The following is a 55,025-nucleotide window of genomic DNA, read 5'->3' as shown; positions in this document are numbered from 1 at the left end:
GCCCCGCGGCCGCGCGGCTCAGCGCCGCTTCTTGCGCACGTAGAGCACCAGCGAGTGCTCTTCCAGCTCGTAGCCGTGGCGGGCGGCGATCTCGCGCTGCAGCTGCTCGATCTCCGGGCTCTCGAACTCGATGATCTTGCCGGTGTCCACGTCCACCATGTGGTCGTGGTGGCCGCCGCGGTCCAGCTCGTACATCGCCTGGCCGCCCTCGAAGTTGTGCTTGATCACCAGCCCGGCGGCCTCGAACTGGGTCAGGACCCGGTAGACCGTGGCCAGGCCGATCTCGTCGCCGTTCTCCAGCAGGCGGCGGTAGATGTCCTCGGCGGTCAGGTGGTGCTGCGGCTGTTTTTCTTCCAGCAGTTCGAGGATGCGCATGCGCGGGTGGGTCACCTTCAGCCCGACGCGGCGCAGGTCGTTCGATTCCATCTTCTCCTCCTCGTTCACTGCCGGTTTACCGCCAATCCCCCGCAGCCGGCCCCAGGGTGCGCCGGGAGTGTATCATCGGCCGACTTTCCGTCCCGCGTGCCTGCAATGCCAAGCTTCCGACGCCTGCTGCTGATCGCTCCCCTGACCCTCGCCGTGACCGGTTGCGGCATCCTCTACAAGCAGCCGATCTACCAGGGCAACCTGATGGAGAAGGAAGCCGTGGACCAGCTGCGCCCGGGCCTGAGCAAGCAGCAGGTCGCCGGCCTGCTCGGCACGCCGTCGATCCGGGACCCGTTCCACGCCCAGCGCTGGGACTACGCCGCCACCGAGCGCACCAACCGCCGCGGCACCGTCGAAGGCAGGACCCTGACCCTGTACTTCGAAAACGACGCGCTGGTGCGCTGGGAAGGCGACTACTTCCCGGAGCAGGACCTGGAGCTGTCGCGCAAGGCGTACAAGCAGTTCGGCCCGAACCTGGCCAAGGAAAAGGACAAGCGCCGGCGCTGATCCTCAGCCGCCGCGCTGGCGCTGCGCGCGCCGGCGCCGCGCTTCCTTCGGGTCCAGCTGCAGCGGCCTGAGCAGCTCCACCCGGTCCCCGTCCCGCAGAGGCGTCGAAGGCGCCGCCGCCGCACCGAACACCGCCAGCCCGGCCACCTCGTCGTCGTGGCCCAGCGCCGCCGCGCGCACCGCGTCGGCCACGCAGGCGCCCTCCTCCAGCAGCACCTCGCGCTGCAGGAACCGGTGCGGCCAGGCGAGCACGACCTGCACCCGGATCACGCTCAGGCCTCGCGGTCGGCCACGCGCACGAAGTCGTCGACCATGCGGTCGGCCAGCCCCTGCATGCCCAGCGCGAACACCGGCCCGAGCAGGCGCGAGTTCGCCTCGAAGTCCAGGGTCAGCGAGACCTTGCACGCCGACTCGTCCAGCGCATGGAACTCCCACACCCCGTGCAGGCGGCGGAATGGCCCGTCGCGCAGCTGCATGTCGATCCGCGTGGGCCGCACCAGCCGGTTCTCGGTGGTGAACCAGGTCCGCAGCGAGCCCAGACCCAGATCCAGGCGCGCGACCATGCGGTCCTCGCCCTGCTCCAGGACCTGCGCCTGTTCGCACCAGGAAAAGCGCCGCGGATAGGCCGCCACGTCGTTCACCAGGTCGAACATGCGCGATGACGGGTGCGCGACGAGGGCGCTGCGGTGGATGCTGGGCATGGGGTGGAGCGTGTCCGGAAGCCCGGATTGGGCGACAATGGCGGAATGAGCAAGAAGCCGTCCAATGATAAGGCAAAGGCCCGGCGCGAGCCGGCCAACCGCACCATCGCCCTGAACAAGCGCGCGCGGCACGAGTACCACCTGGTCGAACGGGTCGAGGCCGGGCTGGCGCTGCAGGGCTGGGAGGTGAAGGCGATCCGTGCCGGACGCGCCAACCTCACCGACGGCTACGCCTACGTCGAGGACGGCGAGATCTACCTGGTCGGCGCGCAGATCACCCCGCTGATCCAGGCCTCGACCCATGTCATCGCCAACGACCGGCGCACGCGCAAGCTGCTGCTGCACCGTCACGAGATCGACAAGCTGATCGGCCGCGTGCAGCGCGACGGCTACACCCTGGTGCCCACCGCGATGTACTGGAGCGGCAACAAGGTCAAGGTCGAGATCGCCCTGGCCAAGGGCAAGAAGGAACACGACAAGCGCGACACCGCCAAGGAACGCGACTGGCAGCGCGAGAAGCAGCGCGCCATGCGCCGGCACAACAAGGACGCCTGATTCCGCTTTCCCCGCGCATCGCCCCTTTCCGCCGATCCCACGCCTGCGCCACGCCGCGGGGAGGCCCCGCGTGTACACGAACGCGCCCGGCTCGCGGTTCCGGCCACGCATGCCTGCGTAGGAATTTTCCTACGCCAGGCCGAGCCGTTGGCCGACTGTCCCCTGACCTTCCCGCCGAGCAAGCTAACGGGGCCCCGGCAGAACGGCTTGCACGATTGACATGGAACCGCTCTGCAACGGACAAGGTCGCCGGCAGGATGCCGGGCCGGGGAACTTTCAACGGAGGTCGCCACCGATGCACAGCAGCAGTACCCTGCAACTGGTCGTATCCCATGGCGGCTGGCGCCTGATCGACAACGGCAAGCCGTCGTTCTGGTTCCTGGAACGCGAGCAGGCCATGGCCATCGCCCGCGTCATCGCCGATTCCCGCGCCGGCCTGCGCTACATCCCGACCCGGATCGAGGCCGAGAACGAAGCCGGCGAACTGGAGCTGGTCGCCTCGTTTCCGTGATCGGCGCAGGAACACGCACACGAAAAAGGCCGGGATCGCTCCCGGCCTTTCGTCGTTGCGGCATTGGTGGCGGACGGTTGACCATGTGCTGACTGGCCTCCCGAGCTTATGAGCACTGGCGCGGGGTGTTGCGGGTTTGCGGGTGTTTATTGCCGAGAGAGCAGTTCAATGTAGGCCTGGTAACTGTAACTCCGGTTTTTCTTCTGCCCGGTCATTTCCGTCACGATGCCCAACTCTTCCAGCACCTTGACCGCCGCCGTCGCCGTAGGGAAACTGGTATCGAGTTGCTGGCGAACGCGTTCGATGGTGAAGCGCGGCATCATAGGTAGCATTTCGAACAGCCGGTAGCTGGCCGGGCCTGCTTTGGCAGATTGCAAAAGGCGTCGGCGGTCGGTGGCCACAAGACTGGCGACCTCGATAATGTTTTTTTCGGCGTCGCTCGCAGCGGTGGCGACACCTTCCAGAAAGAAAGTCACCCAGGATTCCCAGTCGCCCTCCGTGCGGATGGCCGACAGGCGACGGTAGTACTCAGCTTGGTGTTGTTTGAGGTAGCCGCTGAGGTACATCAAAGGCTCCGACAGCAGCCCCCAGTGTTCAAACAGCGCCGCGATCAGGAGGCGGCCAATGCGCCCGTTGCCGTCAAGAAACGGATGGATGGTTTCAAACTGCGCGTGGATGAGCGCCACCTTGACCATCGGTGGCAGGTCCGTCGCTTCGTCGTGGATGAAGCGCTCCATGTCGGCCAGCAGGGTTGAAACGTGCTCCGGCGGCGGTGGCACGAAAACCGCATTGCCGGGCCGTGTGCCACCAATCCAGTTTTGCGACCGACGCAACTCCCCGGGTTGTTTGCCTGCGCCGCGAGCCCCATCCAGCAGGCGTCGATGTGCCTCGCACAACAGCCGTACGCTAATGGGCAGCCCTTTCGGATCGCGCAGTTGCTCCTGCGTCCAGCGGAAAGCGCGCAGGTAGTTGATCACTTCTTCCACGTCGTCGGTGTTGCTGACCTTGAAGCCAGCTTCCTCGTCGAACAGATCGGTCAGCGTGGCCTGCGTACCCTCAATCTGCGATGTGAGCAGGGCTTCCTTGCGGATGGCGCTGTACAAGAGCCAATCGACCGAAGGCACCAAGCCAGACACGCCCGCCAAACGTGCAAGCGCGAGTTCTGCCAGCCGATTGAGGTCAGTGAACACCTCGGGTGAGAGGGCAGGGTCAGACGGCGGCAAGGCGTGGGGCACGAATGCGCGCACCGATTCACCCAGTGTCGTGGCAATTGAATAGGTCCCGGTGGTGCGTGTCATTGAAAGCTGTCTTTAGTAGATCGCGATCAAATTAAAGCATTCTTTAATTTGAATAGCAAGAATTAAAGATGTCTTTCATTGATCACGATGCATCACCAGACCCTCTTCCGACCAGAAATGGTCGAAGTCATCGCCCACGCCCCAGCCGACGTCCTGCCCCAGTTGGCGCACCCGGTCCAACCTGGCAATGAATGTGGCCTGCTGCGCGGTGGGCAAGGCCAGCACATATTTCAGTGCCTGCTCGAACATCCGCACCAGCGCATCGTAAAAGCTTTCGTCGTCCATGCCGCATCCGGCCAGGAAGTCGAACACCTCTTCGCAATAGAACACGGTGAGTTCGGCCAGGCCCTCGGGCAGGCCCAGGGCCTTCTTGTAATCGCTGATGGCTTTTTTTGCCTTGGCCACCGATTGCGGCTTGCGATAGTCGGACGGATTGATCCACTGCGTGATGATGGCCTTGTAGGGTTCCAGCGGATCATCGCCCAGACCAAAGCGGGCGTGCAGAAAGGCCTTGTTGTCCTTGCTGGCTGTGTACAGGTCTTGCACCAAGCCAAGCAGGCCCGCGCGGTCGAAATCGGCCAGCTTGGATTTGACGTCGCTCCAGCTGGGTGTGGACTTGGTGGTTTTCTTCGTCGCCATTTCAACTACTGCTTGTCACTGTTTGAAATCTGTCCACGGAGGCAGGTATTCGAACTTTTCGAACAACTGAATCGGCGGTCTCCGCATCCACGAAAAACACATTCAGACTGCCGCACGACGGCAACTGCAATCGCTTCTGCTTAAGGCAGAACGGCAACACCCACACCCGCAGTCCTGACGATTTCGGAAATTCGAACACCGGCAGTGCCTTGCTGAAAGCATCCGTCTTCGGGTAGATCAACACCACATCACCAACGCCGTCGAGATAGTTTTGGCCGTAGGCGTGGAGCTGATAAAAGTCCCCTTGATCCAACCCGTACTTTTCCGAACCCGTGGCCTGCTGGCCGTCGATCAGCTTCCATTTGGTGTCCAGTACCAAACGATTCACCTTCGATTCCTGCACTAGCAAATCGGGTTTGAGACGGAACCAATCCTTCTCAAGATGCCTGACCAGCGACAGGGTGTGCGCCTGAGTGCGCAGAGTGAACCCCTGCCCAAGTTGCCGGGCAAGGTGTTTGGCGACGAAGGCTTCGAACACCGCCTCCATCGGGAACAGCAGGGATGGCGCACGATGGCCGCCGGCCCCAGTGAGTGGTGATTCGTCCTCCAGAATTAAGCGAGCCCACGCAAGGGCCGCGTCGTAATGCGCCATGCCGCGATCCAGACGAACCCGCTGGAAGTCCATTGCGGGATGCTGTGATGCTGGTATCTCAGCAAACACAAAGCACAACTCGCGTGCCAGTTGCTGATTGGTCTGCGAGGCAGTCCAAGCCAGCGCGCGTCGCAATGCCGCGTGCAACAGACGGTTTTCTGGCCGGTCAGGAGAAAACTCGTCGAACTCCGCAAAGAAGCGATCACGGCGACAGAGGTTGCGTCGCAGGTGCGTTGCCATCTGCAACTTGCCGCGCAAGGCAAACAGGTTGTCTTGCTGCAGGTTGTAATCACTGCGCAGGCCGCGTTTGACTAGATGCTCCACGGCGCGCAGGAACTCTCCGATGAACACCTCGAGCAACGGCATGCGGGTGGCCACCAGCTTGGCACTGTCGGACTGGATATGACGAAAACCGCCCAGGCAACGAAGCATTTCGATCAGCAGCTCACGCGCCTCATCATCCCCGCCGCCGATGGCCTTGGCGACTTTGGGTAGTACCTCGATCTGATACCCATCCGGTGCCCGAATCACCCCCACGAAACTGGCCACCTGCACGGCCCGTCGACCTCGCCGTTGAGACAGTTTCAGCCACGCGGTTTCGCCCGCTTCGGCTAGGCTCAGGGCCAGGGATTCCAGCCAGGCAAACACCGACTGAGGCACCGAGCGCAGGCCTACGGCATCGGATACGCCGGGGGCATCTGCGGCCAGCGCATCAAATTCGTAGATCGTGGTGCCTGACATTGTGATCCACCCCTCAAGCCAAGGACAGGTAGATGCCACGGTACGCGGCGGGGTTAGCAAATGCCGACGGCTGCGATTGATAGCGCCGCTGGGTGGCGTAGCTGTCCAGGCCGTGGTCGTTGCCGAACAAGTCATTCAAGTCCTGTTCGTGAGCATCGCTCTCGGTGATGAACTGGGCCGCTTGGGGCTTCTGGTTGTCGCCCAGTACCAGCCGAATCTTGCGCCAATCTTCAAAGAAGTACTCCTCCAGCAAAGGCACGATGCGATCGCGGAAGATGTCGGCCAATTTTTCAAAGCGGGCCTCGCCATCATCCACATCCGCCAGTGTTGTGAGATAGGCGTGGCCGATGCAGTGATCGCGGTCGTACAGGGCTTCGATGCGCTCGTTGATGCGCTCCAGCATCTGGCGCACGTCAATCGCGCCGATTGATGTGGTGACCACCAAGCCCGCCAAGGGCGCGCTGTGCGGGTCATCCGCATCTTTCTCTTCACGGGTGTCAGGCAGTAGCGGCACGAAGTCGAAGCGGCGGCGCAGCGCCGTGTCCAGCAATGCGAGTGAGCGATCCGCCGTATTCATCGTACCGATGATGTCCACGTTGGCGGGCACCGAGAACTTCTCGCCGGAATACGCCAAGACCACTTCCACCGGCGGCGCGCTGCCGTCCAACGGGTCGCGCTTGTCGGCCTCGATCAGGGTGATCAGCTCACCGAAGATTTTGCTGATGTTGCCCCGGTTGATCTCGTCGATCACCATCGCAAAGCGCTGGTCGGGAGCTTGCCGCGCCTTGCGGCACAGCTCCTTGAACGCGCCGGGGCGGATTTCGTAGGCCACTTCGCCCGCGTCCGCATCGCCCGCCAGTATGGGGCGCAGCCCTTCGACGAACTCCTCGTAGCCGTAGGACTGGTGGAAGGTGACAAAGCTGTAGCGCTGCACCGCACCGGCGTCCTGCTGGCCACGCTTGAGCTGATCGACCAACGCAATCAGATCGGCGCAGTCGTCGCGCCAGTCTCCGGCAAACTGCCACACCGAATCGGCCGCCTTGTCGAACACGGCGGGGCTCAGGCGCTTTTTCATCTTCACGGTGATGGATTCGTCCACCGTGTGGTTCTGCAGGGTGCGCCACAGCGTTTGCCGGACGTTGCGGTTGGAGCCGTTGGCCGCCGTGATGGCCTGGATGAAACGGTGCTCGGCGATGTCCGCCACCTTCGCCTTGCCGCCCAGGTCGTACAGCGCGGCGGCCGCGCCCTCCCACCATTTCAGCACCGCGATCTTCTCGGCAATGATCTGGTTGCGCCACTCCTCCGGCGAGATCATGGCCGCCGCCTGCTCGTAATCCCGCTTGAGCAGTTGCATCAGCGTGTAGGTTTTGCCGGTGCCGGGCGGGCCGTAGTAGATGCGGTTGATGCAGGTGGCGACTGGCTTGCTGGCGGCGGGCTGTGCAGGCACCGAGGGCGGCGGCGCAAGGCCGGTGCCAATGCTGGCGGCCTCGATGGGCTCGCCCGCCAGGGTGGCCAGCTCGGCCAGATCGGTGCCGAAGTACTCCTTGAGCAAGGTCGATTCGAATTCCGGCAGATCGTCTGCGCCCACCTGCCAGAAGGTGGTGTTGCCCTGAGGTGACCAGTACTTGGAATTGGCGGTGTAGCGATCCGTGCGCGTGGCAGGCTTGAGCACGCGGTAGCTGCGCTGCAGCCAGCCGTCGCCCTTGGCGCAGGGCATGGCGTTTGAGGTGAACTGGCCGATGCGCTGAGGGCTGTTGCCGTGGCACAGGAAGAACAGCGTGCCCAGCGGCGCTTCGGCGAACTTCTTGCCCTGCTCCTTGCCGGTGTCGCGGTGCATCACCGCCCACTGGCCATCGAGGTACTGCTGACGCTCGGCGTCGGTGAAGTTAGGTGGGTTGCCGTGGGAAAGCTTCCAGATGGCCAGGTTCTTCTGGCTCCACGCCTCCCACACCTGCCGCCCGAATTCCAGAATGCCCACGCCCTCAGGGCGCTGGGCCAGCGCGGCCTGCTGCAAGGCGGCCATGCTCTGGCTGGCCGCGCCGCCGGTGAACGCGGCCAGCGGCGCGCGCTTGAAGATGTCCACGATCACCGGCTGCTGCCGGTTCTGGTAGTGAAAGGCGATCTTCCACTTGATGGCTTCGCCCAGATGATCGAAGGCCTCGATACCGTCCAGATCGCCATTCGCAGCCAAGGCTGCGATCTGCCCGACGTAGCCACGCACCTTTTCGAAGGCTTCTTCCGCCGTGGCACCTAGCGCGGAATACCAGCCGTGGGTGTCCGAATAGCTGCGGCTCTCCGCACTCTCGCGCACCTCGGTGTCCTTGCGAGAGAACACGCCGAATTTGAACGCCGAGCCGCCCCAGATGCTGCCCATCTCATCCATGCGGGATTCGATCCAGTAGGTGAAGCTCTCCTTCGAGCCGGCCTGGGTGTACTCATCCAGCGTCATCGTGGCCAGCCGCGAGGCGGGCCAGATGGTCAGAAACTCATCCCACAGGGCGTATTGTTCTTGGAAGTCGCTCACTTCAGCGCCTCCTCAATCCAATCCCACCGCTTGTCCTTGAGCATCACGAACCGGCAACGGTTTTGCGACAGATTGGCCCACAGGCCACCGATCAAGCGGTCATCCTCAGCCTCGTTCCATCGATCCGCGCCCTTGTACTCAACCGCGAGAACCGGCCCCGGCTGGCCTGCCGTCCCTGGCAACTGGCAGAGGAAGTCTGGGTAGAAGCGGCCATCGGCCTTCTGCAAGAAGAATGAACTGCCTTCGCGCCGCACGAGGTTGCGCACCCAGAACTGGATGCGGCCCTGCTGCGCCCACATATCCAACTGGCAGGCACACTCGAATTCTTCCTTGCTGTCGAAGTCACCCATCCGCCCATAGAAGTGCTTGCGGAAATCGAAGTGCCCAAAGCGCCCGTCGTAGTCGCGGCTCGGTGCATAGGCTTGGGCGTGAAACTCAAAGGCGTATTGATCGGTCACCGCCACCCGCGTGGCCGCATCGTCACCGAACAGTGTCTGTTGGAATGCCCTGCCGACGGCCTGTTTGCGCAGCTCACGAATGCGCGCCTCCAGCAGATTGCGAATCAGAAACTTCTGCAAATTGGCCCGCGCCAGCGTGAAACCATCCCGGCGCAGCAAGTCGGTCAGCCACGCCGCGACAAAGGCCTGTTTGCTGGCATGGGTCAGTGACGGCTCGGGCAGGTTGCGGCACAGCCAGGTGGCGAGACGAACCTCATCCCAGTTTTCCGGTTGATAGACGAGGGCAAGATCGCGCTGCAACTCGGGCAAGAAGCGCGACACCACGTGGCCGCCTTCGTCGATGTCGATTTCGCCACCTTCCGACACCTTCAGCGCGGCGCCCAGCGCCTTCAGCTCATCGGCCGTCGGTGCCGCATCGTAGGGTGAGAGGTCCCACGGATACTCCAGCACCTCCGGATCATCAAACAGCGCCAGCTCGCCCTGCACGCGCAAGGCCAACTGTGGCACCCGAAAACGCTCACCCAATTCGGCGGGCGTCTGGAAGAACTCAATCGCCGTGGTGCGGCTGACTTCGGCGGCCTCCACAATCGCCGCTGCGGCGGTTTCCGAAGTCACCGATGCCTTGAGCACTTCGGCTTCATCTTCCGTGAGCGGCGTGCTGATGGTCAGCGTGTTGAGCTTGCCGTCCCAGCTCACCTTGTCTCGCACCGGCTTCGGCACGCTTTTAAGGTCGGGCTTTTCGGACAAGGTAATCGCCACGGGCCGAACGACCACGCGCCCGGCGTGGCCCTCCAAGTCCAGCCGTGCCTGCTCGGCCTTGGCGGCGGTAACGAACTCGGTGACTTCGCGCCGCTCGAACCCGGCACCGGCAACCAGACGGTCGCGCAGTGCGCCAGCTGTCTCGGCAAAGTTGCGGGATACCACGAAGGCATAAGACTGATTCAATGCGCGGGCCTGCCGATGGCTGGCACCGGGCTGCCGCAGCACGCGCCCCAGCAACTGCTCCACCGCCGTAGCCGATGACAGCGAGGCCATGCTCACCAGGATGTAGGCAAACGGGCAGTCCCAGCCTTCGGCCAGCGCCTTCTGGGTGATGACGAACTTCACCGGGCAGGCCGGGTCGGCAATGCCCAGCTTGTAATCGGCATCGATCTGCTCCAGCCCTTTTTCCTCGCCAGTAGCCACCACGATTTCGCTGGCGGGAATGCCGTGGTTGGTGATCAGCTCGTTTTTCACCTTCTCGAAATCCAGCGTCTCGATACCGGCGCGGCGAGGTTCGGACTGAATCAGCACGATGGGCCGCAGATAAGACGCCCCGGCCCGGCGTTCTTCGTCTGCGAGCTTTTGCAAGGCATCGCGGCGGCCAATGGCATCGGCCAGGCACTGCTGCCAGTTGGGCTCCGTTTCCAGCACTACCGGCAGCTTGATCATTTCTTCCGCCTTCAACTCGGCGGCGGAAACGCTGTGCAGCACGTTGCTGGGCGTGCGCTCCAGGTCGGGCGTGGCGGTCAGCTCCATCACCCCGCTGGGGCGAAAGCGCGCCAGCATGTCGAAGGCCAGTTCTGTGCGGCTGTTGTGCGCCTCATCCACAACGACGAACGGGCGGCGCAGGCGCAGCACGTTGGCCAGCGAATACGGTGTGGTGCGCTCGCTGCCCTCGCCATCGGTCAGCAATTCATCGCGCTGTGTGGGCGACAGGTTGTCGAAGTGGTGCATCAGTGCGCCACTGGACTGGTACACCTTGCGGCACTCCTCCTCTTCCACCTGAAATGCCTGCCGGGTGGCGACGATCACCGTGGTCGAGGTGTCCAGCGTGGCGCGGGTCACGCTCTTGGCTTCTTCCAGATCCAGCACCGTGATCGGCCCCGCCTCGCGCAGCGCGGCGTGGTAGGGGTGGTTGCGATCCTTCAGCGCCTTGAGCGTCTGCTCGCGGATCGGTTTGCTGGGCACCAGCCACAGAATCACGCTGTGCTCGCAGCGCAGCAGATGCGTGTTGACCAAGGCCACGCTCTTGGCAGCCAGCCAGGTCTTGCCGCCACCGGTGGGCACGCGCAGGCAGAAGTACGGCATGTCGGCCGGGAAGCCCGACAGCGGGCTGTAGGGGTTGCCGCGCCCCCACAGGCGTTCGGTGGTGGCGGTGAAGGCGATCGAGGGCGACGGCAGTTCGTGGCAGGCCTTGAAATAGGCTTCCACGCTGTCGAGCACTTGCTGTTGATAGATTTTCGGTGCGAATCCGCGAATTTGGGAACTCATGGGGCTTACACCTCCAGCGCGTAAGGGGTTTGCTTGAAGGTGATGCCCTCGCGTGCGGCGCGGGCACCCATGCGGTTGGCGGCGGCGTAGATCACTTTGGGGCCTGGGAACTTGGGCAACACATCGAACACCGGGCCGGTGAGTACATTCCCGCCGCCCACAGATTTGTCCTTGAGGATGCCGTTGTAGAGCAGGTAAATGGCGCGGCCCTCGTGGATGCCCAGCAGCGGTGAATCGGCGGTGCCGATAAAGCCCGTGCCGGTTTCAGCAAACCAGACGAATTCGGCCAGTTGCGCGAAGGTCACATCGCGGCGGATCTGGCCGTCGGCGTCGAACAGGGGTTCTTTGGACAAGCGGCAGAACTGGAAGCCGCCGCCGAGGCCTTCGATCGGGACTCGCTTCTTCCCCACGAGAGGCGTGTAGCCCTCGATGGCCTTTCGGACACGCTCGCGCGTCTTGTTCCGTGCGACATCGTCGTCAAGTTCGACAAGGATGAAGCGAACGGGCTCCTTCAAGTACTGATTCAACCTGAGCACCGCGTGCGCCGTGGTGCCGGAGCCGCCAAAGCTATCGAGCACGAGGTCACCGGGCTCGACCACCATGCCCACCAGGTCGGCAATGACCTCGGAATCCTTTGGAAACGGAAACGCCCCCGCGCCAAGGATCGCTTCGACCTCCAGCGTGGCCGCGCGCCCGTCCTTGTAGAACACGCTCATCATCGGCTCTTCGTCGATCTCGAAGAGGTAGCTCTTGCGGTTTGGAATCGTCGTGTGGTCCTTGCCGAAGTGAATACGCGGCGGGTCCTCAGCCAGCGCCGCTTTCGTGGTGTCCTCTTCCCACCGCCAGCCAGTCGAGGGCATGGCGCAGGGCTGCTGGGTGACGGGATGCAGGATCGGATAGCGCGGGCGGTTCTCGCGCCCGTCATCAGGTCCCGCAAAGTCCGCCGCGAAGTAAAGCCCGCGCTTGTCAGACCAGTTGTAGTGCTTGTGCCCCTTGCGCGGATCACCCTTGGGCAAGGCGCGGTACCAAGCCATCATTTCCTTGCGAATCGAGGTGTGGTCGTCACCGTGCTTCTTGCGCAAGCTCTCATAGTGCTCCAGCACGGCGTCAACGCCCGGTTTCTTGCGCCGCCAGCGGACCTTGCGCTCCTTGAGCAGAGCCTTGTTCCGCGCGAAGGCGACGATGTACTCGTGCGTGACCGATACGAGCTTCGAGTCGCCCTTCTTGCCCTTCTCCCAGACGATGGTGGCAACCTCGTTCGTGGCGCCGAAGACCTCGCGCATCAAGGCTTGCAGGTTGCCGACCTCGTTGTCGTCGATGGACACAAAGATCGCCCCGTCCTCACGGAGGAATTGCTTCAACAGCACCAGCCGCGGGTACATCATGCACAGCCAGCGGTCGTGGCGGTCCAGCGTCTCGCCTTCCTTGCCCACCACCTCGCCCAGCCAGCGACGAATCTCCGGGCTGTTCACGTTGTCGTTGTACACCCAGCCCTCGTTGCCGGTGTTGTACGGCGGGTCGATGTAGATGCACTTCACCTGCCCGGCATAGCGGGGCAACAACGCCTTGAGCGCGTGCAGGTTGTCGCCCTGCACGATGAGGTTGCCGCTGTTGGCATCACCGCAGGAGAGTTCCGGCACCGGCTCCAGCAGGCGGAACGGCACATCCTTGTGGTGTTTGACGACGGCTTCTTTGCCGATCCAGTTCAATGTTGGCATTCAGCCCATCCCCTCAAATTTTGCGCGATGGCGTCTGGCCGTCGCTGCGTTGTTCTTCATCCGCGCCGCCCGCACGCACCCAGTCGTCCACCTCGGACACTTTGAACTTCCACAACCGACCCACGCGGTGCGCGGGCAGGTGCTTGCGGTCGATCCAGCGGTAGATCGAGTCGCGTGTGACGCCCAGATGCTCGGCAATCTGGTCCACGGATACCCATGGTTCAGCGGTCATGGCAATGCTCCGGCGAAAGCGGTTCGGGCGGCATAAAGTCGGTTTAAATCGCAAAAGGTGTAATTTATCAGTTTGGCGGGTGGCCGGCGAGCGCCATATGCCCAGAGCATGATCTTTAGCTTGGCTTGCTTGTGGTTCAGCGCGTGAATGGCGGCGTCATCAATCAACCCGGAGACCGCCATGACCACCCAGCCCACCGCCCTCGACACCGACCTGCAGCGCCTGCCGCTGATTCTCGACAAGATCGAGGCCCTGCGCCAACTGGCCGACGACCACTTCGGCCACGCCCCGGACGCCATCCACTGGGGCCAGTCGGTGACCTCGGGCGGGTGGACCAGGCGCTGGATGAGCTGCTGGCGATCTTCGACGGTCAGGCCAAGTGAGGGCGGCAGCGATGGACACCCTGCCCAAACTCTCCCCGGCCCAAGCCCTGCTGCTGCGCACTGCCGCCCGCCGCGCCGATGGGCGCGTGATTCCGCCGGACACCCTGCGCGGTAGCGCACGGGTCAAGGTGCTGACCGCACTGCTGCAGCGCGGGTGGATCGACCCTGCCGACAGCGGCCACATGCTGACCGACGCGGGCTATGCGGCCATCGGCCAGCAACGATCCGTGCCGCCGGATGACGTCCAGCCGATGGACGCCACCGACGACCTCCAACTTCTGGAGGGCATCCCGATCCGCCCTGGCAGCAAGCTCGCCGCGCTGGTGATGTCGCTGCGCCGCCCGCAAGGCGCGACCAGCCTGCAACTGATGCTGGCCACCGGCTGGCAGCCCCACACCGTGCGCGGGGCAATTTCCGGGATGCTGCGCAAGAAGCTGGGCCTGAACGTGGTGCTGGCGCACAACGACAGCGGCGAACGGGTGTACAGGGTGGTGTGATCTACCGCCAAGGGTGTCCAGTTTCTGGAGGCCCTTGCACCCACGGTGGCCGATTTCAGGGGTTTGTGGGGCAGATCGCCCTCAAACCCGTGCCAGCACTGGAGTTCCCACGTCGGCCGTTTCGGCCTGAGGCTGCGCCACGCTAACCGATTGAGCGCGATCCAGCGTTGAAACGGCCGCAAGCCCGCGTCCTTGTGCGTTTGCGTCGATCACCGTTTTGCCGGGGCTCGTGACGGCCACAGGTGAAATGGGTCCTTCCCCGCCATTCCTCTATACGGGGGGCGCGAGCGCAGCATTGCGCTACCGTCTGGCCAGAAAACAAGGTTTGCAGGGTTTGCGGTTCGCACACACCGCCCCACCTGAGCCCGCGCCATCCAGCGTCAGTGCCCGCATACGCGCAGCTGCCACTGCGCCGGTGCAAACCTGTGCGCGGACAAGGTTCGCGCCCGTGGCCATGATCTGCATCATCGGTGGTTGGTAACCGGTAACTGACCACGCTGGCGCCCGACATCGTGACGGCCATCCTGGACGACGCACTGCCGAACCACATTACGTTGTTCGATCTGGCGGTTGATCCGCCGGCGCTGTGGGATGAGCAGCGGGAGAGAGTCGGACTCTGAGGTGGAGACACTCCCTCAGCTCAACATGCCCTTGAGATCCTTGAGCATCAGGAACAGATGGTACGGATCGGTCGGGCTGGGCTCGAATTCCCACGATTCGTACCACTGCCGCGCCGCATCGTCCTTGGCATGGACCAACAGGCAGCGGATGCCGGCGATGTCGGCGGCCTGTGCGGTACGCAGGAGCGCATCCTTGAGCAAGGCCTGGCCCAGACCTTTACGCTGATGCTCCTTGTCCACGGCGAGCCGGGCCAGGATCATGACCGGCGCCGGGTGGCGTGCCAGCCCCTTCATCACTCTCGACGGTGCAGCGATCGGATCGACGCTACCAACGGCCAGGCTGTAGAAGCCGACCACCACGTCACCCTGGCAGCAAACGTAGGTCTGCGCGCTGTTGGCCTTCTGGTTGACGAGCGCGTAGCGCTGCAGGAACTGGTTCAGCGCATTCTCACCGCAGTCGAACGCATCGACCTGATCCGTAGCAAGCAGCTTGCGAACGGGGGAGTAAGCACTGCTCAATCCAGAACCCCGGGCTCACGCAGCAATTTTTTCAGACGCGGCTTGCTTTGCACCGGGCGGTCCAGTGCCTCCTGGAAGGCTTGCCACTGCGCCTCGTCCAGTAGGAACTGGCGACGATCCGCCAGCGTCTGCGTGGCCGCCGTTACACCTGCATCGAGCAGAAACTCGCTGACGTTCTTGTGGCAGGCGCGTGCGGCTTCCTGCAGCAGTTGCTTGACTGGCGCGCTGGCACGAACGTCAATGCGTTCGGTCTTGGAAAGATTCAGGGTGCTCATGGTGCCCCTCCGGACGGATTTTGGATGTCTCTATTGTAGGTGTCCGGACATTGTCCTGACAAGGCATTTCTTATCTTGGCCCCCATCCAGGCACATACTTCCGCGTTGCAATCTGTCGGTAGTGCTCGATAACGACCGACGAAACGCACCCGCAGCGTTTCCGTCGCCACCCGATGCCGCAATCCAACCGCTTGATTCGTCCGCGCGTAACTCTTTGATCTGTAAGGGCCTGAGTTGTGGCCCTTGCGGACTTCGGGCAACTTCCAGGGAGCGAGGTCGGAGCGAGGAATGGCCAGGAGAGAGTGGAATGTGGCCCGGAACGGGCTGAGAGGCTGACCGGCGAAGTCCGCAGGCTTCCGCAGGAACCCCCAAGAACACGCGGGAACCGGCGCGATCAGGCAAGAAAAAACCCCAACCGAGAACGGTTGGGGTTTCATTATTGGTGGAGGTGGGCGGAGTCGAACCGCCGTCCGAAGGCACTCCATCTCCGGCACTACATGCTTAGCTCACCGTTGGGTCTCGTTCCGTTGCAGCACGGTGTGCGAAGCGCGCCCCGGAACCAGCCTGCTTTGTTTTGACCACCGGCTGACAGGCAGCCACCGCTGGCGATCCCGTGATAGTGACCCTACATCCACGAGCACGGGCACAAGTGGGTTCGGGGCTAGGCCTTAAGCGGCCAGAGCGTAGTTGTCGTCGTTGGCAACTATGAGTTTTGCCGCTGGATTAACGAGGAAAGCTGCCCCCTCGGCATGCGCCGGTCGATTTCGCGACCCCCGTCGAAACCAGGACACCCCCGGAAACTTCGGGCGAGCGTATCGCCAGACACCCTGCAGTGTAGGGACGCCCCTGCCCCGCTTCAAGCTCGGCCTGCGTGCTGCTGGGCGGGGGTTCATCCGTTCACCGCCGCGCCACGGCGCCGGCGCCAGCCTGCGGCGATGGTCCCGCCACGCGCCCGCAGACCCGAGCCGCCCCGCCTGGCCAAGCCGGTCGACGAGGTGCCGGACGGTTCCCTGGCGGCTTTGCGCCGCGAGGCGGCCGGCTGCCGACGCTGCCCGCTCTGGCGCGATGCCACCCGCACCGTGTTCGGCGCCGGCCCTGGCCGCGCGCGGCTGATGCTGGTCGGCGAACAGCCGGGCAACGAGGAGGACCTGGCGGGCAAGCCCTTCGTCGGGCCGGCGGGGCGCCTGCTGCGCGAGCTGCTGGCCGAGGCCGGGATCGATCCGCTGCAGGTCTACCTGACCAACACCGTCAAGCACTTCAAGTTCCGCATGCGCGGCAAGCGCCGCCTGCACAGCCGCGCCAATGCCGCCGAACAGGCCGCATGCCGGCCATGGCTGGCCGCCGAGCTGGACCGGCTGCGGCCGGCGGCGGTCGCGCTTGGCGCGATGGCCGCGCATACGCTGTTCGGCAACCGGTTCGGCCTGCTGCGCGAACGTGGACGCTGGCAGGTGCCGGGACCGGAAACACACGCATTGGCGACCTGGCATCCCTCGGCGATCCTGCGCATGCGCGGACCCGACCGCGAGGCCGCCCGCGCGCAACTGCTCAGCGACCTGCGCACCGCTGCGGCCGGGCTCGACCGCGGCTTCGCGCGACCGTCGCCCTGATTTCACGGCGGCGGCGCTGCAATGGCACGCCCCGACGCCCCCGGAGAACCCCCATGGCACGCTGCGACGTCTGCGGTAACGACTACGACAAGGCCTTCGAGATCGTCCAGGCCGACGGCACCCGCGGCACCTACGACTCGTTCGAATGCGCGATCCATGCCGTCGCCCCGGCCTGCGAGCATTGCGGCTGCCGGATCATCGGCCACGGCGCCGAACACGACGGCCGCTTCTTCTGCTGCGCGCATTGCGCCGCGCACGCCGGGGTCGAGGGCATCGAGGACCGGGTCTGAGCCACCGCGCCCCGCCGACGGGAAGCGCTAGTCGCCGCGCGCCGGCCCGCCGGACCTGGCCCGCCGTTCGACCCAGCGCAGCACCGTCAGCACCCCCAGGGCCAGCACGGTGATGGCCAGGGCCAGCAGGTGGTAGCGGAAGCCGACGGTGATCCCGATCGCCGCCACCATCAGCAGCGAGGCGGCCGTGGTGATGCCTTGCACGCTCTCGCCGCTGCGGCTGGCGAAGATGGTGCCGGCGCCGATGAAGGAAACACCGGCCACGACCGCCTCCACCAGGCGCAGCGGATCGATCTGCAGGCCGGCGCCGCCGTAGCGGCCGTCCTCCAGCACCATCCGGCTCAGGCCCAGCAGCAGCGCCGCGGTGCCGGCCACCAGCATGTGCGTGCGGAAACCGGCCGGCCGGTCCTTCAGCTCGCGCTCGAAGCCGATCGCGCCGCCGAGCGCCATCGCATAGAGGACGCCCGGCAGTGTCCGCAGTTCGTCGAACCATTCCATCGGCGCACCATCGCCGGCGCACCGTCAAGCCGCCGCGAAGCCGTCAGCCGGGGGTGCCCGGCCCGGTTCCGCCGCGGCCAGGTCCGGCGCCGGAGCCGTCCTGGCGCAGTGCGCGGCGGCGAACGCGGCCTCGGCCGCGGCGGAAGACGCCGCCGTGGCCGAGGCCGCGGAAAGCGCCCGCCGCGAGGGCGAGCGCGTGCTGGCCGAAGTGGCCGGCTGAGTCGGCCGGCTCAGGACTGGATCGGGACCAGGGTGATTTCCACGCGGCGGTTGGCGGCGCGACCGGCCTCGGTGTCGTTGCTGGCAATCGGGTAGCGCTTGCCGGCGCCGACGGTGATCAGGCGCTCGCGCTGCACGCCCTGCGCGGCCAGGTACTGGGCCACCGCTTCGGCGCGCTGCTCGGACAGGCGCTGGTTGACCTCGTCGCTGCCCACGCTGTCGGTGTGGCCGGCGACCTCGACCACGGTCTGGTCGTACTCGCGCAGCACGCCGGCCACGTCGTTGAGCACGGTGTAGAACTGCGGGTCGATGTTGGCGCTGTTGAAGGCGAAGGTGATGTTGCCCGGCATGTTGAGGGTGATGTTGTCGCCCTTGCGCGCCACGTCCACGCCGGTGCCCTGCAGCTTCTCGCGCAGCGCCGCCTGCTGGCGGTCCTGGTAGTTGCCGACGGCCGCGCCGGCCAGGCCGCCCAGGCCGGCGCCGATCAGGGCGTGCTGGCGGCGCTCGACCGCGCTGTCGCCGCTCAGCAGGCCGGCGGCGATGCCGATGCCCGCGCCGATCAGCGCGCCGGTGCCGGTGCGGTTCTGCTGGCGCTGGCCGCTGTACGGATCGGTGGTCTGGCAGCCGGCGGCGAGCACGGCCACGAGCATGGCGGTACCGGCGAGGATGTTGTTCTTGGTCATGGGACACGCTCCTGTGCGGGGATTCACGGCCGTCCGGCCGGGTGCACGGGAGCATAAGCAGCCCAAGATGAGCGGATCGTGTCTGCGGCCACAGATCCGGCCGGCGGCCGGCGGCGCGGCCGCCGGCCTACTCGAAGCTGCCCACCGAGTCGTGGCTGAGGTTGTCGAAGCGGGTGTATTCGCCGAAGAACTTCAGCTTCACCGAGCCGGTCGGACCGCTACGGTGCTTGCCGATGATCACCTCGGCCAGTCCCTTGTCCGGCGAGTTTTCCTTGTTGTAGTACTCGTCGCGGTAGATGAACAGGATGATGTCCGCGTCCTGCTCGATGGCGCCCGATTCGCGCAGGTCGGCCATCACCGGGCGCTTGTCGGTACGCGTTTCCAGCGAGCGGTTGAGCTGCGACAGCGCGATCACCGGCACGTTGAGCTCCTTGGCCAGGGCCTTGAGCGAACGGCTGATCTCCGAGATCTCGGTCGCGCGGTTCTCGCTGTTGCCCGGCACCTGCATCAGCTGCAGGTAGTCGATCACCACCAGGCCCAGGCCGTGCTCGCGCTTGAGGCGGCGGCACTTGGAGCGCAGCACGTCCGGCGACAGCGCCGGCGTGTCGTCGATGAAGATCTTGGTTTCCTTGAGCATGCGGATGGCCGCCGTCACCCGGCTCCAGTCCTCGTCCTCCAGCTGGCCGGTGCGCAGGCGCTGGGCGTTGACCCGGCCGTTGGAGGAGATCAGGCGCAGCGCCAGCTGCGCGGCCGACATTTCCATGGAGAACACCGCCACCGCCTTCTTCGACTTGATCGCCGCGTACTCGGCGATGTTCAGGGCGAAGGTGGTCTTGCCCATCGCCGGGCGCGCCGCGAGGATGATCAGGTCGGTCGGCTGCAGGCCGGCGGTGATGTTGTCGAACTCGGTATAGCCGGTCGGCAGGCCGGTGATGTTGCCGCCGCTCTCGAAGCGCTTCTGCAGCACCTCGAAGGCGTCGCGCAGCGCGGTGTTGAGGCCGGTGAAGTCGGTGCGCCCGCGCGCGCCGGCCTCGGCGATCGCGAACACGTCCTGCTCGGCCTTGGCCAGCAGCTCGGCGCTGTCGCGCCCTTCGGGCTGGAAGCCGTTGTTGACGATGTCGGTGCCGACCTCGATCAGCTGGCGCAGCACCGCCTTGTCGCGGACGATCTCGGCGTAGGCGCGGATGTTGGCTGCCGAGGGCGTGGTGGTGACCAGCTCCACCAGGTAGGCGCCGCCGCCGATCTGCTCGGAGAAGCCCTGCGAATCGAACCACTCGCCCAGGGTCACCGCGTCGAACGGCTGGTTCTTCTCGGCCAGCTCGCGGATGGCGCGGTAGATCAGCTGGTGGTCGCGGCGGTAGAAGTCCTTCTCGACCAGGATGTCGCCGACGCTGTCGTACGACTCCGGCGCCAGCATCAGGCCGCCGAGCACCGCCTGTTCGGCCTCGACTGAATGCGGCGGGACGCGCAGGTGTTCGATACGGCCATCGCTGCTGTCGCGTTCGCGGTCTTTGCGGAAACCGGGGCGTGCGGACATTCGGGGCGTTCCTCGATACGGCCGGGTGCCTGGGCACGCGGCCGGAATGGACCAGTGGAGCAGCGGCCCATCGTATGCGCCGGCCAGCGCCACTGCCATGCACAACCCTGTGCATAACCCGTGGACATCTCACCGGCTGCGACGGGCCGCAAAAGAGAAGGGCGCCTTGCGGCGCCCTCCGTCGGGTATTGCGGACCAGGGGCCGATCAGGCTTCCGGCTCGACCACGACCTTGACGGTGGTCTCGACGTCGGCGTGCAGGTGCACGGTCACGTCGAACTCGCCGGTGTGGCGGATCGGGCCTTCGCCCATCACCACTTCGCTCTTCTCCAGCGGCAGGCCGGCGGCGGTGAAGGCCTCGGCGATGTCGCGCGGGCCGACCGAGCCGTACAGCTTGCCTTCGGTCGAGGCGTTGGCCTTGACCGTGATGCTGGCGCCTTCCAGCTTGGCCAGGCGGGCCTGGGCCTCGTCCAGCAGCGCCTTGGCCTTGGCTTCGTACTCGGCGCGCTTGGCCTCGAACTCGGCCAGGTTGGCGGCGGTGGCCGGCACGGCCTTGCCCTGCGGGACCAGGAAGTTGCGGCCGTAGCCCGGCTTCACGGTGACCTTGTCGCCGAGGTTGCCCAAGTTGGTGACCTTCTGCAGAAGGATCAGTTCCATCGTATTGCTCCTCTATCCGTTAGCCGCGCCATGGCAGGCGCGGCAACGATTGCTGTCCGGATCGGACGTGTCTTGTTCTAACAACCAGCTCTGAAGATGAAGTGCCTTTCGTCAACAGTCCGCACACGGATGTGCGGGCTCCTGCGAAGGACCCGCATCAGATGTCGTGGTTGTCGGTGTACGGGATCAGGGCCAGGTAACGGGCGCGCTTGATCGCGGTCGACAGCTGGCGCTGGTAACGCGACTTGGTGCCGGTCACGCGGCTCGGGACGATCTTGCCGTTCTCGGTCAGGTACTGGCGCAGGGTGTTGAGATCCTTGTAATCGATCTCCTTGACGCCCTCGGCAGTGAACTTGCAGAACTTGCGGCGGCGGAAGAACTTGGACATGGCTGTGCTCCTTAGGCGGCGGCTTCGGCGTTGTCGCCGTCGGTTTCAGCGGCGGCGGTGGCGTTGCCCTCGCCTTCCTCGTCACGGCGGCGGCGCTCGCCACGCTCGGGCTTGTCGCCCTTCTCGTCCTTGCTCTTCATGATCAGCGACTGCTCGGTCTCCGGGCCGTCGCGGCGGATGACCAGGTGGCGCAGGATCGCGTCGTTGAAGCGGAAGGTTTCGACCAGCTCGTCCAGGACGGCCTGCGAGGCCTCGACGTTGAACAGGACGTAGTGGGCCTTGACCAGGTTCTGGATCGGGTAGGCCAGCTGGCGGCGGCCCCAGTCTTCCAGGCGGTGCACGGTGCCGTTGCCGCCCTCGATGATCGACTTGTAGCGCTCGATCATCGCCGGGACCTGCTCGCTCTGGTCCGGATGGACCAGGAACACGATTTCGTAATGACGCATCGTTGGTTTCCTCGTGGATGCGGCCCTTGCGGGCCTGGCAGCCCCCCGTCGACCGGAACGGAAGCGGTGGGGCAAGGGTTCCTGCCGGCAGCGTGCCGCAGGAAGCCGGAAATTATGCCGGGTCAGTCACTTGGGCGCAAACCCGCGGGTCTGCGCCCGGCTTCGGGCGACTCCCCTGCCCCTGGCCGAGACCGCGGGACGAGGAGCCCTTCGCAACAAAACGCTGCAACTATATCGCGCAACTCTTTAAAATATCAGCGGGAATCCTTCTTGCGCTCCGCGATCCAGGCGCGGACATGCGCCTCCAGCGTCTCCAGCGGCACCGACCCGGTCTCCAGCACCGCGTCGTTGAAATCGCGCACGTCGAAGGCCGGCCCCAGCTCGCGCGCGGCCTCCTCGCGCAGGCCCGAGATCTTCAGCTGGCCGATCTTGTAGGCCAGGGCCTGCCCCGGCCAGGCGATGTAGCGGTCGATCTCGTTGACCACGTCCTGTTCGGTCTTGGGCGAGTTGTCCATGAAGAAATCGATCGCCTGCTGCCGGCTCCAGCCCTTGGCGTGCATCCCGGTGTCGACCACCAGGCGCACCGCGCGCCACATGTCGTAGGCCAGCTGGCCCATGCGGTCGTACGGGTCGTCGTACAGGCCCATGTCGTAGCCCAGGCGTTCGGCGTACAGGCCCCAGCCCTCGCCGTAGGCGACGAAATAGGCCGAGCGGCGGAACAGCGGCAGCCCCGGCAGCTCGGCGCCGCGGGCGAACTGGAAGTGGTGGCCCGGCACCGCCTCGTGCAGCGACAGCGCCAGCATCTCCCACTTCGGCCGCACCTCGGGCTTGTACAGGTTCACGTAGTAGAAGCCGGCGCGGCTGCCGTCCACCGCGCCGGGCTGGTAATAGGCGGTGGTCGTGTCCGGGGCGATGTTGTCGGGGATCGGGCGCACGCCGTAGGGCTGGCGCGGGATGGTGCGGAACACCTTCACCAGCTCCGGGTCGATGCGCTTGGCCAGGGCCTGGTAGGCCTCCAGCAGGTCGGCCGGATCGGTGTAGAAGAACTCCGGATCGGTGCGCAGGTGCTGGAAAAAGGCCTTCAGGTCGCCCTTGAAGCCGACCTCCTCGCGGACCTTCTCCATCTCCGCGCGGATCCGCGCCACCTCCTCGAGGCCGATCTGGTGGATCTCGTCGGCGGTCAGGCGCGTGGTCGTGTACCAGCCGGCCAGGAAGTCGTAGTACGCCTTGCCGTCGGGCAGGTCCGTGGCGGCGATGCTGTCGCGGGTGCGCGGCAGGTACTCGGCCTCGAAGAAGCGGCCGAACTCGCGGTAGGCCGGCACCACCTTGCCGGTGATGGCGGCCTTGGCCTGCGCGCGCAACGCGGCCTGCTCGGCCGCCGGGATGGCGTCGGGCATCTTCCTGAAGGGCCGGTAGAACGGGCTGGCTTCCGGATCCTCCACCACCTGCGCGGCGATCTGGCCGGAGACGCGCTGCATCAGCACCTTCGGCGGCAGGCTGCCGGCTTCGATGCCGGCGCGCATCAGTGCGGTGGTCTGCTCCAGCACCTGCGGCAGCGACTGCAGGCGGGCGATCCAGTTGCGGTAGTCGGCGGCGCTGGCGAACGGCAGGATCTCGGCGATGCCGTCGGCGGTCTGCACCCCGCCCTGGTGGCCGATCGGCTGCAGGTATTCGCGGAAGCGCTGGCGCGCCACCGCCCGCTCCTGCAGCCACAGGAAGGTGTCATAGGTGAGCTGGTCGTCCGGCGGCAGCGCGGCGCGGTCGATCCGGCGCAGCGCGGCCAGCGCCTCGCGGTCCGCGGCCTCGCGGCGCTGGATCGCCTCCAGGCTCATGTCGGTCCAGCGGTCGTCGTAGCGGTGGTCGCCCAGGTAGGCGGCGTTCTCCGGCGACTCGCGCAGGTTGCGCTCCCATTCGCTGTCGAACAGGCGGTGCAGCGCGAGCGAGGCCGCGTTGCGCGACGCGGACGCGGCGGCGGGCGTCGCGGGCTCGGCGGAGAACACGGGGAAGCAGCAGGCGGCCAGGGCAACGGCCAGGACGGTACGACGCATCGGGACTCCGGGCGGACTGGAAGCGCCCAAGCCTAGCGCGTGCGGCCGCGCGGCGGCCATGCCGGAAGGCACGCCTTCCGGCCAGACGGGCCCGCTTCAGGCCGGCCCGGTGGTGAAGCTCTCGCCGCAGCCGCACTCCGCCGTGGCGTTGGGGTTGCGGAACACGAAGCCCTCGCCCAGCCCCTGGCGGGCAAAGTCGATCTCGGTGCCGTCGACCAGCGGCAGGCTCTGCGCATCGACGTAGATCCGCACCCCGCCCTGCTCGAACACGGCGTCGCCCTCGCGCTGCTCGCGGGCCAGGTCGGCCACGTGGCCCCAGCCCGAGCAGCCGGTGCGCTCCACGCCGAAGCGCAGGCCCAGCGCGGCCGGGTCGCGCTGCAGGAAGCGCTGCACGCGTTCCAGGGCGACGGGGGTGAGAGTGACTGGCATGGGGTGCATCTCCGTGGTGGCCCGGTGATTATAGGCGTCGAGGCTGTCCCGCCCCTGTCGGCATTGCCGTTCCGGGTGGAACGCAGCGGCGCGGCGGCTCGCGCCCGCGGGGGCGCAGCCGCTACACTTCCGCCCTTCCCAGATGGGCTCCAGGACACAAGGATTCAAGCCATGACGGTGGTCAGCGTCGAACATGCGCTCGCGGGCAAGGTCGCCGCGGGCGACGAGGTCACGGTCCGCGGCTGGGTGCGCACCCGCCGGGACTCCAAGGCCGGGCTGAGCTTCGTCAATGTCAGCGACGGATCCTGCTTCGCCCCGATCCAGGTGGTGGCCCCGGCCACGCTCGACAACTACGAGTCCGAGGTCAAGCACCTGACCACCGGCTGCTCGGTGATCGCGACCGGCACCCTGGTGCCGTCGCAGGGCCAGGGCCAGAGCTTCGAGATCCAGGCCTCGAGGATCGAGGTCGTCGGCTGGGTCGAGGACCCGCTGACCTACCCGATGCAGCCCAAGCAGCACTCACTGGAATACCTGCGCGAGTACGCCCACCTGCGTCCGCGCACCAACCTGTTCGGCGCGGTGACCCGCATCCGCCACTGCCTGGCCCAGGCCGTGCACCGCTTCTTCCACGAGCGCGGCTTCTACTGGATCAGCACCCCGATCATCACCACCTCCGACGCCGAGGGCGCCGGCCAGATGTTCCGGGTCTCGACCCTGGACCTGGCCAACCTGCCGCGCACGAAGGATGGCGAGGTCGACTTCTCGCGCGACTTCTTCGGCAAGGAAACCTTCCTGACCGTGTCCGGCCAGCTCAACGTCGAGGCCTATGCCCTGGCCCTGAGCAAGGTCTACACCTTCGGCCCGACCTTCCGCGCCGAGAACTCCAACACCACCCGCCACCTGGCCGAGTTCTGGATGATCGAGCCGGAGGTCGCCTTCGCCGACCTGGCCGCCGACGCCGACCTGGCCGAGGACTTCCTCAAGTACCTGTTCCGCACGGTGCTGGCCGAGCGCGCCGACGACATGGCCTTCATCGCCGAACGCGTGCAGAAGGACGCCATCACCCGCCTGGAGTCGTTCATCAACGCGCCGTTCGAACGCATCGACTACAGCGAGGCGATCAGGCTGCTGCAGGCGTCCGGGAAGAAGTTCGAGTTCCCGGTGGAATGGGGCCTGGACCTGCAGACCGAGCACGAGCGCTGGATGACCGAGGAACACGTCGGCCGCCCGGTGGTGGTGATGAACTACCCCGAACACATCAAGGCCTTCTACATGCGGCTGAACGACGACGGCCGGACCGTCGCGGCGATGGACGTGCTGGCCCCGGGCATCGGCGAGATCATCGGCGGCAGCCAGCGCGAGGAGCGCCTGGACGTGCTCGACGCGCGCATGGCCCAGTTCGGCCTGGAGCCCGAGCACTACCAGTGGTACCGCGACCTGCGCCGCTACGGCGGCGTGCCGCACGCCGGCTTCGGCCTGGGCTTCGAGCGCCTGGTGGTCTACGTCTGCGGCCTGGCCAACATCCGGGACGCCATCGCCTACCCGCGCACCCCCGGCAGCGCCGAGTTCTAAGGCTCCCGGCCTCCGCCATCCGTGACGTAACGCGGGCCAGTGCCTTTTTCGAATCACGAATCACGAATCACGAATCCCGGCTCCCATGCTCCTGTTCTTCGCCCTGTGTTTCGTAGGCGTGGCCATCGCCGGGGCCACCGCCTTCGTGATCTTCTGGCCGCTGACCCTGGTCCACATCCGCGACCGCCACGCCGGCACCGGGGCCGACTTCGGCCCGGGCGCCTTCATCGCCCCGGCGGCGCTGCGCTGGCTGCTCAGCGGCGGCTACCGCTCCGTGCGCGACAGCTCGCTCAGCGGGCTGGCCACGCCGGCGCGCATTTCCCTTTTCACGGTCATTGCCGGCCTGTCGATGGCGGCCCTGCTCTGGCTGCTTTCGGAGGTTGCATGAACGACACCTGGTGGATCGCCACCCTCGGCCGCCAACTGCTCTGGGCACGGCTGCGCGAACGCGAGGCCGGCACCGCCGAGGTCCTCGACCACGAAGGCAACCTGCACACCTACGACAGCGAGGACACCGCGCGTTCGATGCTGCTGGACGCCGGCTACGTCGAGTTCGACGGCCTGGACGAGGACGACGCGCTGGAGCGCGGCTTCTCGCTGGACGAGGTCGCCCCGCCGCGCGCCGACAGCGACGAGGGCCTGCTGCCGCTGATGAACGTCAGCCTCGGCCGCCGCGCCTGAGGCGGGGACGACGGTGTACACGCCACCGTCCTTCGCCGAAACCGACCTGGCCGGCCTGGACTGGCTGCTGGCGCGCGATCCTTTCGCCACCCTGGTGACCACCGGCGCCGACGGCCTGCCGCTGGCCACTCACCTGCCGGTGCTCTACGCCCGCGACGGCGAACGCGTGCGGCTGGAAGGCCATTGGGCCAGGCCCAACCCGCAGGCCGGCCACGCCGGGCCTGCCCTGCTGGTCGTGCACGGCCCGCACCACTACATCTCGCCGGACTGGTATCCGGACAAGGCGGAGATGGCGCGCGTGCCGACCTGGAACTACGCCGCCGCGCACCTGTACGGCACGCTCGAGCCGCTGCACGACGAAGCCGCATTGGCGTCGATCGTCGCCCGCCTGGGCGAACGCTTCGAACCCGGCGTCGGCGGCCGCTGGCGCTACGACCACGACGACCCGCGCGAGCGCCGCCAGCTGCGCGGGATCGTCGGCTTCCGCTTCGTGGCCAGCCGGATCGAGTTGAAGTTCAAGCTCAACCAGAACCATCCGCCTGCGAATGTGCAGGGCGCCATCGACGGCCTGCGTGGAGTGCCGGGCGAAAACGCGACCGAGGTCGCGGCATTGATGGCCGATCGCCTGTCCCGTCGCGGTCCAACGTGAACGCGCGGCGTGAAGGCACGCGGCAGGCACGCTCCGGTCTGTGATAATGGCGGCATGGCCGACGACCTCCACGAACTGATCCGCCGCAACCATGCCTGGTCCGAGCGCATACGCGCCGAGGACCCCGGCTTCTTCTCGCGACTGTCCAAGCAGCAGGCGCCCGAGTACCTGTGGATCGGCTGCTCCGATTCGCGCGTGCCGGCCAACCAGATCATCGACATGGCCCCGGGCGAGGTCTTCGTCCACCGCAACGTCGCCAACGTCGTGGTCCACACCGACCTCAACTGCCTGTCGGTGATCCAGTTCTCGGTGGACGTGCTCAAGGTCAAGCACATCCTCGTCGTTGGCCACTACGGCTGCGGCGGCGTGTATGCCGCCCTCACCCGCCAGCGCCTGGGCCTGGTCGACAACTGGATCCGCCACGTCACCGACGTGGCCGAACACCACGAAGGCTGCCTGCACGCGGCCGGCGGCACCGAGGTCCAGCATGCGCGCCTGTGCGAGCTCAACGTGCTCGAGCAGGTGGTCAACGTGTGCAAGACCCACGTGATCCGCGACGCCTGGGACCGTGGCCAGGACCTGACCGTGCACGGCTGGGTCTACAGCCTGCGCGACGGCCGCGTCCACCACCTGGGCATGGACGTGGACCGCATCGAGGACCTGGAGCCGAAGTACGAAGCGGCGCTGGCCCGCATCTGCCAGGACCGCGAGATCCGCTGACCCCGCGCCGGCCGGCGCCTCCCGCAGGAACCCCCATGCTGCCCGCCCCCCTCAACCTGCAGGCCTGGATCGACGAGCACCGCCACCTGCTGAAGCCACCGGTCGGCAACAAGTGCATCCACGATGGCGACTTCATCGTGATGGTGGTCGGCGGCCCCAACGCGCGCAACGATTTCCACTGGGACGAAGGCCCGGAGTGGTTCTACCAGCTCGAGGGCGAGATGGTGCTGCGCGTGCAGGACGATCCCGAAGGCGGTCCCGGCGCGGTCCGCGACATCCCGATCCGCGCCGGCGAGGTGTTCCTGCTGCCACCGCGCGTGCCGCATTCGCCGCAGCGGATGGCCGGTGGCGTCGGCCTGGTGATCGAGCGCCGGCGCCTGCCCGGCGAGCTCGACGGCCTGCTGTGGTACTGCGAACGCTGCAACCACAAGCTGTACGAAGAGTACTTCCAGCTACGGGACATCGAGCGGGACTTCCCGCCCGTATTCGAGCGCTTCCACGGATCGGAGGAGCGCCGCACCTGCCGCCATTGCGGGTACCTCAACCCGCGTCCGGCAAAGCCCGCGGCGCACCCCGATTCGCTCGCCGACATCACCTGACCCCTTCCACCACGAAGACCCGATGCCGCAGACCCGCACCCACGCCCTGGCCCTGGACGCCGCCGATCCACTGCGCGCGTTCCGCAACGAGTTCCTGATCCCGAAGCACCGCGACCGCGAACAGACCTACTTCGTCGGCAACTCGCTGGGCCTGCAGCCGCGCGGCGCGCGCGCGCAGGTGCTGGAGGTGCTGGACAAGTGGGCCAACGAGGCGGTCGAAGGCCACTTCAGCGGCGACACCGCGTGGATGCACTACCACCGCCTGGTGCGCGAGCCGCTGGCGCGCCTGGTCGGCGCGCGGCCCGGCGAAGTGGTGGCGATGAACACGCTGACGGTGAACCTGCACCTGATGATGGCCAGCTTCTACCGGCCTACGCGCGAGCGGCCGGTGATCCTGATCGAGGCCGGCGCGTTCCCGTCCGACCGCCACGCGGTGGAGTCGCAGGTCCGCCTGCACGGCTTCGACCCGCAGGAGGCGCTGGTCGAGGTCGAGGCCGACGAGCCGGCCGGCACGATCTCGATGCAGGCCATCGAACGGGCCATCGCCGTGCACGGCCCGCGCCTGGCACTGGTGCTGTGGCCCGGCATCCAGTACCGCACCGGCCAGGCTTTCGACCTGGCCGAGATCACCCGGCTGGCGCACGCGCAGGGCGCGGTTGCCGGCTTCGACCTGGCCCACGCGGTTGGCAACCTGCCGCTGGCGCTGCACGACAGCGATGCCGACTTCGCGGTGTGGTGCCACTACAAGTACGTCAACGCCGGGCCGGGTGCGGTGGCCGGCTGCTTCGTGCACGAACGCCACGCCCACGCCGGCACGCCGCGGCTGGCCGGCTGGTGGGGCCACGATCCGCAGACCCGCTTCCTCATGGCGCCGCAGTTCGTGCCCGCCGCCGGTGCCGAAGGCTGGCAGCTGTCCAACCCGCCGGTGCTGGCGATGGCGCCGCTGCGCGCCTCGCTGGACCTGTTCGACCGCGCCGGTGGCATGGCCGCGCTGCGCGCCAAGTCGGAGAAGCTGACCGGGTTCCTCGACAGCCTGGTGCGCCAGCGCCTGGGCGACGTGCTGGAGATCGTCACGCCCGCCGAGCCCGAACGCCGCGGCTGCCAGCTGTCGCTGCGCGTGGCGGGCGGGCGCGAACGCGGGCGCGCGCTGTTCGAGTACCTGCGCGACACCGGGATCCTCGGCGACTGGCGCGAACCGGACGTGATCCGGATCAGCCCGGTGCCGCTCTACAACCGCTATTCCGACGTGCTGCGCTTCGTCGAGGAAGTGGAGCACTGGCGTGGCTTCTGAACGTAACATCGGCGGCCGCCGGCATTTGACCCTGGTCGGCGCCGGCCTGGCCGGTTCGCTGCTGGCGATCCTGCTGTCGCGACGCGGCTGGGAAGTGGATGTGTACGAACGCCGCGGCGACCCGCGGATCAAGGGCTACGAGTCCGGCCGTTCGATCAACCTGGCCCTGGCCGAGCGCGGCCGCCACGCGCTGCGCGCCGCCGGGGTCGAGGACCAGGTGATGCGCCAGGCGGTGATGATGCGCGGGCGCATGGTCCACGGCCTGGACGGCTCGCTGCAGCTGCTGCGCTACGGCCGCGACGACTCGGAAGTGATCTGGTCGGTGCACCGGGCCGACCTCAACATCACCCTGCTGGAAGCGGCCGAGCGTGCCGGCGCACGGATCCACTTCCACCGCCGCCTGCACACCGTCGACTTCGACGCCGGCTACGCGCGCCTGATCGACGACCGCGACGACCAGCCGCACGACATCCGTTTCGAGACCCTGGTCGGCAGCGACGGCGCCGGCTCGGCGCTGCGCGCGGAGATGGTGCGCAAGGCCGGCTTCGGCGAGCGCACCGAGTTCCTCGACCATTCCTACAAGGAACTGGCCATCCCGCCGGCAGCGGACGGCGGCTTCATGATCGAGCCGCACGCGCTGCACATCTGGCCGCGCGGGCGCTACATGTGCATCGCTCTGCCCAACGACGAGCGCACCTTCACCGTCACCCTGTTCCTGCCCAACCACGGCCCGCCGGACGGCGACGAGCCCAGCTTCGCCAGCGTGCGCAGCGGCGCGGAGGTGCGCGCCCTGTTCGAGCGCGACTTTCCCGACGCGCTACCGCTGATCCCGGACCTGGAACGGGACTGGGAACACCACCCGCCGGGCCTGCTCGGCACCCTGTACCTGGACCGCTGGCACCTGGGCAACCGCGCGGTGCTGCTGGGCGATGCCGCCCACGCGATGGTGCCGTTCCACGGCCAGGGCATGAACTGCGCCTTCGAGGACTGCGTCGCCCTGGCCGAGGCCATGGAACGCGATGCCGGCGACCTGGCCAGCGCGTTCGCCGCCTTCGAGGCCGAGCGCAAACCCAACGCCCGCGCGATCCAGGCCATGGCCCTGGAGAACTACATCGAGATGCGCGACCGTGTCGACGACCCGGACTTCCTGCTCCAGCGCGAACTGGAGCGGACGTTGCAGGAACGCCACCCGGCGCGCTTCGTCCCGCACTACACCATGGTCACCTTCATGCGCATCCCGTACGCGGTGGCGCTGGAACGCAGCGCGATCCAGCGGCGCATCCTCGAGCAGGCCACCGCCGGCCGCGGCGACCTGTCCGGGCTGGACTGGGACGCGCTGGACCGGCAGGTGCACGATGCGCTGCCGGTGCTGCAGGATGCGGCATGAGGACGCACGGATGAGCGACAGCTTCCTGTTCTACGACCTGGAGACCTTCGGCGCCGACCCGCGGCGCAGCCGCATCGCCCAGTTCGCCGCGGTGCGCACCGATCCGGAGCTGCGCCAGGTCGAGGAGCCGGTCAGCCTGTTCGTGCGGCCGGCCGAGGACCTGCTGCCCTCCCCGGCCGCCACCATGATCACCGGCATCAGCCCGCAGCAGGCGCTGCGCGAAGGCCTGCCGGAGGCCGAAGCGGCCGCGCGCATCGTCGAGGAGATGGCTCGCCCGGGCACCTGCACCCTGGGCTACAACTCGCTGCGCTTCGACGACGAGTTCGTCCGCCACACCCTGTTCCGCAACTTCTTCGACCCGTACGAGCGCGAGTGGCGCAACGGCAACTCGCGCTGGGACCTGCTCGACGTGCTGCGCCTGGCCCACGCGCTGCGCCCGGAAGGCATCGAATGGCCCAGGCGCGAGGACGGCGCCACCTCGTTCAAGCTCGAGCACCTGGCCCTGGCCAACGACGTGCGCGAGGGCGATGCGCACGAGGCGCTGTCGGACGTTTACGCCACCATCGGCCTGGCGCGGAAGCTGCGCCAGGCGCAGCCGCGGCTGTGGGACTACGCGCTGCGCCTGCGTGACAAGCGCCACGCCGCCAGCCTGCTCGATCCGTTCGCCATGCAGCCGGTGCTGCACGTGTCGCAGCGCTATCCGGCCGCGCGCATGTGCGCGGCGGTGGTGCTGCCGCTGGCCGTGCACCCGTCGGTCTCCAACCGGGTGATCGTGTTCGACCTGGACGGCGACGTCGACGCGCTGCTGGAACAGGATGCCGCCGGCATTGCCGACCGCCTCTACACCCCGGCCGCCGACCTGCCCGAAGGCGTGGCCCGCGTGCCGCTGAAGGAAGTGCACCTGAACCGCTCGCCGATGCTGGTGCCGTGGGCGCACCTGCGTCCGACGGACTTCCAGCGCCTGGGCCTGGAGCCGGACACCCTGCTCGCCCGCGCCGGGCGCCTGCGCGCGCATGCGCCGGAACTGGCCGAGAAAGCCCGCCAGGTATTCGCCGCCGGCCGCGAGCGCGACGGCGGCGACGTCGACGGCTCGCTGTACGCCGGCTTCTGCGGCGACGGCGACCGCCGCCTGTGCAGCCAGGTGCGCGCCACCTCGCCGGCCGAACTGGCCACGCGCACTTTCGAGTTCCGCGACCCGCGCCTGCCGGAGCTGCTGTTCCGCTACCGCGCGCGCAACTGGCCGCAGACCCTGGGCCCGGCCGAGCGCGAGCGCTGGGACGACTATCGCCGCTACCGCCTGCAGCAGGACAGCGGCCTGTCCGAATACACCTTCGCCCGCTTCTTCGAGGAAATCGCCACCCTGCGCGGCGTGCATGCCGGCGACGGCAGCCGCCTGGTCCTGCTGGACCAGCTCGAGCAGTGGGGCCGCGAACTGCAAGACACGCTATGACCAGCTATTTCAGCGACGCCAGCTTCAGGTTCCTGCGCGGCCTGGCCCGCCACAACGAGAAGGCCTGGTTCGAGGCGCACCGCGCCGACTACGAGGCGCACGTGCGCCAGCCCTTCCTGCGCCTGATCACCGACCTGCAGCCGGCACTGGCCGCGGTCAGCCCGTACTTCCGCGCCGACCCGCGCACGGTCGGCGGCTCGCTGTTCCGGATCCACCGCGACGCGCGCTTCTCCAGCGACAAGTCGCCGTACAAGAGCTGGCAGGGCGCGCGCCTGTTCCACGAGCGCCGCCGCGAAGTACCGGCGCCGTCGTTCTACATCCACCTGCAGCCGGGCGAAAGTTTCGTCGGCGCCGGGCTGTGGCATCCGGAGCCGGACACCCAGCGCAAGGTGCGCCAGTTCATCCTCGACAACCCCTCGACCTGGAAGCGCGTCGCCCACGACCCGAAGCTGCGCCGCCGCTTCAACCTGGACGACAGCGAGGTGCTGTCGCGGGCACCGCGCGGCTTCCCGGCCGACTTCGAATTCATCGACGACCTCAAGCACCGCAACTGGGTATTCTGGCGGCCGCTGGACGATGCGCTGATGACCGGGCCGCGGCTGCGGAAGACCCTCGAGGCCGACCTGGCCGCGCTGGGCCCGTTCGTCGACTACCTCTGCGCCGCACTGGACCTGGAGTTCTGACCATGGAACCGCGCCCCGCCGCCGCCTCACGCCCCACCCCGTGGCGCTGGATCGTCGGCCTGGCGACGCTGGCACTGCTGCTGGCGGCCGCATGGCTGGCTGCCGGCCCCTGGCTGGCGGTGCGCGGCATCGAACAGGCGATCGCCGAACGCGACACCGCCGCGCTGGAACGCCATGTCGACTTCCCGCGGCTGCGCGCCAGCCTGCAAGCGCAATTGCAGGACCGCCTGGTGCGCGAGGCCGGCGAAGACGTGGCCAGCCATCCGCTGGGCATGCTGGCGCTGGCCGCCGCCGGCGGCGTGAGCCGCGCCGCGGTGGACACCCTGGTCACCCCCGCCGGGATCGGCGCGCTGCTGCAGGGCCACGCGGTGTGGAAGCGCGCCAGCGGCGATACCCGCGGCAGCGGCCTGCAGGCCACGCCGGAACCGGCGCGCCCGCTGCGCGAGGCCAGCCACCGCTACGAATCGCTGTCGCGGTTCAGCGCCACCGTACACCACGCCGGTGGCGGCGAAACCGTGTTCGTGCTCGAGCGCCAGGGCCTGCGCTGGCGCCTGGTCGACATCCGCCTGCCGCGCGAGCTGTCGGCCTACATGCAGTGACCCGCGGCCCGTGGCCTGCGCCACGGCCCGCATGCGTAGTCCCCGTTGTCCCCCAAGGGAGTGGAGCGCCGCATGGACACCGATCTCACGCGTACGGCCAGCGAAGCGATGTGGAAGCAGCTGGCGGCCAGGTTGCAGGTGGAGCCGGCCGCGCTGAAGGCGATCGCCGAGGTCGAGTCGAGCGGTTCAGGTTTCCTCCCCGCGCCGGACCGGCGCCCGAAGATCCTGTTCGAGGGCCACGTCTTCCACCGCCTCACCGCCGGCCGCTACAGCGCCACGCATCCGAACCTCAGCCATCCGAAGTGGGACCGGAAGCAGTACTCCGGCTCACTGGCCGGTGAATGGAAGCGGCTCGACCGCGCCGCGGCGCTGGACCCGGAAGCGGCGATGCAGTCGGCCAGCTGGGGGATGTTCCAGATCATGGGCTTCAACTACGCGCTGTGCGGCTTCGACAGCGTCGGCTGCTTCGTCGAGGCGCAGGCCTCCGGCGCGGAGGGCCAGCTGGAAGCCTTCGCCAACCTGCTCGCGCGCCCGGGCTCGCCGCTGATCCAGCCCTTGCGGCGCAAGGACTGGGCGAAGTTCGCCAGCCTCTACAACGGCCCCGGCTACCGCCAGAACCGCTACGACGAGAAGATCGCCGCCGCCTACGCGCGCCACACGGCGACGGCGCCTGCGCGCGGTCGCCGCCGCGCGTCCGGCGCCCCCTCCCCGCGCGCCCTGGTCGCGCCGGGCCGGCCGGAACTGGCGCCGCTGGAGATGCTGGAGCTCACCGCCGCCGGCACGGCGCGCAAGCGCACCAGCCGCGTATTCAACGTGCGCCCGGACGCGGTGGACCTGCGCGACTGGGAGTTCCAGCCCAGCGTCGCCTCGGCCCCGGCCGACGTGCGCTACCCGCCGGACGTGCGTCCGGTGCTGGACCAGGGTACGACCAGCGCCTGCACCGGCTACGCGCTGGCCACCGTGATCGAATACCTGCTGGTGCGCGCCGGCCGCCACGTCGAACCGATCTCGCCGCACATGCTCTACAGCATGGCGCGCCGCTACGACGAATGGGCCGAAAACGACGACGGTGGCCCGGAAGCCGATACCGGCTCTTCGCTGCGCGGCGCGCTCAAGGGCTGGCTGCGGCACGGCGCCAGCAGCGCCCGGCTGTGGCCGAAGAGCGACATGCCCAGGCCGAAGACGCAGGCCAGCGAGGACTGGTGGACCGATGCGATCAAGCGCCCGCTCGGCGCCTACTACCGCATCGACCCGCGCTCGCTGCGCGACATGCACGTGGCCATCGACCAGGTCGGCGCGCTCTTCGCCAGCGCATTCACCCACGGTGGCTGGGAGGAACTGCTGGGCGACGAGGCGGTGCCGCGCCCGGAGAACCCCGGCGACCTGCCGGTGATCCGGCGCATGACCGGCAATCCCGACGCCGGCCACGCCTTCGCCATCGTCGGCTACACCCGCGACGGCTTCATCGTGCACAACTCCTGGGGCCCGGCCTGGGGCAAGGGCGGGCTGGCCGTGCTGCGCTACAGCGACTGGCTGGAGAACGCGATGGACTGCTGGGTCGCGCAGCTGGGCGTGGTCACCGCCGAGCACGAGGCCATCGCCGACGCGACCTCGCTGCGCACCGATGCCTCCGGCAAGGGCGTGGTGTCGAGCAACCCGATCCTCGCCGCGCACGAGTTGAGCCCGTTCATCATCAACATGGAGAACAACGGCCGGCTGAGCCAGCGCGGCCAGTTCCGCACCCAGGAATCGGACATCGACGCGCTGCTGCGGATCCACCTCAAGGAGGCCTGCCGCAAGTGGGGCGTGCGCGCCAACCAGGCGGTGGACGTGGCGATCTACGCGCACGGCGGCCTCAATGACGAGGAGGCGGCCGCGGTCGCGGCGCGGCTGTGGGTGCCGCGGCTGTACGACGAGAGGATCTTCCCGGTGTTCCTGATGTGGGAGACCGGCGCGATCAAGACCATCGGCAACCTGATCGAGGACCGGATCGCGCCGGAGCAGGCGCGCGCCGCTGGCGGCTGGGACCGGGTCAAGGACGCCTGGAAGGAATGGTGGAACCAGCGCGTGGAGGGCATCGCCCGCCCGCTGGGCCGGCCGCTGTGGAACGAGATGAAGGAGAACGCGGCGAAGATCAGCAGCAACCCCGCTTCCGGCGTACGCATGCTGTTCGACCTGTACAAGGCCAAGGCCCGCGAATACGGCCTGCCGAAGATCCGCCTGCACCTGGTCGGGCATTCGGCTGGCGGCATCCTGCATTCGCACCTGGGCACGGCCGCGATCGCCGCCGGCTTCGACCTGCGCTCGGTGAGCCTGATCGCACCGGCGGTGCGGGTGGACGAGTTCGACCGCACCCTCGGCAGGGCCATCCTGAAGACCGGGACCAAGCTGCTGGTCGCGCACCTGACCGACGCGGCCGAGCGCGCCGATCCCACCTGCAAGCCCTACGGCCACTCACTGCTGTACCTGGTCTCGCGCTCGTTCGAGGACAAGAAGGAAACCCCGATCCTCGGCCTGGAGCGCGACCTGGTGCCGGCGCGCGCCACCCTGCCCTGGGGCGCGCAGACCATCGCCGTGCCCAGCCCGCATTCGGACATCGCGCGCCTGCCCAGCGCGACCACGCTGGATGGCCGCGCCACGCGCCGCACCGAGGCCACCACCCACGGCAGCCTCGACGACGACAAGGCGCTGCAGCGGCTGGTGTTCGACCTGATCCACAAGGCCTGAGCGGAGGCCCCGCCCGGCCCCTCTCGGAGGCGGTGGCAACGTGGAAGGCAGCAAGGCGCCGGCCCGCCGGCATGGCGGCGACGCTCGCGTTCGCTATCGCGCTGGCGTTCGTGCTCGCGGTGGCGGGCGCGTCCGCGCATGCCCAGGCCGCACCTGCGTCGGCGGCCACCGACGACGATGCACTCGCGGAAACCGCCGTCGTCGATCCCGCGCTCCCCGGCCCGGGCGTGCTGGTCGATTCAGCGTCCGTGCGCGACGTGTTCGATCCGCTGCCCGGCGTCGCCGCGGGGGAAGCGGCCTGGCGCGCGGCCTTGGCCACCCTGCCCGATCCGGTCGAGTCGCGCATGGGCCGGTCCTTCGACATCGAGGTGGCCACCTTGGTGCGCAGCTTCCAGTTCGGGGGCTACGTGCTGCAGGGCCATGCCATGCCGTGGCCGGCCCCGGGCACGAAGGCGGAGGACGCGGCGGGCCGTCCGTACCGCTCCACGCCCGGCGTGCTGGTGTTCCGCCGCGATGCCTGGCGCACGCCGGGCCACCTTGGCCCGCGCATGCATTACTTCGTCCTCTACCTGGTCGGCGAGTCGCCGACCTTCGGCGTGCGGCCGCTGGCCTTCTGTGGCGCGGTGCGCCAGGCGCTGGCGCTGGAAGCCGGCGGCGACCGGCCCGGCCGCGACGACGGGGGCCGCGACTCCATGGCGCCACGGCCGCTCCCGAGGTCGGCCGCGTCCACCCGGATCGCGGTGCTGGGCCCGAGCTTCTCCGGTTCGCTGGCCTCGATCGCCGCGACCGCCCGCCAGGCCGGCCTGCACCTGGACCTGATGAGTCCCTCGGCCACGGTGGCCAGCAACCGCCACATCGCCTGGGAAGACGACGAAGGCCGGCATTCGCTGCGCTACCGCACCTTCGCCCAGTGGGACCAGGTGCAGCAGATGGCGCACCTGTTCGCCTACCTCGAAACCGTGCACGGCATCTGCCCCGGCGACGTGGTCGTGCTGACCGAGGAATCGGCCTTCGGCCAGGGCAGCGAGGAGACGGAGACCCAGCTGGCCGGCGAGCGCGCCGCCGCCGAGGCGATGGCAGCACCCGCCCCGGCCTGCGCGGAACGGCCGCAGCCGACCTACCTGCAGTTCCCGCAGAACATCTCCACGATCCGCGCCGAACACGCCCGCCTGGACCACGAGAACGCGCGCAATCCCGAACTGGTGCCGCGCCGCTTCCTGGAACTGGACATGCGCGACGCGGGAACCAGCCTGGACCTGCCACCGGTGTACCAGCCGGAACTGAGCACGCGTTCGGACGAGCTGAGCCTGCAGCAGCTGATGGACGCGCTGGGCGTGTACGTGCGCCCGCGCGCGGTTATGGTGGTGGCCACCGACGTGCGCGACCGACGACGGCATTGAACGCGACGCTGCGCTACTGCCCGGTGCTGGCCACCGAGCCAGAAAAGCGACTCGCGGCCATCGTCGACTTCAACCTCGGCGCGGAGCGACTGTAAACGTCGACGCTGCGGCGGCGGATAAACCAGCAGGACTGGCATAGTGCTGGCCAAGAGCTGCGGCGCTGGGTGTATGGCGGTGGCAAGGTACTGCCGGGGCTTGTCACGCGGCGAGAGGCAGAGGCGACTTGCCTGCTCCGCGCCGCCTGATAGACCGGGTCGCCTCGATCAAATCCCCGGTTGCAACTCCACACGCACCTCGCGCGATTTGCCGGCCCGCTCCACTGACAGGACCACCACATCGCCGACCTTCCTGTCGTCTAGCCGCGCGAGCAGCTTGGCCACATCGTCCGTCGCCTTGCCATCAACACCGATGATGCGGTCGCCGGGCACGATGCCTTGCGGCGTGACTTCGACACCCGCGAGTCCGGCCTTGTGCGCTGCCGAACCAGGGGTAACACGCAGCACGAACACGCCCTTGCTTCCAGTCAGCGCCAGCAGGCGCTGATTGAGCTGTTCGTCCACCTCAATGCCCAGCGCCGGGCGGATGTACTTGCCAGTCTTGATCAGTTGCGGGACTACGCGCATGACGGTGTCCACCGGCACGGCGAAACCGATCCCGGCCGATGCGCCGGAGGGGCTATAGATCGCCGTGTTGATGCCGATGAGCCTTCCTGCCGAATCGAGCAGCGGCCCACCGGAGTTGCCAGGGTTGATGGCGGCGTCGGTCTGGATCAGGTGATCGATGGCCGGGCCGCCCGCTTCTCCCGGTAACGAGCGGTCGAGCGCGGAGACGATGCCGGTGGTGAGCGTCCAGTCCAGGCCAAAGGGGTTGCCGATAGCAAACACCTTCTGTCCCACCTTGAGGTCGGTGCTGGTGCCGACAGGCACGGCAGGCGGGCGTTTGAAGCCGACGCCGATCTTGAGTACGGCGATGTCGTGCGCTGGGCTCGCCCCCACCAGCGCAGCCTGGTAGTCGCGGCCGTCGGCAAGCTTGACGGTGGCTTCGGACGCGCCCTGGATGACGTGGAAGTTGGTGACGACATGGCCGGCGTCGTCCCAAATGAAGCCCGATCCCGTGCCACGGGGCACGGAGAAGACATTGCGCGTCCAGACGTCGCGCACCAGCTGCGCGGTGGTGATGTAGACCACCGAGGCGCGTGATTTTTCGAACAGTTCGATGGTGGCCTTTTCGTCCGCCGCCAAGTCGCCGCGCACCGTCACGGTGCGTTCTGCCGCCTCGCGCGGAGTGGAGCATGCCTCGATGGCGGGCAGGAACTGCCACAGCAGCACGAGGGTGGCAATACAGGCGGTGATGAAGAGCCAGCGCCGGATGAAGCGATCCGGTGCGGGGCGTGGGTACGGGTCAGGGTAGGCCATGAGAAGTCTCCTGTTGATACACAATCAGCGCCATAGCCCGCTCGGGCGCCAGCGCGGCGGGCGCGGCGTCACAGCGGATTCCGGCAAGAAATGGGGCGCGTGAAACGGCAAGGCTGTTGCTGGTCCAGGCGCCAACGTCAGCAGGCGTGAGATGCGATCTTGCGTTGCCGGATGCGTGCGCAACCAGGAAGGCTCGGGATTGCCCCATCCCGGCCACAGCCAGGCACGCCAGGAGCGACTGACCCGCTCGATCTTCGCCAGCGCAGACGCCAGCCCTTGCGGGTCGCCGGTCAGTTCCACCGCGAGGCGGTCAGCGTCGAACTCACGCACGCGAGACAAGCCGAGCTGTGCGAGCAGGGCCAGCTGGGGCGATGCGGCCAATAACAATAAACCAGGCCAATAGACGTCCGCCGCGCCAACCAGCAGCGCGGGCAGGCTCAGCAGGATCGCGATCTGTCCCATAAGGGCCAGTAGGCTCGTAAGGCGACTGACGGAATCCGCCAGCCCCATGACGCGCAGATCCTCATTGGCGATGTGCGCGATCTCGTGCGCGAGCACACCCGCCAGCTCGCGTGGGCTCAGGCGGCGCAGCAGGCCATCGGTGAGGGCGATCGATGCCTCCTGCTTCGATCCGGTGGCGAAGGCGTTGACGACGGCACTGGGCACGTAGTACGGCACCGGCGTTGCGGGCAAACCGGCACGGACGGACAGCTCGTGCAACAGGGCCCAGATTTCCGGGGCTTCGTGCGGGTGCAGCGCCCGGGCGCGGTATAGACGCAAGGTCAAGGCAGATGCGGCTGCCGGTTCCAGCAGCAGCGTGCCTCCAACGGCAAACAGCGCGAGCCACAGGCCGCTTTCCCCGAACAGCAGGCTTCCTGCGGCGGCTGCGATCCCGACCAGGGTCAGGACCAACAGCCCGGTCTGCAGGCGGTTGAGCCAGCGGTGTTGCAACAACGCCGCGCGCGGGTCACTGGGATGATGACGGGTCATGCTCAGATGTCTCGGCGGCGCGGTCGTCGCGCTCGCGCAGCAGCCAGTAAGTGGCGCCAAGCGCCAGCGTGGCGCCTGCAAGCGCGGCGATCTTGCCAGGGCTCGCCTCGAGGTCGAGGATCACGAACTTGCGCGCCAGCGCGATCAGGCCGATGAGGATCACGGTCTTGACCTGGATGATGCTGTCCCGACGCGTCGCCACGCGCATGATGGAATGCTTGAACTCCATCGCGATCAAGAGCGTCATGATCATGCCGAACACACTCTGGAATACCCCGTGATCCAGGGGATTGAAGGCATCGAGAACCAGCATCGTGAAGACGATGGAGATGAGCTGGACCAGCGACACCACGATGATGACGGCAATCACCGCCGACAGCACGAGCGCGACGACCTGCTCGAAGCGCTCGTAAAAACTCATGATGGCCCACTGGTCACGCAAGACCTGAAATGGGTTAAGGCGTGTTGATTTCATGACGATGAACTCCCTGGAAAACGGCTGCTGTCGAGACGGCGACGCATTGCGCTGATGTGTCCTTCAATCAGCTCGGGCGACATGCCAAGCGTCGACATCACCTGTTCCGCCAGCCCAGTAGCTGCGGCAAAGGATTGCTGATAAACGCGCACATTGGGCTTGGCGCGAAATGCATCGGCCGTGGTCGTACTTCTGCATGACACCCACAAGGTCAGCACCGGACGGCGCTCGGAAATCGCCAGGGCGATGCGCAGCGCTTGCTGGACATGGGCGAACGTCAACACCACCAGGCGCGCGTGCACCAAGCCGGTAGCCAGCAAGGTATCGGGGCGACTGGCATCGCCATGGAACACCGGGGCGCCGGTGGCACGTGCGGCCTCGACCCTCTGCTCGTCCGCTTCCAGCAGCAGATGCGCCACGCCGGCGTGGCGAAGAATCTCGCTGACGGTCAGGCCAAGCTCGCCCGCGCCGCAGATGATGACGTGGTCTCGAAATCGCGCTGTCTGCGCAGCGATCTCGACTTCTTCAGCCTGGGGTGGCTGAATGACGCCGCCGGTGCGGCTCAAGAACCGGGCAAGTACATCGTGATGGCGGATCAGCAGCGGTGCCAAGGCCATGCTGAGCACCAGCGCGACCAGCATGGGTTGTACGACGGTCGCGGGAATCAGATGCTGCTGCAAGACCATGCCCAACAACAGCAGGGCGAACTCGCCGCCATGCCCCAACGCTATGCCCGTGCGCCAGGCATCGAGGGCGGACAGGCGCGTCGCCCGCAAGGCCAGGGTATTGACCGGAGCCAGCGCCAGCAGCCATGCCAGCACTGCCAGTGGTGCCGAGAGCACCTGCGCCCCGTCCAGCTTCAGGCCGATAGTCACGAAGAATACGCCCGACAACACATCGCGAAACGGCTTGAGGTGGTTTTCCATGTGGTGCCGGAAGTCGCTCTCGCTCTGAACGCCGCCGTCGCCACCGCCGCGAGGCTGCATGCCGCCAGCAGGATCAGGGTGGCGCCGAGCAAGTCCTGCATCGGTCAGCGCCCCACCTGTGCAGATGCCCAGCGCACGATGTCCTGCGCGCCCAAGGCGCCGGCCTGACGCCCGATCTCCTGCCCACCCTGGAACAGGGCGAGCGTCGGAATGCTGCGGATGCCGAACTGCGCGGCCAGGTGGGGTTCTGCCTCGGTATTGACCTTGGCCAGCCTGACCCTGGGTTCGAGCTGGCGCGCCGCTTGCTGGAACTGCGGGGCCATCATCTTGCACGGCCCGCACCAAGGTGCCCAGAAATCGACCAACAGTGGCAGGTCGCTGCGCTCCACGTGGCGCAAGAACGTAGCCGTGGTCAACTCGATGGGTTCGCCCGTGAACAAGGGCTGCTGGCAGCGGCCGCAGTTGGGATGTTCCGATAGCTTCGCAGTCGGTACGCGGTTGATGGACTGGCAATGCGGACAGACGAGGTGAAGATCATTCTTCATGGTTCGCCTCCTTGGACCACAGTGAGGCTGCCGCGCTTCGGGTCACAGACAATGCCGACCAATCAACGCCTTGGAGCCAATCATTCCCGTCTTTGCTTACTCCGGCCTCTTCCAAATGAGCAGCGATGAACGCTTCGGCCTGAATGAGCCACCTTTGGACAGTATCTTCCTTACTAGGAATCAGCAGGATTTCAGAGACGCTGCTGGCATCCAGCCCGTCCACACGGATAAGCAGAAAAATGCGCCGCCACAAACGCGGCATGTCCTTCAGCAGGTCGAATGCAAAAGCGAGCTCGCTCGACCGATCAACTAGCTCCTCCTGTTCCGCGATCGTTGCGGCATCGGGATGCTGACTGTCAGCGATGATATCGGCCAGCCTGAGTGTGTCGTCGGGCTGATAAAATTCGAAGACTTCCTCTTCCACCATGGCCTCGGCGACGTCCTGGGCATCCGCTTCGACCGGCGCGTCCAGAGAAACGAATTCGCCAAATTGCCGGCTGTTTGCCACTTCGTTATCCAGGACGGCGAACAGATGCTTCAGAAGACCGAAGTAAGCCGCTTTTTCTTCCGGCACGGATTGCCATTCCACCTCAGCTTGGAGAATCGCTTCATCCACCACGTCGCGCAGCGTCGGATAATCACGCGGCAAATCGCCGACGGCACGCAGATAAGCCAGCTCACGCCTTGCGACAGCCTCAAGTTTCGACAGTAGAGGCATTCGGGTCACTTTGGCCTCATGGGCGGCTGACGCGGGTTTTGCGGCAATCCGCACCTTGAGCTCGCGCAAGCGCTCGCGTCGTGCTTTGCGCTTGATCTGGTCCTGAGCATGCAGCCGGTCAAAATGCTTCTTGGCCTGACGGAACAACGACTGTGCGAGCTTCCGCGCGAGGGGCGTCAGCTCGTCATGTGATGCAGTAACGCTGACAATCTTTTTGCCGGGCAGGTGCATATAGCCACTGGCCAGAAATTGCCGCTTGATCTTGTCGCGATCAAGGACGATTTGAAGTCGCACTGAATCTTTAGTGTGTTTGTCGAGCAATGGCTTGAGGTCGCGCTCGATCACATTCCCCAAAGCTCTCTGCCATGGTTCATGAAACTCTTTGTCGATAGCTCGAAAGCTAAATTGAATCTGCATGCATGACTCCTTTGATGTCATTCCTATGGAGGCGCGAACCGAAAATGCTCATATCCATAGAATTTAGTTTGACCTGCTCTTATCCCTGGCGCGTTTTGCGAAGACGCCAACTCAAGAACAAAAGCGTGACACCATAGACTGCCGCATAGAAGCCCAACAGCCAGCCTGCGGCCAGGAATGACTCGGCCGGACGGAAGAAAAATATCCACAAGACGATAGCGCCAAGGACAATCGAGAGCAGTCCACTGAAGGCAAGCCAGATTTCACCCTTGATTTCTTGACGCAGCCGAACCGCGGCGGATATCTCCAGCACACCGGTGAAAATCGCCCAGAACCCCACGCTAGCCCATAAAAAAGAAGCCATGACCATCGTGGCGACCCAAGGAGCAACCAGGACGACGACGCCGGTAAGTATGCCGACAATGCCGCTGAACAGCAGCCAGCCCCAGCGCTCTTTTTTCTGGATATGGCGCACCGCTGCAACCAAGTTGAAAGCGCCATTGACCAAGGAAAATGCGCCGAACACTAAGGTCGTGGCCAACAGAGCCGATTGTGGCATCCAGAACGCAAGGGCTGCGAAAATCAATGCCAAGACACCGCGCAGCGCAAAAAGCCACCAATTTTGGCTCAGCGAACACAGTGCCTTGGTGGGGTCATCCGCATTGGAATTGGCGATGGTGTCTGTGTTCATGCAATATCTCCTAAAGATATATACGAAATGAAAAATCAAACACTCATGGGACAAGAGAGGGGGCGCTATGCGCCCCTCTCCAGCGGTTTCAGAACAACTTGGACAGTTTTGCCTTGACTTCATCGAGCCAGCCTTTTCCGCCGCCTCCCCCTCCCGTCTTTTCCTTGATTTTCTTGAGTTCATCGTACAGGGGCTCAAAGTCCTTCCTTTTTCCATAGCCCAGCAGTTCTGCCATTTCCAACTGCCGCCGGGCTTCGTTCAACAATGTCTCCAGGCGCTCATTGGATGCTTCGCTGCGCTGACCATCTTCTACCAGGGGCTCGGCGCGCTTCAGGAGCAGCCTGGCGCGCAGGGCGGGCAGCGGATGCACGCTGCGCGTCTCGACCAGCGTGCTGAGCGCTGCCTGCAGCGCGGCTTTGGCTTCTTCGATCTTGCCCTGATCGATCAGCGGCACGACTGACTTCACGGCTGCGGGATAGGACGCCAGAGGGATGTTGGTGACCGCGATCACGATTTCACTGGCCAGCAAAGCCAGCACGTGACGTGCCTGTTGCACCTCGCCATGCTTGAGGGCATCCAGCGCCTCGTCGGTCATCGCCTCAATGGTTTCCGTGTTGGCGAACAAGTCGTGCACGATGGTGCGCACATCAACGGGGGCCAGGGCGAGCGTGGGTTCGCGCGCAACGATCAGCTCCAGCTTTCCCGTCACTTCGGCCAGCGTTGCCAATGCGCGTGCAGCGTCCTTGCCGTCAAGTGCGGCCAGCGCTGATTTGGTCAGCGCCAAGGCCGAGACGGCCTCATCGAGGACTTGTTTACGTTTGTCTGCCGCCTGCGAGTCCGTTTCCTTCTGAACCTCAGGCTGTACCTCCGTGACGACTTCAGGCTTGGCCTCTGGACTGACAGGAAGGCTGCTTACCGCGGCCTGTTCGTTTATTTCTTTGTTCGTCGCATTGGGATTCGATGTTTGCTCATTCATGGTGATAAGCCTCGTATGAAATAGTGAAAATAGGCGAATCTACTGGGGCTGAATGCGAACATCGCGAGACTGACCGACAGAGCGGTCAGCCCCTTCATCACCTCAAAACAGCTTTTGGATGCGCGTCTTCAACTCGTCGAACCATCCCTTGCCGCTTTTGCCACCAGCCGACTTTTGCTCAATGGACTCCACCTGATCGAAGATGGGTTTGAAGTCCGCCTTCTTGCCATAACCCAGGATCTGCGCCATCTCGATCTCCGTGCGCACGGACGACAGCAAGGTGCTGAGCTCCTCGTTCTGCTTGGCATCGCGCTTGTCGGTCTCGGCCAGCTTTTCAGCTTTTGCCATCGCGGCTTCGGCCCGTAGCACGGGCAGAGGAAAGACGACCGAGGTCACCACCAGCGTGTTCAGTGCTCGGGCGAGTTCCGCTTTGGCGTTGTCGACCTTGCCGCTGTCGATGAGCCGTGCGGCCGACTTGATCGCTGCCGGGTACGTTGCCATCGGCAGGTTGTCGGTTTGGATTACGATTTCGCTGGCCAGATTGGCAACGATGGGCCGGGCCTTTTGCACCTCGCCATCATCCAACAAGTCCCGAGACAACTTGACCGCTTTCTTTACCGATTCCACGTTGGCGTGGATATCGTAGGTGATGACGCGTACATCGACCGGCGCCAAAGCAAGTTTGGCGTCGCGTGCCAATACCAGTTCCAGCTTTCCGCTGGCCAGTTCCAGTGCAGCGAGCGCCTCCTTGGTCTTCTTTGCATCAAGGAGGGTCAAAGCCTCCTGGGTCTTGGTGAGCGCCGTGATGGCGTCTTGAATGAGCTCGGCACGCTTTTTATCGGCTTCCCGGGCGGCCTTGTCATCTACCTGTGGCTGTGCCGCCTTGGATGCGGCAGAGGGTGCTGCAGCACCTGGGCTAGAACCTGCCGCCGATTGGGCCAGAGCCGGTCCGCTCAGTCCGACGACGACCGCCAGGGCAAGTGCGGAGAAGGTGTATTGTGGCTGCTTGATATTCATGATCCTGGGCTCCTGATTGAAGTTAGTTGACTGAGATTTCAATCTGTTTCGGTTTGGCTTGCTCGGCCTTGACAAGCCGCACTTCCAGCACGCCGTCTTTCATGGAAGCCGTCACCTTGGTCGGATCAACGTTGTCAGGCAAGACAAAGCTGCGCACAAAGCGGCCATACGCACGTTCGATGCGGTGGAACTTCTTGCCCTGCTCCTCTTTTTCCAGTTTGCGCTCGCCGCTGATGGTGAGCACACCGTTTTCCGCGCTGACGCGTACGGCATCCTTGGGGACCTCCGGCAGATCCAGCTTGAGGAGGAATGCGTTCTCATCCTCGCTGATGTCCGCCATTGGTGCCCAGTCCGCCGTGGTCATGGCTTCGTTGCCGGTACGGGCGCCCTGTCGCTGGGGTATCCGTCCGAACATCGTCGCCAGGCGGTTCTGCAATTCATCCAGTTCCCGGAAGGGGTCCCACGGAGTCAATGCAGACATATCGGTTCTCCTTGAACAATGCCGGCGAATTGGATGACGCACTGAACAGAGCCGTCGGCTTACTCTGAATGGCACCTACTACTGTTTTCAGTTCCGAACAAGTCCTTGAGTCAATTGACGGATATCGCTTTCGTCGAGCGTTTCCCGCGCGAGCAGCTCGCGCGCGCAGCGCTCCAGCACTTCTCGGTTGATTTCGAGAATTCGGTATGCACGATCAAACACACCCATCACGATGTCACGGATGGCTTGGTCGATGCGTGTCTGAGTCGATTCGGCTACCCGGCAGCCACCCTGTACCAGTTCAGGCGCATCAAGAAAACGCGGCCTCTGTGCCTCAAAAGCAACGTACCCCAAGTCCTCATCCATGCCGAAGCGTGTAATCATGTCGCGGGCGATGTCGGTGGCCCGCGCGAGATCGTCTGAAGCCCCTGTGGACAGCTCGCCAAACACGAGCTTCTCGGCCGCGCGCCCTCCCAGGAGCACGGCGATCTTGTGCTCCAGGTCGGCACGTGTCATCAGAAATCGGTCTTCGGTGGGCCGCTGCAGGGTGTAGCCGAGTGCACCGATGCCACGCGGAATGATTGAAATCTTGTGTACCGGATCGGTGCCGGGCAGCGCCAGCGCCACCAGCGCATGCCCCATCTCGTGATAGGCCACGGTTTCCCGCTCCTTCGGATTGAGCACACGGTTCTTCCTTTCCAGGCCGGCCACGATGCGCTCGATGGCGGCGGTGAAGTCTTGCAGTTCCACAGCCTGCGCCTTGCGCCGCGTCGCGTTCAGCGCTGCTTCGTTCACGAGATTGGCCAGATCAGCGCCGGAAAAGCCGGTGGTCAGCGCCGCCACCTGTTCCAGATCTACACCGTGGGCCAGGGTGATCTTCTTGACATGGACCTTCAGGATATCCAGGCGACCTTTCTTGTCGGGCCGGTCCACCAGCACCTGACGGTCGAAGCGACCGGCGCGCAGCAGCGCCTGGTCGAGGATTTCGGGCCGGTTGGTGGCAGCCAGGATGATGAGCCCCACCGAACTGTCGAAGCCATCCATCTCGGTGAGCAGCTGGTTCAAGGTCTGCTCGCGCTCGTCGTGGCCGCCGATGGGGCCGCCGACACCGCGCGCGCGGCCCAGTGCGTCGAGTTCGTCGATGAAGATGATGGCCGGCGCCTGCCCGCGCGCCTGCTCGAACAGGTCGCGCACGCGCGCCGCACCCACGCCGACGAACATCTCGACAAACTCTGATCCGGAGATGGAGAAGAAGGGCACCCCAGCCTCACCGGCAATAGCCTTGGCCAGCAATGTCTTGCCGGTGCCCGGTGGGCCGACCAGCAACACGCCCTTGGGAATGCGCGCGCCGAGACGACCGTAGTCCTGCGGGTTCGCCAGGAAGTCGACGATTTCGGCCAGCTCGGCCTTGGCCTCATCGACGCCTGCGACATCGGCAAAGGTGACGCCGGTGTTCTTCTCCATGAACACCTTGGCGCGACTCTTGCCGATGCTCAGGAAGCCGCCCATGCCCTGCTTCTCGGCGAAGCGGCGGAACAGGAAGAACCAGACGCCGAAGAAGGCCACCGCCGGCAGAATCCAGGAGAGCACATCACGCAGCCAGGTGCTTTCCACCACCCGCGCATAGGGCACGTCGTACTTGGACAGCCGCTCGGCCAGGTCGGGTTCGACACGGGTGGCCACGATCGTGGCCTTGCCCCGGCTGTCCGGCGATTTCAGGCGCCCGGTGACCGTGCGGTCCGACACCAGCACTTCGGCGATGCGCCCCTCGGCCAGCGCCTTCTCGAATTCGCTGTAGGGTACGGGCTCGACGGTCTTGGCCGCCTGCCAGTAGTTCTGCAGCGTCAGCAGCAACAGACCGGCGACGATCCAGTAGCCAATGTTCCATTGATCTTTCTTTTCCATGGGCAATGTTCCTCGCAGGTCGTGTCGCTAGAGAATGGGGGTGAACAGACGGGCCACCCCGTCGCGCAAGCGGATGGCCAGCGGGCGGGCGCGCAACGCCATCGCCGATATCTCGTCCGCCGCATCACGGGCGGCATCAAAAAGGGATGACAGCCGCGTAGACAACGCGGTGTCGTACACCTCCACATTGAACTCGAAGTTCAGGCGCAGGCTGCGTGCATCCCAATTGGCCGAACCCAGGCAGCACCACTTGCCGTCTACCAGCATCAGCTTGCTATGGTCGAACGGGCCAGGCCGTTCGAAGATGCGCACACCGTGCTCCAGCACCTGCCAGTAGTGGGCGCGCGCGGCCCATTGCACCGTGGGATGGTCACCGTTCGCAGGCGTCAGCACGTCGACACGCACGCCGCGCAACGCGGCCGTGCTTAGCGCCGCGATCATCGGCTGGTCGGGGACGAAATACGGTGTCCAGATGCGCACCGAATGCTTCGCGGCGCTCAAAGCACCCATGAAGGTCCAGCGCATCCGGTCCAGGGCCTCGTCGGGACCGGCCTCGATGCCGCGCGCCCAACTGGTTCCCGGCTCATCAGCCGTTGCGGGCGGTTCGCCCCAGAAAGCCTCGCTGAGTCGCTCGCCTGTGGTATCGCACCAGTCATCGGTGAAGCACCGCATCAGGTGCGCAACCACCGGCCCGCGCAGACGAAAGTGCAAATCGTGACAGGCCTGGCCCGGCGCATCGGGCCGCCAATACGGACCGAAGATGTTCATGCCGCCGGTGAAACCCGTCTCGCCATCGATCACCAGCAGCTTGCGGTGATTGCGCAGATGCGCGGCATGCAGGCGCGCGGGAATCAACGTCGGGTTGAACGTCGCCGCCGGAACGCCGGCGCGCTGCAAGGCGCGGTAGGCGCTGCGGGGCGTCCAGCGGGCATACACGTCGTCGATCAGCACCCGCACTTGCACGCCGCGCTCATGAGCCCGGCGCAGCGCATCGACGAACTGCGCCCCGATGCCTTGGCTGTCGAAGATGTACGAGGCCAAGGCGACGCTGTACCGCGCCGATTCGATGGCGGCGAGCATGGCCGGGTAGGCCTGCTCGCCATCGACAAGCGGCTCGATGCGGTTGCCACCGGTCAGCGACTGGCCGGTGGCGCGTCCCACCAGGTGGGCCAGGCCGGCAAGTGGCGGCGATACAGCCTCGGGCATCGTGGGCGAGAGGTCCTGCCGAGCAGCAGGATCTGCCCCCGGGAAGAGCCGCCGCGCCCGCCGCTGGTAACGGTTGATGCCGAACAGCCCATACAGCAGCGAACCGCCCAGCGGCAACAAGGCGATCAGCAGTACCCACAGCGTGGCCGATCGAGGGTCACGCTTGTAGATGACCGCGTGCCCCGCTGTGGGGACAGCGACCGCCAGCGACACGAGGGTGGCTGCCCATGTCAGCCCATTGGGGTCGGACACAACAGCCTCCCATCGCTCAAGATTCGCCGTCCGCTGACTTCTTCCTGCGCGCAGGCTTGCTCGCGTCGCCAGGCGGTGCCTCAGCCACGTTCGCGGCATCGGGCTTTTCAGGCTCGGCCGGCTTCGCGGGTGGCTCCTGGCGCTCGAAGACTACCCGTTCGGCCTTGTCGTCCCAGCGGGCGCTGGCGTGATCGCCCTTGCCGATACCGCCACCCAGCATCTCGCGCGCCAGTGCGGTCTCCAGCTCGCTGCGGATCAGCCGCTTGAGCTCACGCGCGCCGAACTCGGGCTTGTAGCCTTCCTCCGCGAAGTGGTCGATCAAGGTCTGATCGAAGGTCAGCGTCACGCCCTGGCTGGCGGCGTTGCGGGCCACACGATCGAGCTGCAGGCCGACGATATGGCGGATCTCCTCCTTGCCCAGCGCATGGAAGACGATGATCTCGTCGATGCGGTTGAGGAACTCGGGGCGGAAGTGTCCGCGCAGCACGTCCATCACCTCGGACTTGGTCTTCTCGTATTCCTCGCCGGCGGCGCCACCGGCCTTCAGCCGACGCTGGATGATGTCCGAGCCCAAGTTCGAGGTGGCGATGATGATGGTATTGGTGAAATCCACCACCCGGCCCTTGCCGTCGGTGAGCCGCCCGTCGTCGAACACCTGCAGCAGGATGTTGTAGACGTCGGGGTGAGCCTTCTCGATCTCGTCCAGCAGCAACACGCTGTAGGGCTTGCGACGCACCTTCTCGGTGAGCTGGCCGCCCTCGTCATAGCCCACATAACCCGGAGGCGCGCCCACCAGGCGTGCCACGGTATGGCGTTCCCCGTACTCGGACATGTCGATGCGCAGCAGCGCACCTTCATCGCCATAGATGGACTCGGCCAGCGCCTTGGCGAGCTCGGTCTTGCCCACGCCGGTCGGCCCGAGGAACAGAAAAGTCGCCACCGGCTTGCTGCCTTCGCGCAGGCCCGCGCGCGACAGCCGCACGGCATCGGCCACGGCACGTACTGCTTCGTCCTGTCCCACCAGGCGCTCATGCAGCCGCTGTTCCAGATGCAGCAGCTTCTCGCGTTCTTCCACCGTCAGCTCGTTGACCGGGATACCGGTCAGCCGCGAGACGATCTGCGCAACATGCTCGGCCTTGACTTCGGCGCTGCCCGAGGCCCGCTCCCGCTCCCAGTCCTCGATCAGCTTCTTGAGCTCGGCCTCCTTGGCTTCGATGCGTTTGCCGAGCTCGGCGGCCTTGTCGTACTGCTTGCGCGAGGCCACATAGTCCTGCTCACGCCGCAGCTGGTGCAGTTCGGACTCCAGCTCTTGCACCGCCACCGGGCGGGCCGTGGCCGACAGCTTCACGCGTGCGGCCGCCTGGTCGAGCAGGTCGATGGCCTTGTCAGGCAAAAAGCGCGCGGTGATGTAGCGGTCCGACAATTCGGCGGCGGCGATGATCGCATCCTCGGTGATGCTGACCTTGTGGTGCGCCTCGAAGGTGTCGCGCAGGCCGCGCAGGATCATCATGGTCTGCGCTACCGTCGGCTCGGGCACCATCACCGGCTGGAAGCGACGCTCCAGCGCGGCGTCCTTCTCGATGTACTTCTGATACTCGTTGAGCGTGGTGGCGCCGATCAGGTTCAGTTCGCCGCGCGCCATCATCGGCTTGAACACGTTGGCCACGTCCAGCCCGCCTTCGCCACCGCCCTGGCCGGCACCGACGATGGTGTGCACCTCGTCGATGAAGAGAATCAGCTCGCCCTGGTGCTCGGTCACTTCCTTGAGCACCTTCTGCACGCGCTCCTCGAACTCGCCGCGGTACTTGGCGCCTGCCACCATGGCGTTGATGTTGAGTTCCACCAGGCGCTTGTCGCGCAGCGTCTCAGGCACTTCGCCGGCCACCATGCGCTGCGCCAACCCTTCGACGATGGCGGTCTTGCCGACGCCGGGCTCGCCGATCAGCACCGGATTGTTTTTCTTGCGCCGGGCCAGCACCTCGATGGTGGTCTCGATCTCCTGCGCGCGGCCGATGACCGGATCGAGCTTGCCCTCGCGCGCCATTTTGGTGAGGTCTCGCGAGTATTTATCCAGCTCGGGCGTGTTGGTCGGCGTCTCGGCGCGGCCATCCTCGGCACCTTTGCCGACCACCTTGCTTACCTGCTGGCGCAGCGCTTGCGGCGTGAGGCCGTAACGGCGCAGCAGGTTGGCCGCCAAACCTTCGCCTTCCTCGGCCAGCCCGATCAGGAAATGCTCCGGCCCGACATAAGAGTGGCCGAGTTCATTGGAGGCCACGAAAGCACGGCTGAGCGCGTCCTTGACCCGGGGCGACACGCCGATCTCGCCCTCGAACGGCTTGTCGCCGCGCTTGGCTTCGGATTCGATCTGTCGCTTGAGGTCATCGACCTTGATCCTGAACTGCCCCAGGATGGTCTTGACCACGTCGCTGCCGGATAGCGCCAGCAGCAGGTGTTCGGTATCGACTTCGGCGCGCCCGAACTCTGCAGCGTGTCGGGCGGCCCCCTGCAATAGGGCCTCGGACTGTTCGCTGATACGGCTGGCGAGCCCACTGCCGCGACGGCGCGCGGTGCCCGTACCGGCCGGGGCAGGTTCGCCGAACGAGGCATCGACGACCTCGCCGGTATCGGCCGCCATGGACAGTGCGCCGTCACCGATGCGGAAGAAGTCGCTGCCAAGGAAGTCTTCGAACAGCCCGCTGCGCGAGCCGAACAACGCTTCCAGCGGCGAGACGGTGCGCTTTTGCTGGCGCACCAGTTGGCGATAGTGATCGTCACACAACAGCATGGTGCTGTGGCGACCATTGAGATTGGCTTCCATCCGCACCGTGGCGGGCTGGCCGCAGACCTGGCATTGTTTTCTGGCCATGCTGATGCTCCTGTAAAGATTGATCTGACGAGGCACCGCCGATCACGGTGCCTCATCTCTTGTGGTTTTTGAGAAAAACGCGCTGCCCCGCGTCAGCCGTTGATCGGGATCGAGCGCCCCTGCTTGGGCGCACTGGCCTCGCGCTTGTCCATCGTGATCGTGAGCACGCCGTTCTTGAATGCGGCCTTGATCGATTCCTGGTTGGCGTTGTCAGGCAGGTTCAGGACACGCTGGAAACTGCCGTAGGAGCGTTCGACGCGATGGAAGCCACCCTCCTTCTTTTCCTGCTCCTGGCGCTTCTCGCCCCGTATCATCAGCACGTCGTTGTCGAGCGTGATCTGGATGTCCTTTTCCTCGACGCCGGGAACCTCCAAAGAAATCTTGTACTGCTTGTCGGTTTCCTGGATGTCAAGTGCCGGCTTCAGCAGGCCCGGCCAGTCCGACGGCCACCGCGGCATGGCCAGCGCCGGAAAGCCGAAGCCTCGAAACGCATCATCAAAGAGGCGGTCGATCTCGCGATGCAATTGCAGGATGGGACTGACGGGACCGCCTGCCGCCGGCAGGTCATTGCGCTGCACGGGCAGAGAGGCAGTGCTCTGTTGTTCTTCCTGCTCCTTCTTGAACCAGTTCCAGGGAGCCAACTTCTTGAAATCAATGTCCATGTCACACCTCCAGAAGAAAAATTGAAGACTCTCGCTCACTCCACTTGCCTGCGGCGACGGACAGCACGCCCAGGCGACACGGAGTGTTCCGCTGACTTTGGCTGCTCATCTGTGCGTATCCCCTCCTTCTTTCTGCCTGCTTGGGTCTGATCATTGATCCATTGATCGATTTCACTTTGACGAAACCGCCACGTCCCGCCGACCTTGAAGGCCGGAATCTCCCCGTGCGAGGCGAGCCGGTAAAGCGTCCGCTTGCCGACTTTCAAGTAGGCAGCCAACTCGTCAAGTGTGAAGATCGCCTGCTGGCGCGCTGTCATACCACCCCCACAAGCTCCGTCGTCACGCGGCCTCGCTCGAGGAAGTTTTTGCAAGACTTTGCAAGATATTGCGCCTAGCATGCAGAAAGTCAAGAGTCAACATCCAGCGACCTGCTGGCCGATTGATGTGACTCAAATCTTCAAGGACGGTATGCCAGGGCGGGCCGGTCCGGCGCAGGGGACGATGGGTTGATCGGGACCTTGCGGGCGCCGCCCACGGCCGCAGATCAAACACCGATCCTCACGTTGTAACCGAGCGCCCGCAGCCCCTTGCTCGTGCGCATGTTCCTCGGCGGAAACTCGTCTGGGCGCGCCCAGCCGACGATTTCCCCGAGGCTGCTCAGGCCAATGTGCGGAACTGCGCAGTCGTCGCTGCGGATCGCGTTCCAGAGCCGGGCCGAAACACTTCCATTGCCCCAGACGAGAGTGCGGCCAATCAGGTGTGGTCGATGGACTTCGTGTTCGACCGCACCGCCGACGGACGGGTCATCAAGTGCCTGACGATCGTCGATGACGCCACCCACGAAGCGGTCGCGATCGAGGTGGAGCGTGCGATCTCAGGACTTGGCGTGACGCGCGTGCTCGACCGTCTGGCGCTCACCCGTGGCCTGCCGCGGGTGATCCGCACCGACAACGGCAAGGAGTTCTGCGGCAAGGCGATGGTCGCCTGGGCGCACGCGCGTGGCGTGCAGTTGCGCCTGATCCAACCGGGCAAGCCGAAGCAGAACGCCTACGTCGAGTCGTTCAACGGCCTGCGCGACGAGTGCCTCAACGAACACTGGTTCACCCACCTGCTGCACGCCCGGACCGTCATCGAAACCTGGCGCCGGAAATACAACGAGGAGCGGCCAAGGAAGGCATTAGGGAAGGTCTGATCAAAGCGCGCTGATGCTTAGATTTCAGCGCCAAGGCGCCTGATCGACCTCGATGTGATCACTTTCTCGCCATTTCTGGCGCTTTTTCGACGGGTTTCCCCGTCCAACGGACGGATTTAGCCCGTCGGCAGCAACAGACGTCGCCGCGCTATCCACAGGTTCGACAGCGCGAACAGCGTCAGCACCTGCGCCGTGTTCTTCGCCAAGCCCCGGTAGCGCACCT

General features: G+C 66.0%; 55 protein-coding genes, 1 other RNA gene and 4 pseudogenes. 21 read left to right on the top strand and 39 right to left on the bottom strand.

The window, feature by feature from the left end; translation table 11 throughout:
• Positions 1–18: 18 nt before the first annotated feature.
• On the bottom strand, positions 19–426 hold the full coding sequence (fur, locus tag PSEJ35_RS0110480) for a ferric iron uptake transcriptional regulator (protein WP_028917748.1): 408 nt from the start codon (positions 424–426) through the stop codon (positions 19–21).
• Positions 427–531: 105 nt separating this feature from the next.
• On the opposite strand from fur, the gene bamE reads away from it, so the two are divergent.
• Positions 532–933 carry an outer membrane protein assembly factor BamE gene (gene bamE, locus PSEJ35_RS0110475; protein WP_028917747.1) on the top strand — a complete coding sequence of 134 codons (402 nt, stop codon included), beginning with the start codon at positions 532–534 and terminating at the stop codon, positions 931–933.
• Positions 934–936: 3 nt separating this feature from the next.
• On the opposite strand, the gene PSEJ35_RS0110470 is transcribed toward bamE, so the two are convergent.
• On the bottom strand, positions 937–1,203 hold the full coding sequence (locus PSEJ35_RS0110470) for an RnfH family protein (RefSeq protein WP_198014179.1): 267 nt from the start codon (positions 1,201–1,203) through the stop codon (positions 937–939).
• Positions 1,204–1,205: 2 nt separating this feature from the next.
• Positions 1,206–1,634, bottom strand: a complete 429-nt coding sequence (locus tag PSEJ35_RS0110465) for a type II toxin-antitoxin system RatA family toxin (protein ID WP_028917745.1) — start codon at positions 1,632–1,634, stop codon at positions 1,206–1,208.
• Between the two features lie 45 nt (positions 1,635–1,679).
• Here PSEJ35_RS0110465 and smpB point away from each other — a divergent pair, with 45 nt between their 5' ends.
• Together smpB and PSEJ35_RS0110455 are read left to right on the top strand one after the other, a co-directional pair.
• On the top strand, positions 1,680–2,189 hold the full coding sequence (gene smpB, locus PSEJ35_RS0110460) for an SsrA-binding protein SmpB (RefSeq protein WP_028917744.1): 510 nt from the start codon (positions 1,680–1,682) through the stop codon (positions 2,187–2,189).
• 295 nt (positions 2,190–2,484) lie between these two features.
• Positions 2,485–2,700: a hypothetical protein gene (locus tag PSEJ35_RS0110455; protein WP_028917743.1), complete on the top strand. Its 216-nt coding sequence runs from the start codon at positions 2,485–2,487 to the stop codon at positions 2,698–2,700.
• Positions 2,701–2,846: 146 nt separating this feature from the next.
• Here the strand turns inward: PSEJ35_RS0110455 and PSEJ35_RS0110450 are convergent, their stop codons facing one another.
• The 8 genes from PSEJ35_RS0110450 to PSEJ35_RS17765 form a co-directional block, all read right to left on the bottom strand.
• Positions 2,847–3,998 carry a Fic family protein gene (locus tag PSEJ35_RS0110450; RefSeq protein ID WP_028917742.1) on the bottom strand — a complete coding sequence of 384 codons (1,152 nt, stop codon included), beginning with the start codon at positions 3,996–3,998 and terminating at the stop codon, positions 2,847–2,849.
• 75 nt (positions 3,999–4,073) lie between these two features.
• Complete coding sequence (locus PSEJ35_RS17475) at positions 4,074–4,637, bottom strand: hypothetical protein (RefSeq protein ID WP_028917741.1); 564 nt, start codon at positions 4,635–4,637, stop codon at positions 4,074–4,076.
• Between the two features lies 1 nt (position 4,638).
• On the bottom strand, positions 4,639–6,030 hold the full coding sequence (locus PSEJ35_RS16010) for an McrC family protein (protein WP_084635510.1): 1,392 nt from the start codon (positions 6,028–6,030) through the stop codon (positions 4,639–4,641).
• 13 nt (positions 6,031–6,043) lie between these two features.
• Positions 6,044–8,554: an AAA family ATPase gene (locus tag PSEJ35_RS0110435; RefSeq protein ID WP_028917740.1), complete on the bottom strand. Its 2,511-nt coding sequence runs from the start codon at positions 8,552–8,554 to the stop codon at positions 6,044–6,046.
• Positions 8,551–11,265, bottom strand: a complete 2,715-nt coding sequence (locus PSEJ35_RS0110430) for a DEAD/DEAH box helicase family protein (protein ID WP_028917739.1) — start codon at positions 11,263–11,265, stop codon at positions 8,551–8,553. Before PSEJ35_RS0110430 ends, PSEJ35_RS0110435 begins: the two co-directional genes overlap by 4 nt.
• A 5-nt stretch (positions 11,266–11,270) precedes the next feature.
• A complete protein-coding gene (locus PSEJ35_RS0110425) occupies positions 11,271–12,983 on the bottom strand; it encodes a site-specific DNA-methyltransferase (protein WP_028917738.1) in 1,713 nt (570 codons plus the stop codon).
• A 13-nt stretch (positions 12,984–12,996) separates the two neighbouring features.
• The gene (locus tag PSEJ35_RS0110420; RefSeq protein WP_028917737.1) at positions 12,997–13,215 is read right to left on the bottom strand and encodes a helix-turn-helix domain-containing protein; all 219 of its coding nucleotides are present in this window, start codon (positions 13,213–13,215) and stop codon (positions 12,997–12,999) included.
• Positions 13,216–13,374: 159 nt separating this feature from the next.
• Complete coding sequence (locus PSEJ35_RS17765) at positions 13,375–13,500, bottom strand: hypothetical protein (protein WP_255326739.1); 126 nt, start codon at positions 13,498–13,500, stop codon at positions 13,375–13,377.
• 109 nt (positions 13,501–13,609) lie between these two features.
• On the opposite strand from PSEJ35_RS17765, the gene PSEJ35_RS0110415 reads away from it, so the two are divergent.
• Positions 13,610–14,095: a DUF3489 domain-containing protein gene (locus PSEJ35_RS0110415; protein WP_037083046.1), complete on the top strand. Its 486-nt coding sequence runs from the start codon at positions 13,610–13,612 to the stop codon at positions 14,093–14,095.
• 635 nt (positions 14,096–14,730) lie between these two features.
• Here the strand turns inward: PSEJ35_RS0110415 and PSEJ35_RS0110410 are convergent.
• The 3 genes from PSEJ35_RS0110410 to ssrA form a co-directional block, all read right to left on the bottom strand.
• On the bottom strand, positions 14,731–15,234 hold the full coding sequence (locus PSEJ35_RS0110410; RefSeq protein WP_028917735.1) for a GNAT family N-acetyltransferase: 504 nt from the start codon (positions 15,232–15,234) through the stop codon (positions 14,731–14,733).
• Positions 15,231–15,509, bottom strand: a complete 279-nt coding sequence (locus PSEJ35_RS0110405) for a DUF1778 domain-containing protein (RefSeq protein ID WP_028917734.1) — start codon at positions 15,507–15,509, stop codon at positions 15,231–15,233. Before PSEJ35_RS0110405 ends, PSEJ35_RS0110410 begins: the two co-directional genes overlap by 4 nt.
• A 440-nt stretch (positions 15,510–15,949) precedes the next feature.
• Positions 15,950–16,304, bottom strand: a transfer-messenger RNA (tmRNA) gene (gene ssrA / locus PSEJ35_RS16985).
• A 140-nt stretch (positions 16,305–16,444) separates the two neighbouring features.
• Between ssrA and PSEJ35_RS16005 the strand changes: the two genes are divergently transcribed.
• On the top strand, positions 16,445–17,116 hold the full coding sequence (locus PSEJ35_RS16005) for a UdgX family uracil-DNA binding protein (protein WP_051412644.1): 672 nt from the start codon (positions 16,445–16,447) through the stop codon (positions 17,114–17,116).
• Positions 17,117–17,169: 53 nt separating this feature from the next.
• Complete coding sequence (locus PSEJ35_RS0110395) at positions 17,170–17,406, top strand: hypothetical protein (protein WP_028917733.1); 237 nt, start codon at positions 17,170–17,172, stop codon at positions 17,404–17,406.
• A gap of 27 nt (positions 17,407–17,433) precedes the next feature.
• Here the strand turns inward: PSEJ35_RS0110395 and PSEJ35_RS0110390 are convergent, their stop codons facing one another.
• The 8 genes from PSEJ35_RS0110390 to PSEJ35_RS0110355 all read right to left on the bottom strand — a co-directional run bounded on the left by PSEJ35_RS0110390 (position 17,434) and on the right by PSEJ35_RS0110355 (position 24,310).
• Complete coding sequence (locus tag PSEJ35_RS0110390) at positions 17,434–17,904, bottom strand: MgtC/SapB family protein (RefSeq protein WP_028917732.1); 471 nt, start codon at positions 17,902–17,904, stop codon at positions 17,434–17,436.
• Between the two features lie 230 nt (positions 17,905–18,134).
• Complete coding sequence (locus tag PSEJ35_RS0110385; protein ID WP_084635515.1) at positions 18,135–18,773, bottom strand: OmpA family protein; 639 nt, start codon at positions 18,771–18,773, stop codon at positions 18,135–18,137.
• Between the two features lie 160 nt (positions 18,774–18,933).
• Positions 18,934–20,343 carry a replicative DNA helicase gene (locus PSEJ35_RS0110380; protein WP_028917730.1) on the bottom strand — a complete coding sequence of 470 codons (1,410 nt, stop codon included), beginning with the start codon at positions 20,341–20,343 and terminating at the stop codon, positions 18,934–18,936.
• A gap of 206 nt (positions 20,344–20,549) precedes the next feature.
• The gene (gene rplI, locus PSEJ35_RS0110375; RefSeq protein ID WP_028917729.1) at positions 20,550–20,999 is read right to left on the bottom strand and encodes a 50S ribosomal protein L9; all 450 of its coding nucleotides are present in this window, start codon (positions 20,997–20,999) and stop codon (positions 20,550–20,552) included.
• A 157-nt stretch (positions 21,000–21,156) separates the two neighbouring features.
• On the bottom strand, positions 21,157–21,387 hold the full coding sequence (rpsR, locus tag PSEJ35_RS0110370; RefSeq protein ID WP_024868851.1) for a 30S ribosomal protein S18: 231 nt from the start codon (positions 21,385–21,387) through the stop codon (positions 21,157–21,159).
• Positions 21,388–21,398: 11 nt separating this feature from the next.
• Entirely contained in the window at positions 21,399–21,833 is a 435-nt protein-coding gene (rpsF, locus tag PSEJ35_RS0110365; protein ID WP_028917728.1) for a 30S ribosomal protein S6, read from the bottom strand.
• 254 nt (positions 21,834–22,087) lie between these two features.
• Positions 22,088–23,881 (bottom strand): DUF885 domain-containing protein, encoded by a 1,794-nt coding sequence (locus tag PSEJ35_RS0110360; RefSeq protein ID WP_084635508.1) that lies wholly within the window; start codon positions 23,879–23,881, stop codon positions 22,088–22,090.
• Between the two features lie 96 nt (positions 23,882–23,977).
• The gene (locus PSEJ35_RS0110355; RefSeq protein ID WP_028917726.1) at positions 23,978–24,310 is read right to left on the bottom strand and encodes an iron-sulfur cluster assembly accessory protein; all 333 of its coding nucleotides are present in this window, start codon (positions 24,308–24,310) and stop codon (positions 23,978–23,980) included.
• 171 nt (positions 24,311–24,481) lie between these two features.
• Here PSEJ35_RS0110355 and asnS point away from each other — a divergent pair, with 171 nt between their 5' ends.
• The 14 genes from asnS to PSEJ35_RS17810 all read left to right on the top strand — a co-directional run bounded on the left by asnS (position 24,482) and on the right by PSEJ35_RS17810 (position 38,313).
• Entirely contained in the window at positions 24,482–25,882 is a 1,401-nt protein-coding gene (gene asnS / locus PSEJ35_RS0110350; protein WP_028917725.1) for an asparagine--tRNA ligase, read from the top strand.
• Between the two features lie 85 nt (positions 25,883–25,967).
• A complete protein-coding gene (locus PSEJ35_RS0110345) occupies positions 25,968–26,270 on the top strand; it encodes a hypothetical protein (RefSeq protein ID WP_028917724.1) in 303 nt (100 codons plus the stop codon).
• A complete protein-coding gene (locus PSEJ35_RS0110340; protein WP_028917723.1) occupies positions 26,267–26,563 on the top strand; it encodes a hypothetical protein in 297 nt (98 codons plus the stop codon). Before PSEJ35_RS0110345 ends, PSEJ35_RS0110340 begins: the two co-directional genes overlap by 4 nt.
• 13 nt (positions 26,564–26,576) lie before the next feature.
• Positions 26,577–27,212, top strand: a complete 636-nt coding sequence (locus tag PSEJ35_RS0110335; protein WP_028917722.1) for an FMN-binding negative transcriptional regulator — start codon at positions 26,577–26,579, stop codon at positions 27,210–27,212.
• A 54-nt stretch (positions 27,213–27,266) separates the two neighbouring features.
• Positions 27,267–27,932, top strand: a complete 666-nt coding sequence (gene can / locus PSEJ35_RS0110330) for a carbonate dehydratase (protein ID WP_024868844.1) — start codon at positions 27,267–27,269, stop codon at positions 27,930–27,932.
• A gap of 35 nt (positions 27,933–27,967) precedes the next feature.
• Positions 27,968–28,531 carry a 3-hydroxyanthranilate 3,4-dioxygenase gene (locus PSEJ35_RS0110325; protein WP_028917721.1) on the top strand — a complete coding sequence of 188 codons (564 nt, stop codon included), beginning with the start codon at positions 27,968–27,970 and terminating at the stop codon, positions 28,529–28,531.
• A 22-nt stretch (positions 28,532–28,553) separates the two neighbouring features.
• Complete coding sequence (gene kynU / locus PSEJ35_RS0110320) at positions 28,554–29,822, top strand: kynureninase (RefSeq protein ID WP_028917720.1); 1,269 nt, start codon at positions 28,554–28,556, stop codon at positions 29,820–29,822.
• Positions 29,823–29,829: 7 nt separating this feature from the next.
• Positions 29,830–31,209 carry an NAD(P)/FAD-dependent oxidoreductase gene (locus tag PSEJ35_RS0110315; RefSeq protein ID WP_037083071.1) on the top strand — a complete coding sequence of 460 codons (1,380 nt, stop codon included), beginning with the start codon at positions 29,830–29,832 and terminating at the stop codon, positions 31,207–31,209.
• A gap of 10 nt (positions 31,210–31,219) precedes the next feature.
• Entirely contained in the window at positions 31,220–32,659 is a 1,440-nt protein-coding gene (sbcB, locus tag PSEJ35_RS0110310; RefSeq protein ID WP_028917718.1) for an exodeoxyribonuclease I, read from the top strand.
• Entirely contained in the window at positions 32,656–33,342 is a 687-nt protein-coding gene (locus PSEJ35_RS0110305) for a DUF2461 domain-containing protein (RefSeq protein ID WP_028917717.1), read from the top strand. The genes sbcB and PSEJ35_RS0110305 overlap by 4 nt, the downstream gene beginning before the upstream one ends.
• A gap of 2 nt (positions 33,343–33,344) precedes the next feature.
• Complete coding sequence (locus tag PSEJ35_RS0110300) at positions 33,345–33,941, top strand: DUF2939 domain-containing protein (protein ID WP_051412643.1); 597 nt, start codon at positions 33,345–33,347, stop codon at positions 33,939–33,941.
• 72 nt (positions 33,942–34,013) lie between these two features.
• Entirely contained in the window at positions 34,014–36,668 is a 2,655-nt protein-coding gene (locus PSEJ35_RS17470; protein WP_198014178.1) for an N-acetylmuramidase domain-containing protein, read from the top strand.
• 71 nt (positions 36,669–36,739) lie between these two features.
• Entirely contained in the window at positions 36,740–38,068 is a 1,329-nt protein-coding gene (locus tag PSEJ35_RS0110290) for a hypothetical protein (protein ID WP_028917714.1), read from the top strand.
• Between the two features lie 104 nt (positions 38,069–38,172).
• Positions 38,173–38,313 carry a hypothetical protein gene (locus PSEJ35_RS17810; protein WP_304412585.1) on the top strand — a complete coding sequence of 47 codons (141 nt, stop codon included), beginning with the start codon at positions 38,173–38,175 and terminating at the stop codon, positions 38,311–38,313.
• 18 nt (positions 38,314–38,331) lie between these two features.
• On the opposite strand, the gene PSEJ35_RS0110280 is transcribed toward PSEJ35_RS17810, so the two are convergent.
• The 16 genes and pseudogenes from PSEJ35_RS0110280 to PSEJ35_RS16970 all read right to left on the bottom strand — a co-directional run.
• Positions 38,332–39,483 carry a trypsin-like peptidase domain-containing protein gene (locus PSEJ35_RS0110280; protein ID WP_028917713.1) on the bottom strand — a complete coding sequence of 384 codons (1,152 nt, stop codon included), beginning with the start codon at positions 39,481–39,483 and terminating at the stop codon, positions 38,332–38,334.
• Between the two features lie 24 nt (positions 39,484–39,507).
• The gene (locus PSEJ35_RS0110275) at positions 39,508–40,473 is read right to left on the bottom strand and encodes a zinc metalloprotease HtpX (protein ID WP_028917712.1); all 966 of its coding nucleotides are present in this window, start codon (positions 40,471–40,473) and stop codon (positions 39,508–39,510) included.
• Positions 40,451–40,948, bottom strand: coding sequence for a heat resistance protein PsiE-GI (psiE-GI, locus tag PSEJ35_RS0110270; RefSeq protein ID WP_028917711.1), 498 nt, complete (start codon positions 40,946–40,948; stop codon positions 40,451–40,453). The genes PSEJ35_RS0110275 and psiE-GI overlap by 23 nt, the downstream gene beginning before the upstream one ends.
• Positions 40,945–41,895 (bottom strand): annotated as a pseudogene (gene kefB-GI / locus PSEJ35_RS15990) (heat resistance system K+/H+ antiporter KefB-GI); the annotation flags it as partial. The pseudogene kefB-GI and the gene psiE-GI, both read right to left, overlap by 4 nt.
• Positions 41,896–41,978: 83 nt before the next feature.
• Positions 41,979–42,419, bottom strand: a complete 441-nt coding sequence (gene trx-GI, locus PSEJ35_RS0110260) for a heat resistance system thioredoxin Trx-GI (RefSeq protein ID WP_028917710.1) — start codon at positions 42,417–42,419, stop codon at positions 41,979–41,981.
• Positions 42,409–43,554 (bottom strand): hypothetical protein, encoded by a 1,146-nt coding sequence (locus PSEJ35_RS16980; RefSeq protein ID WP_084635514.1) that lies wholly within the window; start codon positions 43,552–43,554, stop codon positions 42,409–42,411. Before PSEJ35_RS16980 ends, trx-GI begins: the two co-directional genes overlap by 11 nt.
• 79 nt (positions 43,555–43,633) lie before the next feature.
• A complete protein-coding gene (hdeD-GI, locus tag PSEJ35_RS0110250) occupies positions 43,634–44,245 on the bottom strand; it encodes a heat resistance membrane protein HdeD-GI (RefSeq protein ID WP_028917708.1) in 612 nt (203 codons plus the stop codon).
• 88 nt (positions 44,246–44,333) lie between these two features.
• A complete protein-coding gene (gene yfdX2 / locus PSEJ35_RS0110245) occupies positions 44,334–45,221 on the bottom strand; it encodes a heat resistance protein YfdX2 (RefSeq protein ID WP_028917707.1) in 888 nt (295 codons plus the stop codon).
• Between the two features lie 102 nt (positions 45,222–45,323).
• Positions 45,324–46,238 carry a heat resistance protein YfdX1 gene (gene yfdX1 / locus PSEJ35_RS0110240; RefSeq protein ID WP_028917706.1) on the bottom strand — a complete coding sequence of 305 codons (915 nt, stop codon included), beginning with the start codon at positions 46,236–46,238 and terminating at the stop codon, positions 45,324–45,326.
• 22 nt (positions 46,239–46,260) lie between these two features.
• Positions 46,261–46,719: a small heat shock protein sHSP20-GI gene (hsp20-GI, locus tag PSEJ35_RS0110235; RefSeq protein WP_001275372.1), complete on the bottom strand. Its 459-nt coding sequence runs from the start codon at positions 46,717–46,719 to the stop codon at positions 46,261–46,263.
• 87 nt (positions 46,720–46,806) lie between these two features.
• On the bottom strand, positions 46,807–48,624 hold the full coding sequence (gene ftsH, locus PSEJ35_RS0110230; protein ID WP_028917705.1) for an ATP-dependent zinc metalloprotease FtsH: 1,818 nt from the start codon (positions 48,622–48,624) through the stop codon (positions 46,807–46,809).
• 27 nt (positions 48,625–48,651) lie between these two features.
• Positions 48,652–50,082 carry a cardiolipin synthase gene (gene cls / locus PSEJ35_RS0110225; protein WP_028917704.1) on the bottom strand — a complete coding sequence of 477 codons (1,431 nt, stop codon included), beginning with the start codon at positions 50,080–50,082 and terminating at the stop codon, positions 48,652–48,654.
• A 16-nt stretch (positions 50,083–50,098) separates the two neighbouring features.
• The gene (gene clpK / locus PSEJ35_RS0110220; protein WP_028917703.1) at positions 50,099–52,948 is read right to left on the bottom strand and encodes a heat shock survival AAA family ATPase ClpK; all 2,850 of its coding nucleotides are present in this window, start codon (positions 52,946–52,948) and stop codon (positions 50,099–50,101) included.
• A gap of 92 nt (positions 52,949–53,040) precedes the next feature.
• The gene (locus PSEJ35_RS0110215) at positions 53,041–53,610 is read right to left on the bottom strand and encodes an Hsp20/alpha crystallin family protein (RefSeq protein ID WP_028917702.1); all 570 of its coding nucleotides are present in this window, start codon (positions 53,608–53,610) and stop codon (positions 53,041–53,043) included.
• Positions 53,611–53,645: 35 nt separating this feature from the next.
• Positions 53,646–53,927, bottom strand: coding sequence for a helix-turn-helix domain-containing protein (locus PSEJ35_RS16975; protein ID WP_084635506.1), 282 nt, complete (start codon positions 53,925–53,927; stop codon positions 53,646–53,648).
• A gap of 227 nt (positions 53,928–54,154) precedes the next feature.
• Positions 54,155–54,346 (bottom strand): annotated as a pseudogene (locus PSEJ35_RS16970) (hypothetical protein); the annotation flags it as partial.
• A gap of 6 nt (positions 54,347–54,352) precedes the next feature.
• On the opposite strand from PSEJ35_RS16970, the pseudogene PSEJ35_RS15985 reads away from it, so the two are divergent.
• Positions 54,353–54,823: pseudogene (locus PSEJ35_RS15985) on the top strand (integrase core domain-containing protein); the annotation flags it as partial.
• A 95-nt stretch (positions 54,824–54,918) separates the two neighbouring features.
• Here the strand turns inward: PSEJ35_RS15985 and PSEJ35_RS17235 are convergent.
• Positions 54,919–55,025, bottom strand: a pseudogene (locus tag PSEJ35_RS17235) (IS5/IS1182 family transposase); the annotation flags it as partial.

Origin of the sequence: Pseudoxanthomonas sp. J35 (assembly GCF_000513995.1) — a bacterium.
GTDB lineage: Bacteria > Pseudomonadota > Gammaproteobacteria > Xanthomonadales > Xanthomonadaceae > Pseudoxanthomonas.
Note: the sequence above shows the minus strand (reverse complement) of the source record. Positions and strands in the feature narration are given on the sequence as shown.

Bases quoted from the DNA above. Each gene is read 5' to 3' on its own strand.
- PSEJ35_RS0110290 (WP_028917714.1), top strand. From the start codon at position 36,740: ATGGCGGCGACGCTCGCGTTCGCTATCGCGCTGGCGTTCGTGCTCGCG.
- PSEJ35_RS16975 (WP_084635506.1), bottom strand. From the start codon at position 53,927: ATGACAGCGCGCCAGCAGGCGATCTTCACACTTGACGAGTTGGCTGCC.
- PSEJ35_RS0110305 (WP_028917717.1), top strand. From the start codon at position 32,656: ATGACCAGCTATTTCAGCGACGCCAGCTTCAGGTTCCTGCGCGGCCTG.
- clpK (WP_028917703.1), bottom strand. From the start codon at position 52,948: ATGGCCAGAAAACAATGCCAGGTCTGCGGCCAGCCCGCCACGGTGCGG.
- PSEJ35_RS0110450 (WP_028917742.1), bottom strand. From the start codon at position 3,998: ATGACACGCACCACCGGGACCTATTCAATTGCCACGACACTGGGTGAA.
- sbcB (WP_028917718.1), top strand. From the start codon at position 31,220: ATGAGCGACAGCTTCCTGTTCTACGACCTGGAGACCTTCGGCGCCGAC.
- bamE (WP_028917747.1), top strand. From the start codon at position 532: ATGCCAAGCTTCCGACGCCTGCTGCTGATCGCTCCCCTGACCCTCGCC.
- asnS (WP_028917725.1), top strand. From the start codon at position 24,482: ATGACGGTGGTCAGCGTCGAACATGCGCTCGCGGGCAAGGTCGCCGCG.
- PSEJ35_RS0110455 (WP_028917743.1), top strand. From the start codon at position 2,485: ATGCACAGCAGCAGTACCCTGCAACTGGTCGTATCCCATGGCGGCTGG.
- PSEJ35_RS0110275 (WP_028917712.1), bottom strand. From the start codon at position 40,473: ATGACCCGTCATCATCCCAGTGACCCGCGCGCGGCGTTGTTGCAACAC.
- PSEJ35_RS0110280 (WP_028917713.1), bottom strand. From the start codon at position 39,483: ATGGCCTACCCTGACCCGTACCCACGCCCCGCACCGGATCGCTTCATC.
- PSEJ35_RS17475 (WP_028917741.1), bottom strand. From the start codon at position 4,637: ATGGCGACGAAGAAAACCACCAAGTCCACACCCAGCTGGAGCGACGTC.
- PSEJ35_RS0110380 (WP_028917730.1), bottom strand. From the start codon at position 20,343: ATGTCCGCACGCCCCGGTTTCCGCAAAGACCGCGAACGCGACAGCAGC.
- fur (WP_028917748.1), bottom strand. From the start codon at position 426: ATGGAATCGAACGACCTGCGCCGCGTCGGGCTGAAGGTGACCCACCCG.
- PSEJ35_RS0110360 (WP_084635508.1), bottom strand. From the start codon at position 23,881: ATGCGTCGTACCGTCCTGGCCGTTGCCCTGGCCGCCTGCTGCTTCCCC.
- PSEJ35_RS0110215 (WP_028917702.1), bottom strand. From the start codon at position 53,610: ATGGACATTGATTTCAAGAAGTTGGCTCCCTGGAACTGGTTCAAGAAG.
- PSEJ35_RS0110425 (WP_028917738.1), bottom strand. From the start codon at position 12,983: ATGCCAACATTGAACTGGATCGGCAAAGAAGCCGTCGTCAAACACCAC.
- PSEJ35_RS0110415 (WP_037083046.1), top strand. From the start codon at position 13,610: ATGGACACCCTGCCCAAACTCTCCCCGGCCCAAGCCCTGCTGCTGCGC.
- hdeD-GI (WP_028917708.1), bottom strand. From the start codon at position 44,245: ATGAACACAGACACCATCGCCAATTCCAATGCGGATGACCCCACCAAG.
- rplI (WP_028917729.1), bottom strand. From the start codon at position 20,999: ATGGAACTGATCCTTCTGCAGAAGGTCACCAACTTGGGCAACCTCGGC.
- PSEJ35_RS0110405 (WP_028917734.1), bottom strand. From the start codon at position 15,509: ATGAGCACCCTGAATCTTTCCAAGACCGAACGCATTGACGTTCGTGCC.
- PSEJ35_RS0110300 (WP_051412643.1), top strand. From the start codon at position 33,345: ATGGAACCGCGCCCCGCCGCCGCCTCACGCCCCACCCCGTGGCGCTGG.
- PSEJ35_RS0110465 (WP_028917745.1), bottom strand. From the start codon at position 1,634: ATGCCCAGCATCCACCGCAGCGCCCTCGTCGCGCACCCGTCATCGCGC.
- PSEJ35_RS0110395 (WP_028917733.1), top strand. From the start codon at position 17,170: ATGGCACGCTGCGACGTCTGCGGTAACGACTACGACAAGGCCTTCGAG.
- kynU (WP_028917720.1), top strand. From the start codon at position 28,554: ATGCCGCAGACCCGCACCCACGCCCTGGCCCTGGACGCCGCCGATCCA.
- PSEJ35_RS0110385 (WP_084635515.1), bottom strand. From the start codon at position 18,773: ATGCTCGTGGCCGTGCTCGCCGCCGGCTGCCAGACCACCGATCCGTAC.
- PSEJ35_RS0110390 (WP_028917732.1), bottom strand. From the start codon at position 17,904: ATGGAATGGTTCGACGAACTGCGGACACTGCCGGGCGTCCTCTATGCG.
- ftsH (WP_028917705.1), bottom strand. From the start codon at position 48,624: ATGGAAAAGAAAGATCAATGGAACATTGGCTACTGGATCGTCGCCGGT.
- PSEJ35_RS16010 (WP_084635510.1), bottom strand. From the start codon at position 6,030: ATGTCAGGCACCACGATCTACGAATTTGATGCGCTGGCCGCAGATGCC.
- smpB (WP_028917744.1), top strand. From the start codon at position 1,680: ATGAGCAAGAAGCCGTCCAATGATAAGGCAAAGGCCCGGCGCGAGCCG.
- PSEJ35_RS0110325 (WP_028917721.1), top strand. From the start codon at position 27,968: ATGCTGCCCGCCCCCCTCAACCTGCAGGCCTGGATCGACGAGCACCGC.
- psiE-GI (WP_028917711.1), bottom strand. From the start codon at position 40,948: ATGAAATCAACACGCCTTAACCCATTTCAGGTCTTGCGTGACCAGTGG.
- yfdX1 (WP_028917706.1), bottom strand. From the start codon at position 46,238: ATGAATATCAAGCAGCCACAATACACCTTCTCCGCACTTGCCCTGGCG.
- can (WP_024868844.1), top strand. From the start codon at position 27,267: ATGGCCGACGACCTCCACGAACTGATCCGCCGCAACCATGCCTGGTCC.
- PSEJ35_RS0110420 (WP_028917737.1), bottom strand. From the start codon at position 13,215: ATGACCGCTGAACCATGGGTATCCGTGGACCAGATTGCCGAGCATCTG.
- PSEJ35_RS0110355 (WP_028917726.1), bottom strand. From the start codon at position 24,310: ATGCCAGTCACTCTCACCCCCGTCGCCCTGGAACGCGTGCAGCGCTTC.
- trx-GI (WP_028917710.1), bottom strand. From the start codon at position 42,419: ATGAAGAATGATCTTCACCTCGTCTGTCCGCATTGCCAGTCCATCAAC.
- yfdX2 (WP_028917707.1), bottom strand. From the start codon at position 45,221: ATGAATGAGCAAACATCGAATCCCAATGCGACGAACAAAGAAATAAAC.
- PSEJ35_RS16980 (WP_084635514.1), bottom strand. From the start codon at position 43,554: ATGCAGATTCAATTTAGCTTTCGAGCTATCGACAAAGAGTTTCATGAA.
- rpsF (WP_028917728.1), bottom strand. From the start codon at position 21,833: ATGCGTCATTACGAAATCGTGTTCCTGGTCCATCCGGACCAGAGCGAG.
- hsp20-GI (WP_001275372.1), bottom strand. From the start codon at position 46,719: ATGTCTGCATTGACTCCGTGGGACCCCTTCCGGGAACTGGATGAATTG.
- PSEJ35_RS16005 (WP_051412644.1), top strand. From the start codon at position 16,445: ATGGTCCCGCCACGCGCCCGCAGACCCGAGCCGCCCCGCCTGGCCAAG.
- PSEJ35_RS0110430 (WP_028917739.1), bottom strand. From the start codon at position 11,265: ATGAGTTCCCAAATTCGCGGATTCGCACCGAAAATCTATCAACAGCAA.
- PSEJ35_RS17470 (WP_198014178.1), top strand. From the start codon at position 34,014: ATGGACACCGATCTCACGCGTACGGCCAGCGAAGCGATGTGGAAGCAG.
- rpsR (WP_024868851.1), bottom strand. From the start codon at position 21,387: ATGTCCAAGTTCTTCCGCCGCCGCAAGTTCTGCAAGTTCACTGCCGAG.
- PSEJ35_RS0110345 (WP_028917724.1), top strand. From the start codon at position 25,968: ATGCTCCTGTTCTTCGCCCTGTGTTTCGTAGGCGTGGCCATCGCCGGG.
- PSEJ35_RS0110340 (WP_028917723.1), top strand. From the start codon at position 26,267: ATGAACGACACCTGGTGGATCGCCACCCTCGGCCGCCAACTGCTCTGG.